The 57671-nt window shown below is 40.7% G+C and carries 39 protein-coding genes and 1 pseudogene (2 of these 40 cut by a window edge); 30 read left to right on the top strand and 10 right to left on the bottom strand.

What is annotated here, in order from left to right:
- On the top strand, nucleotides 1-1127 hold the 3' portion of the coding sequence (locus RRU92_RS03835) for a radical SAM protein (protein ID WP_315640486.1). Its footprint begins 22 nt before the window's first position; 1127 of the gene's 1149 nt are visible here — the last part of the coding sequence; its start codon lies beyond the left edge, outside the window; its stop codon occupies nucleotides 1125-1127.
- A complete protein-coding gene (locus RRU92_RS03840) occupies nucleotides 1124-2584 on the top strand; it encodes an ABC transporter ATP-binding protein (protein WP_315640487.1) in 1461 nt (486 codons plus the stop codon). Before RRU92_RS03835 ends, RRU92_RS03840 begins: the two co-directional genes overlap by 4 nt.
- 530 nt (nucleotides 2585-3114) lie before the next feature.
- Here the strand turns inward: RRU92_RS03840 and RRU92_RS03845 are convergent.
- The 4 genes and pseudogenes from RRU92_RS03845 to treR all read right to left on the bottom strand — a co-directional run bounded on the left by RRU92_RS03845 (nucleotide 3115) and on the right by treR (nucleotide 11375).
- On the bottom strand, nucleotides 3115-8568 hold the full coding sequence (locus tag RRU92_RS03845; protein ID WP_315640488.1) for an SIALI-17 repeat-containing surface protein: 5454 nt from the start codon (nucleotides 8566-8568) through the stop codon (nucleotides 3115-3117).
- A 166-nt stretch (nucleotides 8569-8734) separates the two neighbouring features.
- Nucleotides 8735-9787: pseudogene (locus RRU92_RS03850) on the bottom strand (IS630 family transposase).
- 406 nt (nucleotides 9788-10193) lie between these two features.
- Nucleotides 10194-10604, bottom strand: coding sequence for a hypothetical protein (locus RRU92_RS03855; protein ID WP_248034832.1), 411 nt, complete (start codon nucleotides 10602-10604; stop codon nucleotides 10194-10196).
- A gap of 63 nt (nucleotides 10605-10667) precedes the next feature.
- Nucleotides 10668-11375, bottom strand: coding sequence for a trehalose operon repressor (treR, locus tag RRU92_RS03860; RefSeq protein WP_315640490.1), 708 nt, complete (start codon nucleotides 11373-11375; stop codon nucleotides 10668-10670).
- A gap of 188 nt (nucleotides 11376-11563) precedes the next feature.
- On the opposite strand from treR, the gene treP reads away from it, so the two are divergent.
- The 15 genes from treP to RRU92_RS03935 all read left to right on the top strand — a co-directional run bounded on the left by treP (nucleotide 11564) and on the right by RRU92_RS03935 (nucleotide 23226).
- Entirely contained in the window at nucleotides 11564-13531 is a 1968-nt protein-coding gene (gene treP, locus RRU92_RS03865; protein WP_248034834.1) for a PTS system trehalose-specific EIIBC component, read from the top strand.
- Between the two features lie 6 nt (nucleotides 13532-13537).
- Nucleotides 13538-13735 (top strand): hypothetical protein, encoded by a 198-nt coding sequence (locus RRU92_RS03870; protein WP_248034835.1) that lies wholly within the window; start codon nucleotides 13538-13540, stop codon nucleotides 13733-13735.
- Nucleotides 13736-13787: 52 nt separating this feature from the next.
- The gene (treC, locus tag RRU92_RS03875; protein ID WP_315640492.1) at nucleotides 13788-15413 is read left to right on the top strand and encodes an alpha,alpha-phosphotrehalase; all 1626 of its coding nucleotides are present in this window, start codon (nucleotides 13788-13790) and stop codon (nucleotides 15411-15413) included.
- Nucleotides 15414-15556: 143 nt separating this feature from the next.
- Nucleotides 15557-15802, top strand: coding sequence for a YneF family protein (locus tag RRU92_RS03880; protein ID WP_001048970.1), 246 nt, complete (start codon nucleotides 15557-15559; stop codon nucleotides 15800-15802).
- 204 nt (nucleotides 15803-16006) lie between these two features.
- A complete protein-coding gene (racE, locus tag RRU92_RS03885; protein WP_049503242.1) occupies nucleotides 16007-16801 on the top strand; it encodes a glutamate racemase in 795 nt (264 codons plus the stop codon).
- Nucleotides 16798-17769 (top strand): nucleoside-triphosphate diphosphatase, encoded by a 972-nt coding sequence (locus RRU92_RS03890; protein WP_315640494.1) that lies wholly within the window; start codon nucleotides 16798-16800, stop codon nucleotides 17767-17769. The genes racE and RRU92_RS03890 overlap by 4 nt, the downstream gene beginning before the upstream one ends.
- Nucleotides 17745-18266, top strand: coding sequence for a metallophosphoesterase (locus tag RRU92_RS03895; protein ID WP_315640497.1), 522 nt, complete (start codon nucleotides 17745-17747; stop codon nucleotides 18264-18266). The genes RRU92_RS03890 and RRU92_RS03895 overlap by 25 nt, the downstream gene beginning before the upstream one ends.
- On the top strand, nucleotides 18263-18724 hold the full coding sequence (cbpB, locus tag RRU92_RS03900; protein WP_315640499.1) for a cyclic-di-AMP-binding protein CbpB: 462 nt from the start codon (nucleotides 18263-18265) through the stop codon (nucleotides 18722-18724). The genes RRU92_RS03895 and cbpB overlap by 4 nt, the downstream gene beginning before the upstream one ends.
- Nucleotides 18721-19455 carry a site-specific tyrosine recombinase XerD gene (xerD, locus tag RRU92_RS03905; protein WP_315640500.1) on the top strand — a complete coding sequence of 245 codons (735 nt, stop codon included), beginning with the start codon at nucleotides 18721-18723 and terminating at the stop codon, nucleotides 19453-19455. The genes cbpB and xerD overlap by 4 nt, the downstream gene beginning before the upstream one ends.
- The gene (locus RRU92_RS03910) at nucleotides 19455-20189 is read left to right on the top strand and encodes a segregation/condensation protein A (RefSeq protein ID WP_315640502.1); all 735 of its coding nucleotides are present in this window, start codon (nucleotides 19455-19457) and stop codon (nucleotides 20187-20189) included. The genes xerD and RRU92_RS03910 overlap by 1 nt, the downstream gene beginning before the upstream one ends.
- 12 nt (nucleotides 20190-20201) lie before the next feature.
- Nucleotides 20202-20771: an SMC-Scp complex subunit ScpB gene (gene scpB / locus RRU92_RS03915; RefSeq protein WP_315640503.1), complete on the top strand. Its 570-nt coding sequence runs from the start codon at nucleotides 20202-20204 to the stop codon at nucleotides 20769-20771.
- Complete coding sequence (locus tag RRU92_RS03920) at nucleotides 20758-21483, top strand: pseudouridine synthase (protein ID WP_016466836.1); 726 nt, start codon at nucleotides 20758-20760, stop codon at nucleotides 21481-21483. The genes scpB and RRU92_RS03920 overlap by 14 nt, the downstream gene beginning before the upstream one ends.
- Nucleotides 21483-21737, top strand: coding sequence for a membrane protein insertion efficiency factor YidD (gene yidD / locus RRU92_RS03925; RefSeq protein WP_000721871.1), 255 nt, complete (start codon nucleotides 21483-21485; stop codon nucleotides 21735-21737). Before RRU92_RS03920 ends, yidD begins: the two co-directional genes overlap by 1 nt.
- A 103-nt stretch (nucleotides 21738-21840) precedes the next feature.
- Nucleotides 21841-22905, top strand: coding sequence for a glutamyl aminopeptidase (gene pepA, locus RRU92_RS03930; protein ID WP_315640506.1), 1065 nt, complete (start codon nucleotides 21841-21843; stop codon nucleotides 22903-22905).
- A gap of 24 nt (nucleotides 22906-22929) precedes the next feature.
- Nucleotides 22930-23226, top strand: coding sequence for a bacteriocin immunity protein (locus RRU92_RS03935; RefSeq protein ID WP_315640507.1), 297 nt, complete (start codon nucleotides 22930-22932; stop codon nucleotides 23224-23226).
- 134 nt (nucleotides 23227-23360) lie between these two features.
- Here the strand turns inward: RRU92_RS03935 and RRU92_RS03940 are convergent, their stop codons facing one another.
- A complete protein-coding gene (locus RRU92_RS03940) occupies nucleotides 23361-24992 on the bottom strand; it encodes a Na/Pi cotransporter family protein (RefSeq protein ID WP_315640508.1) in 1632 nt (543 codons plus the stop codon).
- A 301-nt stretch (nucleotides 24993-25293) separates the two neighbouring features.
- Between RRU92_RS03940 and RRU92_RS03945 the strand changes: the two genes are divergently transcribed.
- The 7 genes from RRU92_RS03945 (at nucleotide 25294) to folK (ending at nucleotide 36460) form a co-directional block, all read left to right on the top strand.
- Nucleotides 25294-30294 carry an endo-beta-N-acetylglucosaminidase gene (locus tag RRU92_RS03945; protein ID WP_315640509.1) on the top strand — a complete coding sequence of 1667 codons (5001 nt, stop codon included), beginning with the start codon at nucleotides 25294-25296 and terminating at the stop codon, nucleotides 30292-30294.
- Between the two features lie 251 nt (nucleotides 30295-30545).
- Nucleotides 30546-31079: a hypothetical protein gene (locus RRU92_RS03950; RefSeq protein ID WP_075231975.1), complete on the top strand. Its 534-nt coding sequence runs from the start codon at nucleotides 30546-30548 to the stop codon at nucleotides 31077-31079.
- A gap of 374 nt (nucleotides 31080-31453) precedes the next feature.
- Nucleotides 31454-32653 carry a phosphoglycerate kinase gene (locus RRU92_RS03955; RefSeq protein ID WP_001096781.1) on the top strand — a complete coding sequence of 400 codons (1200 nt, stop codon included), beginning with the start codon at nucleotides 31454-31456 and terminating at the stop codon, nucleotides 32651-32653.
- A gap of 135 nt (nucleotides 32654-32788) precedes the next feature.
- Nucleotides 32789-33739 carry a dihydropteroate synthase gene (gene folP / locus RRU92_RS03960; protein ID WP_315640514.1) on the top strand — a complete coding sequence of 317 codons (951 nt, stop codon included), beginning with the start codon at nucleotides 32789-32791 and terminating at the stop codon, nucleotides 33737-33739.
- 1 nt (nucleotide 33740) lies between these two features.
- Nucleotides 33741-35039 carry a folylpolyglutamate synthase/dihydrofolate synthase family protein gene (locus tag RRU92_RS03965; protein WP_315640515.1) on the top strand — a complete coding sequence of 433 codons (1299 nt, stop codon included), beginning with the start codon at nucleotides 33741-33743 and terminating at the stop codon, nucleotides 35037-35039.
- A 1-nt stretch (nucleotide 35040) separates the two neighbouring features.
- Complete coding sequence (folE, locus tag RRU92_RS03970) at nucleotides 35041-35595, top strand: GTP cyclohydrolase I FolE (RefSeq protein WP_000380917.1); 555 nt, start codon at nucleotides 35041-35043, stop codon at nucleotides 35593-35595.
- A gap of 40 nt (nucleotides 35596-35635) precedes the next feature.
- Complete coding sequence (gene folK / locus RRU92_RS03975) at nucleotides 35636-36460, top strand: 2-amino-4-hydroxy-6-hydroxymethyldihydropteridine diphosphokinase (RefSeq protein ID WP_315640516.1); 825 nt, start codon at nucleotides 35636-35638, stop codon at nucleotides 36458-36460.
- Nucleotides 36461-36491: 31 nt separating this feature from the next.
- Here the strand turns inward: folK and RRU92_RS03980 are convergent, their stop codons facing one another.
- Nucleotides 36492-36809: a DUF960 domain-containing protein gene (locus tag RRU92_RS03980; protein WP_315640517.1), complete on the bottom strand. Its 318-nt coding sequence runs from the start codon at nucleotides 36807-36809 to the stop codon at nucleotides 36492-36494.
- Nucleotides 36810-37014: 205 nt separating this feature from the next.
- On the opposite strand from RRU92_RS03980, the gene ccpA reads away from it, so the two are divergent.
- A complete protein-coding gene (ccpA, locus tag RRU92_RS03985) occupies nucleotides 37015-38022 on the top strand; it encodes a catabolite control protein A (protein WP_248034848.1) in 1008 nt (335 codons plus the stop codon).
- Nucleotides 38023-38325: 303 nt separating this feature from the next.
- On the opposite strand, the gene RRU92_RS03990 is transcribed toward ccpA, so the two are convergent.
- Nucleotides 38326-39288: an asparaginase gene (locus RRU92_RS03990; RefSeq protein WP_315640532.1), complete on the bottom strand. Its 963-nt coding sequence runs from the start codon at nucleotides 39286-39288 to the stop codon at nucleotides 38326-38328.
- A gap of 65 nt (nucleotides 39289-39353) precedes the next feature.
- Between RRU92_RS03990 and RRU92_RS03995 the strand changes: the two genes are divergently transcribed.
- Entirely contained in the window at nucleotides 39354-40745 is a 1392-nt protein-coding gene (locus tag RRU92_RS03995; RefSeq protein WP_315640533.1) for a Cof-type HAD-IIB family hydrolase, read from the top strand.
- Between the two features lie 219 nt (nucleotides 40746-40964).
- On the opposite strand, the gene RRU92_RS04000 is transcribed toward RRU92_RS03995, so the two are convergent.
- Entirely contained in the window at nucleotides 40965-41417 is a 453-nt protein-coding gene (locus RRU92_RS04000; RefSeq protein ID WP_049504821.1) for a universal stress protein, read from the bottom strand.
- 144 nt (nucleotides 41418-41561) lie between these two features.
- On the opposite strand from RRU92_RS04000, the gene RRU92_RS04005 reads away from it, so the two are divergent.
- A complete protein-coding gene (locus RRU92_RS04005) occupies nucleotides 41562-42401 on the top strand; it encodes a metallophosphoesterase family protein (RefSeq protein ID WP_315640565.1) in 840 nt (279 codons plus the stop codon).
- A gap of 71 nt (nucleotides 42402-42472) precedes the next feature.
- A complete protein-coding gene (locus RRU92_RS04010; RefSeq protein ID WP_045762642.1) occupies nucleotides 42473-42910 on the top strand; it encodes an Rrf2 family transcriptional regulator in 438 nt (145 codons plus the stop codon).
- Nucleotides 42911-43288: 378 nt separating this feature from the next.
- Here the strand turns inward: RRU92_RS04010 and RRU92_RS04015 are convergent, their stop codons facing one another.
- Nucleotides 43289-47176, bottom strand: a complete 3888-nt coding sequence (locus RRU92_RS04015; RefSeq protein ID WP_315640590.1) for a pullulanase — start codon at nucleotides 47174-47176, stop codon at nucleotides 43289-43291.
- Nucleotides 47177-47966: 790 nt separating this feature from the next.
- Here RRU92_RS04015 and RRU92_RS04020 point away from each other — a divergent pair.
- Nucleotides 47967-48089: a hypothetical protein gene (locus RRU92_RS04020; RefSeq protein ID WP_049549051.1), complete on the top strand. Its 123-nt coding sequence runs from the start codon at nucleotides 47967-47969 to the stop codon at nucleotides 48087-48089.
- A 106-nt stretch (nucleotides 48090-48195) separates the two neighbouring features.
- Here RRU92_RS04020 and RRU92_RS04025 read toward each other — a convergent pair whose 3' ends face one another.
- Nucleotides 48196-49671 carry a M protein trans-acting positive regulator PRD domain-containing protein gene (locus tag RRU92_RS04025; protein WP_315640593.1) on the bottom strand — a complete coding sequence of 492 codons (1476 nt, stop codon included), beginning with the start codon at nucleotides 49669-49671 and terminating at the stop codon, nucleotides 48196-48198.
- A gap of 292 nt (nucleotides 49672-49963) precedes the next feature.
- Between RRU92_RS04025 and RRU92_RS04030 the strand changes: the two genes are divergently transcribed.
- Nucleotides 49964-57671: the 5' portion of a Rib/alpha-like domain-containing protein gene (locus RRU92_RS04030; protein WP_315640618.1), read on the top strand. Its footprint extends 5231 nt past the window's final position; 7708 of the gene's 12939 nt are visible here — the first part of the coding sequence; it begins with the start codon at nucleotides 49964-49966; its stop codon lies off the right edge, out of view.

Below are 57671 nucleotides of genomic sequence, written 5' to 3' on the forward strand. Positions count from 1 at the left end.
AAGTGCCCTTTATTCACTCTAAACGAATAGTAGAGGGAGATGAATTATCACTATATATAGTTACAACTATGTCGTGTAACTTGACTTGCTCTTATTGTTTTGAGAATGATAAGGATAGGAAACCGTCCTTAAGTAGTGAGTATGATGGTAAAAAGATTGTGAATTTTATATTAGATGAACTCAATTTTAAGAAGTATAAATCTCTGGATATCTGTTTTACTGGTGGTGAACCATTATATAACTTTCAGTTTATACGAAATTTATGTGAAACTTTAGATGAGAAACTCCCTATTCCTATTTCGTATACTTTGATTACAAATGGAACGATATTCACAAATAAAATAATGTCTTTTCTTGACTGTCATAATTTCGCTATTCAAGTTTCTTTTGATGGTGATGAGCACTATTATAACCTAGAAAGATGCAATCGATTAGGGGAAGGAACTTATCATAGAATCATAAATAACTTGTCAGTTATGTTGGAAAAGTATAAAAATTTATCCATTCAGGCTAGAGTTAACATATCTAAAAGAAATTATATATCTATCCCGAAATTACTTTTAGATTTAAAAAAGTATACAGAATTTGAAAATTTTAATCTTTATTTTGATTTTGTAGCTGTACCTAACGACTCAATTCTATATATTGATAGTGAAACCAAAAAGAAGATTTGTCTAGATTTATTGCTGTTTTTATCAAAGGAAAATATACCGTATTATCATGATTTAAAAATAGGAGGGTACTGTATGTTCAAAAATCAAGATTCTCTTACAATTCATGCCAACGGTACCTTATATAAATGCTATTCATTAGTAGGGAATGAAAACTATCAGTTGGGAAGTATTGGTCAGGCTACTAACGAATTAACAGGTCTGGGAAGTATGTGCCCATATAAAGATTGTGCTTATTATGAATTTTGTTATGGAGGTTGCCCATTTAATACATTTGTAAATAATGGGAAGATGGAACGCGATTGTCAGTTTGACTATTTAGAGTGGTTTCACAAGATTGTATTTTTAGATGAATTAGGATTATTGACAAAGGAGGATGTTGAAGGGGCTATTCAACATATATCTGTTCATAAAATATATGTGGATAAAAATGTTACTATGGAGGCATGTAGATGAAAAGATTGTTATCCTATAACAATAAAGTGCTATTTCTAAAAAGCTTTATTTTGAATACCCTTGTTACTATACTAACCGTAGCTATTCCTTATATTAGTAAGTTATTTATTGACCATATTCTATCTCAGAAAGTTCATGCTATGATTGTTTACGGGGTGCTTTATGTAGGAATTTCTCTGTTTATTCAAGTTTTATATTATTTTTGTGATGTGATTCAAGGAGAATCAGAATCGCATGTTTGGCAGAATATTTGCCAAAAAACTGCTGAAAATATCCAGCTCTATGATATGGTAGAGACAGAATTGTCTGAAGCTACCATTACACAAGAATTAGGGCAGACTTATGAGCTGTTAAAACGATTTTTTAACGAATATCCTGTTGCTCTTCTCCTGTACTTGATACGAGCGCTTGTTATTATAGGGATTTTATGGAGTATTTCTCCTACTATTGCTGTGATGATAGGTATTTTGATACCTGTATTTATATTTATTTCACAGAAATATAGTGTACGACTATCTAGGCTTGGATCTGATACAGTGAATTGTATGAAGGATATACGCGATTATCTAGTGGATAGTTATAAACTCATGCCTAGTAAGCGATTTTCAGCTCATTCTAGCTTGATTGATTTCTCTCCCTTGGTGAAAAAATATATTTCATGTAAAAATAAGGAAGTGAGAATGACTTCTTTATTTGAAAATTTTCTTTCCTATGCATTTTTGAATTTTATGATTATGATGACGACGATTATATCAGGTTATCAAACTTATAAAGGTTGGATTACGATTGGTGATCTAATGGCTATCCAACTATATATTTCACAATTTTGGACACCTATTGAATACTTCCTTGATGTTTATAAGGAGTACTCAGGAAGTAAGCAAATTATCGAAAATTTTATCAATTTTTTAGAACCTGTTCAGATTTCGTATGAGTCTACTACAATTTTAGAGATAGTCTTAGAAAAGTATGTTAGCCTGGGGAGGGATGGCGAAGAACTGCATGAGCCATTAACAACTCGTTTAGAAAAAGGGCATATTTATCGTATTGTTGGAGAAAATGGTGTGGGGAAGACGCGATTGATTTTAGCGATAGTAGGCTACAGCATGAATTATCATGGTGAGATTTACTTACCTAATTATAGAAAGAATTCGAATTTTTCGTACTGCCCTGCAGAACCTGTTGCGAGTCGATTTTATAAAAATGAATTGAGTCAAGGTGCATCTATGGGACAACTAAAATTGTTGCAGTTGCAAGAAGCAGTAGCGGTGGATAAAGATGTTTATATTTTTGATGAGCCAAGTAATTTTTTAGATTCACAAAACAAGAAAAAAGTAGTGCAAATCCTGTCCGACTTGTTATCAAAAGAAAAGTTAGTGATTTTGATTAGTCATGATGATGATTTAGTTGATTTTCCAACAGAAGTTATTACTCTTCAATCATGTGATAGTGAGTAAGGAAAATTAGAACTTTATTTAGTTTAAGAAATATAGTGCATTGACCCTAGAATAGTATGCTATGGATTCTAAAACATTTCTAGAAATTAATTTGACTTTCCTAATCTCTTTGTTCATATCTTATTTTCAATCCACTATAGATTAGCAAGAAGAGACTGGGTAAAAAGTTTTTAAAATCAGAAAAACGCATAATATCGGTGTGCATATTTTCTCCTTTCGCTTTACAATTGGCTTGAACACCTTTATTGTATCGCGTTTGGAGTTTTTTATACAGTGGATTGAATCTAGAATAGTACATTATGACTGCTAAAATTATTTCTAGAAATTAGTTTGCCTTTCTTAATCGAATTGTTCATATCTTATTTCAATCTACTATATAACCTTCGACGCACACCCGCATAGCAGGTGGTTTATTTGTCTCGCACCTAACGGAGCGAGACGGACTAATAGTCACATAGCAGAAAAAGGATGGAATGATTTTCCATCCTTTTTTATAGCGGAATAAATCTATATTCCTAAGGGGACAATATTTAATCTTTCTTACCTTTTAGTAAGAAGGTAGCTGAGAGGGCTAGGCTGAGACTCGCCATAAAGAGGAGAGGACTAGTCTGTTCACCAGTAGCTGGAAGTTGTTTTTCATTCGTAGAGGCTTTGTCATTGGAATCATTTCTTTGAGCCAATGGTCTTGTAGTTTCTACCTTTGTTTCTTCTGTCTGGGCTGGCACTGGTTTAACAGTTGCGCTCTCTGTCTTGTAAACAATAGCATAGGTGTTCAGGTCAAGAGTGATAAACTCAAGATACCCATCTCGGATGGTGAACTCTTGTGATTTGAAGTCTTTTGTCGGAGTCAACTGATAGAGTTCTTGGACAGCACCTGAAACTGGTAAACGAACGAGTACAGCACCTTTTGGTTGAACTAGTTTGCCATCTTTATCCTTGAGTTGAAGAGCATAAGCATCGTATATTTTGCCTAAGAGTTCTTTGTTTTCGACTTTTTGACTGTCAAGATAACTTGCTCCTTCGAGTTCAGTTGTTCCACTAATAACTTGAGCTCTTGTGGTCTTATCTTTCATTACTTTGAGTTTAAACTCAGGAAGTGTGATGCTTGGTGCTTCTTGGTCTCCTGCAGTCCCGATAGGCTCAGTGTATTCAGGGATAACCACAGAAGGCGCTTCTTGATCTCCCGATGTGCCGATAGGCTCAGTGTACTCAGGTATTTCCACAGAAGGCGCTTTTTGATCTCCCACTGTGCCGATAGGTTCAGTATATTCAGGGATTATCACGGAAGGCGCTTCTTGGTCTCCCACTGTGCCGATAGGATTAGTATATTCAGGAATTACAACGGAAGGCGCTTCTTGGTCTCCCACTGTGTCGATAGGATTAGTATATTCAGGAATTACAACGGAAGGCGCCTCCTGATCCCCAACAGTTCCGATAGGACCAGTGTATTCAGGTCTTTCCACGGTAGGTGCTTTCTGGTCCCCAACTGTTCCGACAGGACCAGTGTATTCAGGAATTACTACAGAAGGCGCTTCTTGGTCACCCGCAGTCCCGATAGGTTCAGTGTATTCAGGAATTACTACAGAAGGCGCTTCTTGGTCTCCTGCAGTTCCAATAGGCTCAGTGTATTCAGGGATTACTAGGGAAGGCGCTTCTTGGTCTCCTACTGTACCGATAGGTTCAGTGTATTCAGATCTTTCCACAGTAGGTGCCTCCTGATCTCCAGCTGTACCAATAGGATCTGTGTACTCAGGAATGGTTACAACTGGAGCAGGCTCATCCCCTTTACTTGTAAGGATTTTTTCTTCAACTGGAGCAGTTTCGTCCTTAGGAAATACTGTTACAACAGAGCTGCTGATTGTTTTTCCTTGGATAGCATAAGCTTCTATCGGATTACCAGCTTTACGATCTGTAGTTTCAGGAATGTCTAGTTGGACCTTGTTATCCTTAATGGTTAGAACAGTTTGTTCACCTGATGTGACAAGATGGTCATCATCGACTTTTCTGAGTAGAAGAGGATCCTTGATACCAGGGAAGGTCACAGCGACTCCATCCCAATTGCCAGTTGGTAGAGTTAAGGTAACAGTCTTATCTTTGGACTTAATAGGGTCAAGGCTTGGACTATCGAGAGACACAGATGGTGCCTTTAGGATATCAAAGGAATCGAGAGAAACTTTCTTTCGTCCTTGTGGAGAATTCGGATCTACTTTCAAAGTAAGAACGTGATCGCCATCTGCTAGATTGGTGAATTCGCCAATTAATGCACCTTTTTCAGTCGCTCCTGGAGTGTAGAAGTCAAGAGCTGGCATCTCTTTTCCATCCAGTGTGACAAGTGCCTTGCCTAGTGATGCCGTTTTTAATCCATAGATTCGGATACCTGTTCCAGAGAATGGAATGGTTGCAGTGGCTTCAGAAGCGAGACTAGCATCAGCGTTGATGTCAGCGTATTTTTCTGTAGAAGCATATAGTTCTGCATCGCTCCAATCCTTAAACATGGAACCATACTGGATACGAGGGTCACGGTCGTCTATTTTTTCAACGGTTTCTCCTTGTCCTGGAAAAACCTTGAAGTAGTCGAGAGAAATTTTTGCACGCTCGTTTGTACGTCCTTTGTGCTCGCGTTTAACAGTGATGGTCATGAGGTGAGAACCTGAAGAAAGATTTGTGTAACGACCTATTAGTACACCTTTTTCAGTTGCTCCTCCTGTATAGAAGTCAAGTTCTCCAACAGATTTGCCATCAATTTTAACATCGGCAAGTCCCAATTGAGATGACTTGAGTCCGTAAATTTCAATACCAGGTCCATTGAATGGAATGGTTGCAGTCGCATCCTTATCGGAGTAATTTCCATTTGAGATATCGGCGTATTTCTCTGTTCCACCAAAGAGTTCTGAGTCAGCCCAGTTTCCATAAGCAGAGCCGTACTGGATGCGTTTGTCACGGTCATCCATCAACTCACTGAAGGCATCGATAGAAGCAGGATCTGAAACTGGTGTTGTACGGTCCCCTAGCATAGCCTTAACGCTATAAGTATAGGCATGACTAGAATCAATCGAGCGATCGACAAAGTGAGTTTGGTTGGTGATAAACTCACGAACGCTAGGAGTTTGGCTGTTTTCATCCTTGCTTTCTCGTCGGATGACATAATGAGTTGCCCCCTCAACTGTATTAAAGTCGAGTTCAGCTGTGACGGAATCTTTTCGAAGGGCTGATAAGCGAGTCACTCGTCCAGGGAAGTTTTCAAAGGTAATGACATCACCTTTTTGAGTCGCAAGTTGGATACGGTTATCTTTGAGGCGACTAGCTTGAACTTCCTTGCCATTAATCTTGATGATACTAGATTCGATATTTGGATAGTCTACGACTAAGTCTCCACCAACATTAGAAAGGAAAGATAGCGTTTCAAGATTTTTCTCTTTCCATTTCATGCTGACTTCAAAATTGCCACGAGCGACTAAGCCTGAGACTTGACCGTCTTTCCAAGCATCTGGAAGGGCTGGTAATGGGGCAATGTAGCCTGTGTGAGACTGAAGGAGCATTTCTGCCATACCGCTGGTTGCGCCAAAGTTACCATCGATTTGGAAAGGCGCGTGGGTATCCCAGAGGTTTTCTAGGGTTGAAGATCTAAGCTGTTCTGCCAACAAACGGTGGGCACGATTTCCATCTAAGAGACGGGCCCAGAGGTTGATCTTATTGGCCTTAGACCAACCAGTTCCACCATCTCCACGGTGGTTTAGGGTTGCGCGTGCTGCTTCTAGATATTCAGGCTGGTCCTTGCCAAATAGAGTACCTGGGAAGAGACCAACTAGATGGGAAACGTGGCGGTGATGGTTTTCAATGCCTTCGTTAGTGAATTGTGGGCTGTCTTCTTCGTACCATTCCTTGATACGGCCGTCTTGGTTGATGTGAAGTGGTTTGAGCTTATCAAATTTAGCCTTCACTTCTGTCACCAAATCTTGGTCGACCTTCAGATGATTGGCTGCTTCCATATAGTCGTGGAAGAGCTGCCAAACTAGAGATTGGTCAAAGGTATTCCCAATCGTGATAGTTCCATGTTCTGGCGAGTAAGATGGAGAAGAAACCCAACGGTCACTAGCCTTGTCGTAGTGCAAGAAGGAATTCCAGAACTTGGCTGTTTCCTTGAGCATTGGATAAATCTTTTCTTTAAGATAAGTTTCATCCTTTGTGAATTTATAGTAGTCATAGACGTTTTGCATCATCCAAGCATTGGCAGCTGGAGACCAACCCCAATAGTAGTTCCAACCAGGAGTAGTCCAGCCAAATGGTGTCGCCTGAGTATGAACCAGCCATCCATTTTCTTGACCTTCTTTGGATTCGATACCTGCATATTCTTTAGCAGCGATACGGCCATAGTAACGCATGTCATCGATATAATTGATCATTGGCTTAGCTGTTTCTGCGAGATTACTCATGTAGGCAGGCCAATAGTTCATTTGTAGATTGACATTGAGGTGGTAGTCTGAGTTCCAAGGTGGATTATCTACAGCATTCCAGACCCCTTGCAAGTTTGCTGGAAGTGCATCTGTCCGGTCACGAGAAGAACTGATGAGTAGATAACGTCCGTATTGGAAGAAGAGCTCTTCTAGTTTTTGCCCTTTTTCGGGATTATAGGTATGTAGAGCTTCTTTTGTAGTTTGGCTAGACTTGTTGCCACCAAGATTTAGTTGAACACGATTGAAAAGACTCTGGTAATCCTTGATGTGGTCATTTTTCAGAGTCTCGTAGTCTTTGGCTTTGGCAGCTTCTACGATAGATTTGACAGTTTTTTCTACATCAATATCCTTGCAGTAGTTGGTTTTCGGATTTTGAGCAAAATTAGTCTTGGCGCTGAGTAGCAGTGTTGCATAACTTGCTCCTGTAACTGTCAAATAACCATCTTGAGCAGTGACTTGTCCATCCGTCTTGATACCAAGATAGGAAGCAAATTTCAGACCATTGTCTTTGACAGTTCCCTTGAGTAAAATACCATTAGAATCAACGCTAACAGTCCCTTGTTTGTATTTAGAATTCTCCCAAGAATAATCTCCATTAGCAATCAAATCTTCAGTCAAGCTATTCCAAAGTGTAAAATCAAGCGTCTTATCTCCCTTTTTAGTCAAATGGGTAACAGTGACGTCATCTGGGTAACTAGAGAAGGTTTCTCGTTTGAAACTTGTCCCGTCTTGAGTATAGGAGGTAGTTGTGATAGCTTCAGAAATATCTAAGCCACGATGATAGTCAGTAACATTTTCCAAGCCCTTCTTTTGGTTATTAAAGACCATGAAGATATCACCGAAGGCTAGGTAGCGACCGTATTGGGCATTGTTTGGCCCAACCAAATTTCTCTCTGCTAGTTGTTTGGCTTTTTGACGGTCGCCGTCTTCTAAGGCCTTACGGATTTCGGCTAAGACTTTGTAGCGGTCCTTGTAGTTTCCTCCGTTGTAATCTTGACTATCTGGCTGTGGGCCTCCAGACCAAAGTGTTTTTTCGTTGTACTGGATTCTTTCTTCACCGATGAGTCCGAAAACCTTGGCACCCATTTCCCCATTTCCGACTGGGAGGGCTTGTTTTTCCCATCCATCATAGGAAGGAGCAGTTGGTTGGTTGTAATGTAATTCGTAATGTTCTTGCTTGTTCACAGGAAGTTCTGGTTTCTCGCTCTCCTTATTGTCAGCAGGGGCGGTAGTAGCACTTGTCTCTGACTGACTACTAGTTTGAGGTAGTTCTGCCTCAGGGTTTGTTTGCTTTTCAGCTGATTCAGCTATAGGTTGAGTCTCTGTGTTAGAAGCAAGAACTTCCTCTACCTTCGTATTCGGTTTAGCAGAGGTTTCAGTAATTGTTGCCTCACTTTCCGTAATCTCGACACCATCAGCAGCCACACCTTGTGCTGCTAAAAACACAGCTCCAAGTAAAACAGAGGCAGCTCCGACACTTAGCTTGCGGATGCTATACTTACAGGATTTTTCCCAATATCTCTTATCCACAAAATTCTCCTTTCTTAAATCTGTAAGCGCATACATTCTCTTTTAAAAAAATAAGTCTTGCAGAAATATGTGTGATTTTTCAGATAATTTTAATATAACAAATAAATGGAACTATTGCAAGGGCTTTCAAGAGAAATGGCCTTATTTTACTAAGTTTTACTAATACTCAATTGTTTTCAAAAAGCAACCTTGTCCATTGTCTGCTGACAGTGGACTTTAAAACGCCTTTTTCTAGTCCTTGAATAACTTCTTGAAGGACTAGAAAAAGGCGGCTTCTAATGTTTGGAACGCCTTATTTTTAAAGCCTCGTTTTCGAATTTCTTTCCAGACTTGTTCAACAGGGTTCATTTCTGGTGTATAAGGTGGGATAAAAGCTAACTCAATATTACTACTTGGAATCTCTAAGGTACTTGATTTATGCCATATAGCATTATCCATGACAAGTAAAATATAATCATCCGGATAAGCTTGTGAGACTTGCCGTAGAAATTCATTCATCCACTCAGTATTGCATCCTCCAGAAATAAGGAAGAAGGAATCTCCTGTCTGAGCATCTACTGCCCCATAACAATAGCGATATTCTCGCATATAATGACTATGAATGTTAGGTCGGATTCCTTGAGGAGCCCAACAAGAACTCATCTTACTGATTCTCCCGAAACCGGCTTCATCTTGGTACATCAAACGTACTTTGTTATAAGTCCCCTTCTCTTTAAAGCGCTTACTTAAGGTCTCGAATGTAGATTTTATTTTTAGACGTCTCAATTATTTGAGCGTCTGCCTTCTTGGGATGTTCAGGTCTGGGAGTGACCGTTCGCCAACCATGGCGTTTCAAGAGATAATAAAAACCATCACGTGTAGAAGTGCGACCAATCTCTTTTTGATAGGCTTCGAATAACTGATTGACAGTCACAAATTCTCCAGCCTGAGCAGCTTCTATATGACGTTTTAGAAATGCTTGTTCTTCTTCGTAAGTCATATATTCTCGATGACGTCCACCACGAGTCTCTTGAAGAAGAGCTTCTAAACCAAACTCCTTATATTTTTTCAAATTCCTCCAAACAGTTGTTTTATTACAATCTAGCAGATCCATGATTTCCTTATAACTCTTTCCTTTTGAGCGAAAATAAATAATCTGTAGACGTTTGTGATATTTGGCGTACGATGAATCTCTCAGGAGTTTTTCAATTTTCTGTATTTCTTCGTTTGTGAGTTTCATAACTACTATTATAAGATGGTTTTTGATTTTAGTCTAGTATTACTACTAAAAAGACTCTTTATCACCTACTATTTTATGTAGTTAATAAAGAGTCTTTTTATTTAGTAGAGATAATTTCGAGTAGAATTAATTAAAGATAATAGTAGGTAAGGTGGTCAACTAATTTATAGTTTTTTTAGTATTTTACCAAATAGTTTCTCTAATTTTTTAAATCTACATAAATTGTTCTGCATGTATCGAAGTTATGAATCTTATCACCTTATTATATTCGTATTTTCTGCATAGTATCTTTTAGATAAATTCAGAAAATTAAATCAGATAAAATTATACTAATTTTGAAATATACATAATGTTAAAGGTTTCTACTCGTTCTAATTTCTTCTCGTATCTTCATCACTATCACTCTCTAAAGATTATCATAGTATTTTTTGAAAGCATCAAAATAATACTTAACTTCTTCAGCTTTATTTACTTGACCACCCCACTCTAATTTTTTATCTCCTAAAATCCAAAATAAACCATCTCCTCTTTCACCTGAGGTTAACTTTGCATCACCTCCATCTTTAGGAACCGCTATGCCAATAACACCAGTACCACCCATACGAAACATCTGGCGTGGACCGCTATGAGCGACACCTACATCCACTCCCTTTAATTTGGGAAAATCTACAGATAAGCGAAAGTCAAAACTTGCCGGTTCCAAATCATCATAAGTGATTTTACGAATAATATAATCTTGACCGAAGTAGCTATCAAGCATTGCAATTAAGACTTGATAACCTTTGCTTGATTTGATTCTTTCTCGTATCTCTAACATCTTATTTCACCATTTTAAACCTTTCATTATTTTAAAACTTGATAACTATACGCCTTTTCCTCTTTATTTTCTTTTAGCAAAATCTACAAATCGAAACTTTTCAAGTTTGTGCCGGCTTTCGGTGAACTGAAATTGGCGTCCGTCTTGGAGATAGACTTTTGACTTAATGGAAACAACATAAGGATCTTTACCAATATCCATGAGAATCTTATCTCTATCGTTACTATGGTCAATGGTGATTTCCTTTTGAGCATAGTCGATGATTAATTTCAAATCATTTTCGATATAGGAGTAGATAGATTGTTCAGCAATTTCTCTGGTTAGTTTAGGGATGAGTTCCATATCTAGATAATCAATATCCAGTACGGATACCAGATCATCTACAACTCGTTGGCGAACGACCTTCCAAACCATCCGAAATTCTGGGAAGCCAGTTAACAGGGAAGTTTTTTTATCGATGATAATTTTATCTAGACTCACGACATTCGTTTTTGAGCGAAGTCCTAACTCTTGGACCAATTCTTGGTAGCTAGTTAGGTTAGACACTGGGAAATTCACAGTTTCTTCTTTAATAACCTGAGAACCCTGCCCTCTGATTTTTTTAATCAATCCCTCTTCTTGGAGGAGAGCTAAGGCTTTTCGAACAGTGTCACGACTCACCTGATACTGGTCCATGAGTTCGTGTTCACTAGGGAGAAAATCTCCAACAGCATAGGTTTCTTCATGAATTGCTTTTTCTATTTGTTTGTATAATTGTTGATATTTTTTCACGGTTCTTCCTCTAAAATAATCGATTGATGAGCCCTACAAGAGTTTCTTGTATTTATTTTACCATACAAGTAACAAAAATATACAAAAAAAATCCATTATTTTTAACAAACAAGTTGCATACAAGTTTGGTATCGATTACAATTGAATTATCAAATCAAGGAAATCTTGACAAAAATAAGGAGATTCAAATGGGGAAATTTGAACAAGAAGCTAAAGATTTGCTACAAGCAATCGGAGGCAAAGACAATATTACGGCAGTAACTCACTGTGCAACACGCATGCGTTTTGTGCTTGTAGATGATAAGAAAGCTGATGTCAAGGCTATTGAATCCATCTCAGCGGTCAAGGGAACTTTTACAAACGCTGGTCAATTCCAGGTAATCATCGGAAATGATGTGCCAATCTTCTATAATGACTTTACAGCTGTTTCTGGTATTGAAGGTGTTTCAAAAGAAGCAGCCAAGTCCGCAGCTAAGAGTAATCAAAATGTCGTTCAACGTGTAATGACAACTCTGGCTGAAATCTTTACACCGATCATTCCAGCCTTGATCGTCGGAGGACTGATCCTCGGTTTCCGTAATGTTCTTGAGGGCGTGCATTGGTCAATGTTGGATGGCAAGACCATCACAGAATCCTCTCAGTTTTGGGCGGGGGTTAATCACTTCCTCTGGTTACCAGGTGAGGCCATCTTCCAGTTCTTGCCAGTAGGGATTACCTGGTCTGTTTCTCGTAAGATGGGAACCAGCCAAATCTTGGGAATTGTTCTTGGTATCTGTTTGGTTTCACCTCAGTTGCTGAATGCCTATGCGGTTGCTTCGACACCTGCATCCGAAATTGCAGCCAACTGGGTTTGGAATTTTGGTTACTTCACGGTTAATCGTATTGGTTACCAAGCTCAAGTTATCCCAGCTTTACTGGCAGGATTGAGTTTGGCTTATCTTGAAATTTTCTGGCGTAAGCATATCCCAGAAGTCATTTCTATGATTTTTGTACCATTCTTATCGTTGATTCCAGCCTTGATTTTGGCTCACACTGTTTTGGGACCAATCGGATGGACAATTGGTCAAGGACTATCGGCAGTTGTATTGGCAGGGTTAACTGGTCCAGTTAAGTGGCTCTTCGGTGCGATCTTTGGTGCCCTCTATGCTCCATTTGTTATCACTGGTCTTCACCACATGACCAATGCCATTGATACGCAATTGATTGCTGATGCTGGTGGAACTGCTCTCTGGCCTATGATTGCTCTTTCTAATATTGCCCAAGGTTCAGCTGTGTTTGCCTATTATTTGATGCACCGTCGTGATGAGCGTGAAGCTCAGGTATCACTTCCAGCAACTATTTCAGCCTATCTCGGTGTAACAGAGCCGGCCCTCTTTGGGGTTAACGTCAAATACATCTATCCATTTGTGGCTGGGATGATTGGTTCAGCTCTTGCAGGTATGCTTTCTGTGACATTTAACGTGACTGCTGCTTCTATCGGTATTGGTGGATTACCAGGTATTCTTTCTATTCAACCACAATACATGCTTCCATTTGCAGGGACTATGCTAGTTGCAATCGTCGTGCCAATGCTATTGACCTTCTTCTTCCGTAAGGCAGGACTCTTTACAAAAACAGAAGATGACACAGAATTAAAAGCAGAATTTCAAGCACAGGAAGAAGCAGAATTCCATCATCAAGAATCAACTTCTGTTGCTTCAACAAAAATTGTCAGTCCACTGGAAGGACAAGTAAAAGAACTAAGTCAAGCAACAGACCCAGTCTTTGCATCAGGTGTCATGGGACAAGGTCTAGTGATTGAACCAAGTCAAGGTGAGTTGACTTCGCCAGTAAATGGTACAGTTACAGTCCTATTTCCAACTAAGCACGCCATCGGTATTGTATCTGATGAAGGTGTTGAGTTATTGATGCACGTTGGCATGGATACTGTTGGTCTAGAAGGTCGTGGCTTTGAAAGTCATGTGTCTCAAGGAGACCATGTTACTGTAGGACAAAAATTGATTAGCTTTGATATGAAAGTGATCAAGGATGCAGGACTTGTGACTGAAACTCCAGTCATCATCACTAACCAAGATGCGTACACAGCGACAATCGAAGGAACTTATCCTAGAGTGATTAAAAACGGGGAAGACTTGATGGTTGCTAAACGAATCTAATACTCAATGAAAATCAAAGAGCAAACTAGGAAGCTAGCCGCAGGTTGCTCAAAACACCGTTTTGAGGTTGTAGATGGAACTGACGAAGTCAGCTCAAAACACTGTTTTGAGGTTGCGGATAGAACTGACGAAGTCAGTAACCATACCTACGGTAAGGCGACGCTGACGTGGTTTGAAGAGATTTTCGAAGAGTATAAGTTTTAAAATGTATAGGGTTGGGATATAGCTCCCTCCCTTTTATCAAAAAGGAGAAACTATGGCTCTTGATAAAAGAAAAGTTGTCTATCAAATCTATCCAAAATCATATAAGGACACGACAGGAAATGGAATCGGTGATTTCAGAGGCATCATCGAAAAAATTCCTTATCTAGCAGAATTGGGCGTGGATATGGTTTGGCTTAATCCTTTCTACCCAAGCCCTCAGCGAGATAATGGCTACGATATTTCAGACTATACAGCCGTCAATCCTATCTTTGGGGATATGGCTGATTTTGAAGAAATGATCCGTGTCGGAAAAGAGCACAAGATTGACTTCATGCTAGATATGGTGCTTAACCATTGCTCAACAGAGCATGAGTGGTTCCAAAAGGCTCTCGCTGGAGACAAGTACTACCAAGATTTCTTCTTTATCCAGGACCAACCAACCGATTGGTTGTCTAAATTTGGTGGTTCTGCCTGGTCACCTTTTGGAGATACAGGGAAATACTATCTCCACCTCTTTGACGTGACGCAGGCGGATCTCAATTGGCGTAATCCCAATGTCCGCAAGGAATTGTTCCAGGTGGTCAACTTCTGGCGTGACAAGGGTGTCAAAGGATTCCGTTTTGACGTGATTAATTTGATTGGTAAAGACGAAGTCTTGGTGGATTGCCCTGAAAACGAAGGAAAACCAGCTTATACGGATAAACCCATTGTCCATGACTATCTTCACATGATGAATGAAGCGACCTTCGGTTCTGATGATAGTTTTATGACAGTTGGAGAGATGTCTTCGACAACGATTGATAACTGTGTTCTTTATTCAGCGCCAGAGCGTCACGAATTGTCAATGGCCTTTAATTTTCACCATCTTAAAGTAGACTATGAAGACGGTCAAAAATGGACCATTGCTCCCTTTGATTTCGAAGAGCTCAAACGCCTCTATCATACATGGGGCAAGGAAATGAGTGAACGTGGTGGTTGGAGTGCCCTTTTCTGGAATAACCATGACCAACCTCGTGCCTTGAATCGCTTTGTAGATATCAAGAACTTCCGCAATGAAGGAGCAACCATGCTGGCAGCCAGCATTCACTTGTCACGTGGGACCCCTTATATCTACATGGGCGAAGAAATCGGCATGATTGATCCAGACTATGATTCTATGGAAGACTATGTAGATGTGGAATCCATCAATGCCTACCAGATGCTTTTGGATCAAGGCAAGTCACCTCAGCAGGCCTTTAAGATTATTCAAGCCAAGTCACGTGATAATTCTCGTACACCAATGCAATGGGATGCTTCTGAAAATGCAGGTTTTTCAACAGGCACTCCATGGTTGAAAGCTGGTAAATCCTACAAAGACATCAACGTTGAAAATGAAATTGACGGCCCAATCTTTAAATTCTATAAAGAATTGATTCGATTGCGTAAAGCAATGCCCATCATTTCAGAAGGGAGCTATCAGCCAGCACTTGAAGATAGCAAGCAGGTCTACGCCTTTGAACGCCACTTAGACGGTCAAAAACTCTTGGTGCTCAATCATTTCTATGAAAACGAAGCTGAAGTGACAATTCCAGCAGAATATCAAGCAGGGCGCGTGCTTTTATCAAACTATGAGAATGTGGAACTTGCTGAAAAAGTAATTCTTAAACCATACCAAACGTTAGCGATTTATGTAGATTAACATCAAGAAAGAGCCTTCTTCTAAGGAATAGAAGGGCTCTTTTTTAGCTAGCATCCATTTTTTTGAAAGCGTAACTCAAACTAGTCAGGCGTAGGACTTTATGGTATAATATAGAAGATTCAAAAAGAAACAGGAGAAATGTTATGAACCTTATTTTAGCAATTGTATTGATTCTTTTGGCTTTTCTAGGAGGAGCTCTTGGAGGTATGTACCTAGTGCGCAAGCAAATCGAAAAAGAATTTGCGGATAATCCACGTTTGAATGCAGAAGCCGTTCGTACTCTCTTGAGTGCAAATGGTCAAAAGCCAAGCGAAGCTAAAGTACAACAAGTTTACCACCAAATCATTCGCCAACAAAAAGCAGCCCTTGCTAACAATAAAAAGAAATAAATAGGAAAAGTCTGGGATGAAAGTTCCAGACTTCTCACTATGTTTGACTGATATTTAGAGATAAGGCTTTTTCCTTGCATTCTATTGATAATTGATTATGATTAAGAGGGAGACAGTGGGGAGCTACCCAGTCTGTCAGCAATTTCAGGAAGAAATGAATAATAATGAACTATCAATCAGAAAAAATACTAGAAAGAAGACTGTATGGATAATCGACCGATTGGTTTTTTGGATTCGGGCGTTGGAGGCTTGACCGTTGTACGTGAACTCATGCGCCAGCTTCCCCATGAAGAAATCGTCTATATTGGAGATTCGGCACGGGCTCCTTATGGTCCCCGTCCTGCTGAGCAGATTCGTGAATATACTTGGCAACTGGTCAACTTTCTTTTGACCAAGGATGTTAAGATGATTGTTATTGCTTGTAATACAGCAACGGCAGTCGTCTGGGAAGAGATTAAAGCTAAGTTGGATATTCCGGTGTTGGGTGTGATTTTGCCTGGTGCATCAGCAGCTATCAAAGCAAGTCAAGGTGGGAAGATCGGTGTGATTGGAACCCCGATGACGGTAAAATCAGATATTTATCGACAAAAGATTCATGATCTAGACCCAGATTTACAAGTGGAAAGCTTGGCCTGCCCTAAGTTTGCTCCCTTGGTAGAGTCAGGTGCTCTATCGACCAGTGTGACTAAGAAAGTCGTTTATGAAACCTTGCGTCCCTTGGTCGGAAAAGTAGATAGCTTGATTTTAGGCTGTACTCATTATCCACTCCTCAGACCTATCATCCAAAATGTCATGGGGCCTAAGGTTCAACTGATTGATAGCGGAGCTGAGTGTGTACGTGATATTTCAGTCTTGCTCAATTACTTTGAGATTAACCGTAGCCGAGATGCGGCGCCCCTTCAACATCGTTTTTATACAACTGCAAATAGCCAAAGTTTTGCCCAGATAGGAGCAGAATGGCTGGAAAAAGAGATTCATGTGGAGCATGTAACATTATGACAAACAAAATTTATGAATACAAGGATGACCAGGACTGGTATGTTGGATCCTACAGTGTTTTTGGTGGCATTCGGACTTTGACGGATGATGAGTTAGATTTTCCGCTATTTGATTTGGCTAAAATCTTTCGAGATGAGGAGCGAGGATTTCCACTTTCAGTCACTGTTTTACGATATGGTTCAGCCTACCGCTTACTCTCTTTTGTGGTAGATATTCTCAACCAAGAAGCGAATCGAAACTTGGAAGTCATCCAACGTCAAGGTGCCTTGCTCTTAGTTGAAAATGGACAACTTTTGCATGTAGAATTGCCTAAAGAAGGAGTCAATGTTCAGGACTTTTTCGAGACAAATAAAGTCAGAGAAACCTTGTTGATTGCAACTCGTAACGAAGGCAAGACCAAGGAATTTCGAGCCATCTTTGACAAACTAGGATATGACGTAGAAAATCTCAATGATTATCCAGACCTACCTGAAGTAGCCGAAACAGGTATGACCTTTGAAGAAAATGCTCGCCTTAAGGCTGAAACCATTTCTAAATTAACAGGCAAGATGGTTCTAGCAGATGATTCTGGTCTTAAAGTCGATGTCCTCGGTGGTCTACCAGGTGTCTGGTCAGCTCGTTTCGCCGGAGTAGGGGCAACTGATCAAGAAAATAACGCCAAACTCTTGCACGAACTAGCTATGGTCTTTGAACTCAAGGACCGTTCAGCTCAATTCCATACAACCTTGGTCGTAGCTAGCCCAAGTAAGGAAAGCTTGGTTGTCGAAGCTGACTGGCCAGGTTACATTAACTTTGAACCTAAGGGTGAAAATGGTTTTGGTTATGATCCACTTTTCCTAGTAGGAGAAACTGGTAAATCATCAGCTGAATTAACCCTCGAAGAAAAAAATAGTCAATCCCACCGTGCCCTAGCCGTTAAGAAACTTTTGGAGGTATTTCCATCATGGCAAAGCAAACCATCATTGTAATGAGCGACTCTCACGGAGATAGCTTGATTGTGGAAGAAATTCGTGACCGCTATATGGGTAAAGTTGATGCCATTTTTCACGATGGAGACTCAGAACTCCGTCCCGACTCACCCCTCTGGGAGGGCATTCAGGTCGTCAAAGGCAATATGGACTTTTATGCAGGTTACCCAGAACGCTTGGTGACTCAACTGGGCCCTACCAAGATTATCCAGACTCATGGACATTTGTTTGATATTAACTTCAATTTCCAAAAGCTTGATTTTTGGGCTCAAGAGGAAGATGCAGATATCTGTCTTTATGGGCACTTGCATGTTCCAAGTGCTTGGATGGAAGGGAAGACCCTCTTCCTAAATCCTGGTTCTATCAGTCAACCACGTGGAACTATCAGAGAATGTCTTTACGCCCGTGTAGAGATTGATGATAGCTACTTTAAAGTGGACTTTTTGACACGGAACCATGAGGTCTATCCAGGCTTATCCAAGGAGTTTGCTCGATGATTGCCAAAGAGTTTGAACAGTTTTTACTGGAGCAAGAGGAAACCTTTTTAACTCCTGCTGAAAATTTGGCTGTGCTCATTGATACCCACAATGCAGATCATGCAACTCTCCTCCTTAGCCAGATGACCTATACCAGAGTGCCAGTAGTGACTGATGAGAAAGAATTTGTCGGAACCATTGGACTTAGAGACATTCTGGCCTACCAGATGGAGCAGGACTTGAGTCAGGAAGCTATGGCAGATACGGATATCGTGCATATGACCAAGAAGGACGTAGCAGTTGTCAGTCCAGACTATACACTGACGGATGTTTTACATAAGTTAGTGGATGAGTCTTTCCTACCAGTCGTTGACAAGGATGGTATCTTCCAAGGCATTATCACACGGAAGTCTATCCTTAAGGCTGTCAATGCTCTCTTGCATGACTTTAGTAAGGAATATGAGATTCGAAGCAAATGAGAGAAGGAATTTCAGCATTTTTAGAAGAAAAACAAGGTTTGTCTGTAAATTCTAAGCAATCCTATAAGTATGACTTGGAGCAGTTTTTTGATTTGATTGGAGAACGAATCTCTGAGACAAGTTTAAAAATCTACCAAGCTCAACTATCAAATTTTAAAATCAGTGCCCAAAAGCGTAAGGTTTCTGCTTGCAATCAATTTCTTTACTTTTTATACCAGAAGGGGGAAATTGGTACCTTTTATCGTTTAGAATTACCAAAACAGGCTGAGAAAAAGCAAGTTCAGTCAGAACTTTTAGACCTCAGTTCTTTCTGGCAAGAAAGTGCCTATCCAGAGGGACGCTTGTTGGCCTTGCTGATAGTTGAATTGGGCCTCTTACCAAGTGAAATTCTAGCCTTAAAAACAAGTGATGTGAATCTAGACTTTCAAGTATTGAGAATCAATAAAGCTTCTCAACAAAGAATTTTGAGCCTTCCCACAAACTTGCTTGCAGAGTTAGAACCCTTGATGGGGCAGACCTATCTTTTTGAAAAATCTGGGAAGCCATACTCCCGTCAGTGGGCCTTTCGTCAGTTAGAAGCCTTTCTAAAGGAAAAAGGTTTTTCAGACTTATCTGCCCAAAAATTGAGAGAACAGTTTATATTAAGACAAATCGAAGAAAAGGTTGACTTGTACGAAATCGCTAAAAAATTAGGATTAAAGACAGTCATGACCTTGGAAAAATATAGATAATGGATATTAAATTAAAAGATTTTGAAGGGCCTTTGGACTTGCTCCTACACTTGGTTTCAAAGTACCAGATGGATATCTATGATGTGCCGATTACAGAGGTTATCGAGCAATATCTAGCCTATATCTCGACATTACAAGCTATGCGTTTGGAAGTGGCAGGCGAATACATGGTCATGGCTAGCCAACTCATGCTAATCAAGAGTCGCAAGCTCTTGCCGAAGGTTGCAGAAGTGACGGACCTAGAGGATGATCTGGAGCAGGACCTCCTTTCTCAAATCGAAGAATACCGTAAGTTTAAACTTTTGGGAGAGCAGTTGGAAGTGAAGCATCAAGAACGAGCTCGATATTACTCAAAAGCGCCGACAGAGTTGATTTATGAGGATGCTGAACTTGTGCATGATAAGACGACGATTGATCTTTTCTTAGCCTTTTCAAACTTGCTTGCCAAGAAAAAGGAAGAATTCTCGAAAAGTCACACAACAATCTTGCGAGATGAGTATAAGATTGAGGATATGATGGTTATCGTCCGAGAAGCCTTGGTTGAAGGTGAGCAATTATGCTTGCAAGATTTGTTTAAAGAAACCAAGGATTTACAAGAGGTCATCACACTCTTTTTAGCAACCTTGGAGTTGATTAAAACCCAAGAAATTCTCTTAATTCAAAAAGAGAGCTTTGGAGATATCTATCTCCTGAAAAAGAATGAGGAAAATCAAGTAGAGCAGAGTCGATCTTGATAGAGAGGAAATATGAGTACTTTAGCAGAAATAGAAGCGCTCTTGTTTGTAGCGGGTGAAGAGGGAATAAGGATTCGCCAGTTGGCTGAGCTCCTCTCTTTGCCACCGACTGGGATTCAGCAGAGTCTAGAAAAATTAGCCAAAAAGTATGAAAAAGACCAGGATTCTAGTCTAGCCCTGATTGAGACAGGTGGTGCCTACAGATTGGTAACCAAGCCTCAATTTGCAGCCGTTTTGAAAGAATACTCTAAGGCACCTATCAATCAGAGCCTGTCTCGGGCTGCCCTTGAAACCTTGTCCATCATTGCTTACAAGCAGCCTATCACACGGATAGAGATTGATGCTATTCGGGGGGTTAATTCAAGTGGAGCGCTAGCTAAGTTGCAGGCCTTTGACTTGATAAAAGAAGACGGGAAAAAGGAAGTTCTTGGACGCCCTAATCTCTATGTAACGACGGATTATTTCCTGGATTACATGGGTATTAACTATTTGGAAGAGTTGCCCGTGATTGATGAGCTTGATATTCAAGCACAAGAAAGCCAATTATTTGGTGAAAGGATAGAAGAAGATGAGAATCAATAAATATATTGCCCACGCAGGTGTGGCCAGTAGGAGAAAAGCAGAAGAGTTGATCAAGCAAGGCTTGGTGACGGTTAACGGTCAAGTCGTGCGTGAACTAGCAACGACCATCAAGTCAGGCGACAAGGTCGAAGTTGAAGGTCAACCAATCTATAACGAAGAAAAAGTCTACTATCTGCTCAATAAACCACGCGGTGTGATTTCCAGTGTGACAGATGACAAGGGCCGCAAGACAGTTGTCGATCTTTTGCCTAATGTGAAAGAGCGTATCTATCCTGTGGGGCGCTTGGACTGGGATACGTCTGGAGTCTTGATTTTGACCAATGATGGGGACTTTACAGATGAGATGATTCACCCTCGTAATGAGATTGACAAGGTCTACGTTGCGCGTGTGAAAGGAATTGCCAACAAAGAAAATCTCCGTCCCTTGACTCGTGGAGTTGAGATTGATGGCAAGAAAACCAAGCCGGCTGTTTATGAGATTCTTAAAGTAGATCCAGTTAAAAACCGTTCAGTTGTACAGTTGACAATCCATGAAGGGCGTAACCACCAGGTCAAAAAAATGTTTGAAGCTGTTGGTCTCCAAGTAGATAAACTTTCTCGAACTCGTTTTGGTCATCTAGACTTGACAGGACTTCGTCCAGGAGAATCACGTCGTCTCAATAAAAAAGAAATCAGCCAACTACACACCATGGCTGTAACCAATAATAAATAATGAAAAAAATCTTAATTGCGCCAGTGCGCTTTTACCAACGCTTTATCTCGCCGGCTTTTCCACCTTCTTGCAGATTTGAGCCTAGTTGTTCAAACTATATGATTCAGGCAATTGAAAAACATGGATTCAAGGGAGTTTTGATGGGCTTGGCTAGGATATTACGTTGCCATCCTTGGTCTGAAACGGGTAAAGATCCAGTACCAGACTACTTTTCATTAAAGCGAAATACAAGAGAAGAAGGATCACATTTGTGATTCTTTTATTGTTATAAGAGTAAGTTACTTGGTAAAATGTTGATTTCCACTACCTTTCTCCTATAAAAAGTGGTAAAATGGTTGAAAGAAAGAAGGGATAGAAATGACAACATTATTTTCTAAAATCAAAGAAGTAACAGAACTTTCCGCTATCTCAGGTCATGAAGCACCTGTTCGAGCTTATCTTCGTGAAAAATTAACACCTCACGTGGATGAAGTCGTGACTGATGGCTTAGGTGGTATTTTTGGGGTGAAACACTCAGAAGTTGAAAATGCACCTCGTGTTTTGGTAGCCTCTCACATGGATGAAGTTGGTTTCATGGTTAGTGAAATCAAGCCAGACGGGACTTTTCGAGTAGTCAGCATTGGTGGTTGGAACCCTATGGTTGTCAGCAGCCAACGCTTTAAACTCTTTACACGTGAAGGACGTGAAATTCCGGTAATTTCAGGTTCAGTTCCTCCACATTTGACTCGTGGCACAGGTGGACCAACCATGCCAGCTATTTCAGATATCGTTTTTGATGGTGGTTTTGCGGATAAGTCTGAGGCTGAAAGTTTTGGTATCCGTCCTGGAGACACCATCGTTCCAGATAGTAGCGCAATCCTAACTGCTAATGAAAAAAATATCATCTCAAAAGCATGGGATAACCGTTACGGTGTGCTCATGGTTAGTGAGTTGGCTGAAAACTTGTCAGGCCAAAAACTAGGAAATGAACTTTATCTTGGTGCTAACGTCCAAGAAGAAGTTGGACTTCGTGGTGCCCATGCATCTACAACAAAATTTGATCCAGAAGTATTCCTTGCGGTGGATTGCTCACCAGCAGGTGATGTTTATGGTGGTCAAGGTAAGATTGGTGATGGAACCTTGATTCGTTTCTATGATCCAGGTCACTTGCTTCTCCCAGGCATGAAGGATTTCCTTTTGACGACTGCTGAAGAAGCTGGTATCAAATACCAATACTATTGTGGAAAAGGTGGTACAGATGCAGGAGCAGCTCATCTGAAAAATGGTGGTGTCCCATCAACAACAATCGGTGTCTGCGCTCGTTATATCCACTCTCACCAAACACTTTATGCCATGGATGACTTCTTAGAAGCTCAAGCTTTCCTACAAGCCTTGGTTAAAAAATTAGATCGCTCTACTGTAGATTTGATCAAAAATTATTAAACTGAAAAGATGGAGGTGATGGGTATGGAAGAACCAAACCTAGAAACCTTGATACGGGACCTTTACAATCATGCCCGTCAAAACTTGAGTGAAGATTTAGTGGCTGCACTCCTAGAAACTGCTAAGCAGTTGCCTAGCACCAATGAGCGATTGCTAGCAGTCCGACTTTCAGGGCTAGTCACACTTGAACTACTCAAGAATCCCAAGACTCCTGCGCCAGAGTTAGTCAATCTGGCCAGCTATATCCAAAAGGAAGAAGCTAGGTACAAGGGCGCAGCTGCCTCTTCCTTTATGATTGGAGAGCTATTTAAAATGCTTTGATTCGAAAGAATCAAAGCATTTTTTTATCTTATACTCTTCGAAAATCAAATTCAAACCACGTCAGCTTCACCTTGCCGTACTCAAGTACAGCCTGCGGCTAGCTTCCTAGTTTGCTCTTTGATTTTCATTGAGTATTAAATTTGTTCAGCCAAAACTTTTTCAGCAAGGTTCATAGCGTGGTCTGACACACGAGTGTAGTGTGAAATGATATCGATAAAGTTGACACCAGCTTGGGTAGAACATTCGCCGTTGTTGAGGCGTTTGATGTGTGTCTTACGAAGGACGCGTTCCATCTTGTTGATGGCTTCATGGCGTTCAATAAGAGCTTGAGCTTTTTCAAGGTCATTGTTTTCAACACTCTCAAGAGCATCTTTAACGAAATCGCTTGTTTGACGGTAAATATCTTCCAACTCTTCTAGGGCTGAGTTAGAGAATTGAACATTCTTGCGTTGCAAGTAGTCGTTAAGATTAATCAAAGCTTCAGCGTGGTCACCGATACGTTCCAAGTCTCGAGAAGAGTCAAGGATGTTGGTTAAGACTTCACTCTCTTTTTGACTCAATGCTTCACTAGAAAGACTAATGAGGTAACGAGTTAATTTCTCGTCGATTGTGTTGATAGCTTCTTCAGTTTTGTGTCCTTTTTCAGCTACTTTCTCGTCAGAATTGATGATGTAGTCGTAAGAAAGGTCAAATGCTTTAACCGCATAGTTTCCTAGGTGCAAGAGTTCTTTCTTGGCATTTCCTAGGGCGATAGAAGGAGCTTGCTTGATGAGTTGTTCATCCAAGTAAAGAGGTTCGTATTTTACAACTTCGTCTTCACCAGGGATTAGCTTAGTAACAAAGTAAGCCAGAGCACCGATGAATGGGAATTGTACAATGGTGTTACTTACGTTAAAGGCACCGTGTGAGAAGGCAATCGTCATCTCAGGTGAGAGGTGAAGTAGTGCCTGGAAGTACTCGATCATCGCAGTGAATGGGCCTAACAAGATCAAGCAGAGGATGGTTCCTAAAACGTTAAAGGTAACGTGTGTTGCTGCAACTCGTTTAGCAGAAATATTTGCTCCGGCTGCTGCGATAATAACTGTTAAGGTTGTACCGATATTATCTCCGAATAGGACTGGTAGTGCCCCTTTGAGGTCGAGGAATCCACCTGCATAAAGACCTTGTAGAATCCCGATGGTTGCAGAAGATGCCTGAATTAGAACGGTAATGACAGCACCAGCCACAACTCCCAAGATAGGATTTTGCCCCAAGGTAACCATGTATTCCTTGAACTGAGGCAAGTCTTTAAGAGGGCTCATCCCAGCACTAATGAGGTTGAGGGCGTAGAAGATACCACCAACACCAAAAAGGATACGTCCAATATTATTTGCAGTACGGTTTTTTGTAAAGAATAAGCACATGGTTCCAAGGAAAATCAAGGGTAGGGCATACTCGCCAAGTTTGAAACCGATGATGAAGGACGTTACGGTCGTTCCAATATTGGCTCCCATGATAATCCCGATGGCCTGTCTAAGGGTGAGGAGACTAGCACTAACCAGTCCAACCGTAATAACCGTTACACCTGTACTTGACTGGATGAGGGCAGTGACGACAATCCCCACTAAAACCCCTAAGAAGGGATTACTTGTGTACTTGTCAATGTAATATCGAAGGCGGTCTCCAGCAGCTTGTTGCAAACCGTCTCCCATGGTCTTGATACTATATAAAAATAGTCCCAGACCACCTAAAAAGTGAAAAATAATTTCCTGCCAATTAATGGACATTTTCTTTTTCCTCCGAAAAATAATCGCGGAATCTCTCCCATTCTATTTTAAAGGATAAAAGTAAATCTAACAAGTAGTAAATGCTCTTTTTTTGAGAAAATGTTGATTTTATTCAAAAAATGGTCAATGATTGTCTAATTTATATTAATTCTTCACTTCTTTATAGTTCTTGAGGGGCCAGTGTTGACTCTTTTTCTAAATATCGTAAAATAAAAATGACCTGTTCTGTGTATTTTTGGAACAGCTACTTTTTTAATTCAAAAATAAAGCGCTTACTTTTTGGAAGTCAAAGGAGAAAAAGATGAAGAATCCATTTTTTGAGAAACGTTGCCGCTATAGTATTCGAAAATTGTCAGTGGGTGCCTGCTCATTGATGATTGGTTCAGTTCTATTTGCAGGTCCAGCTTTGGCTGAAGAGTCTGTCGTTCCAGAAAATGGGACAACAACTACAGCAGTAGCTTCAGAGCAACCGTCAACCACTACTCCAGCAGAAGCAACTACACCAGCACCAGAAGTATTGAAAGAGCTAGAAGCAAGGGAAGACAAGACAAGCGAGCAGCCTGTTTCAGAAGAAAAGCCAACCTTGGATCAATTGACTGCAGTTGATAAGGAAGCAACTAATCCAGTTGCTGAAACGCCTAAGGCTGAAGAAACGCCTGCAACTACAGAAAATAAGCTGGAAGAAAAAGCTACTGTCGCTGACGTTCCTAAGAAAGAAGAAAAAAGTCTTCGACCAAAAGAAATTAAGTTTGACACATGGGAAGATTTGTTGAAATGGGAACCAGGTGCTCGCGAAGACGATGCTATTAACCGCTCTTCAGTAGAACTAGCCAAGCGCTATCGTGGATATGTGGTTAACGAAAAAGCTAATAAGGACGCTAAGGTTGAAGCTCTTGCTAACACTAACTCTAAGGCTAAAGACCATGCTTCTGTAGGTGGTGAAGAGTTTAAAGCCTACGCTTTTGACTACTGGCAGTACCTGAATTCCATGGTCTTTTGGGAAGGGCTCGTCCCAACTCCGGACGTGATTGATGCTGGTCACCGTAATGGTGTCCCTGTATTGGGTACCTTATTCTTTAACTGGTCAAATAGCATTGCAGACCAAGAAAAATTTGCTGCAGCCCTTCAACAAGACGAAGACGGAACATTCCCTATCGCTCGCAAGTTGGTTGATTTGGCCAAATATTATGGATTTGACGGCTACTTTATCAACCAAGAAACAACAGGTGATATCGTAACACCTCTTGGTAAGAAAATGCGTGACTTCATGCTTTATACCAAGGAATATGCTGCTAAAGTCAACCATCCTGTCAAGTATTCTTGGTACGATGCCATGACCTATGAATATGGTCGTTATCACGAAGATGGACTTGGTGAATACAACTATCCATTCATGCAAAAAGAAGGGGACAAGGTTCCTGCAGATCACTTCTTTGCCAACTTTAACTGGACTAAAGAGAAAAATGATTACTCTGTAACAATGGCGAAATGGCTAGGACGCAGTCAGTATGATGTTTTTGCAGGTTTGGAATTGCAACAAGGTGGTTCTTACAAGACAAAAGTGAAATGGGATGCCCTTTTTGATGAAAATGGCAAACTTCGCTTATCACTAGGTCTCTTTGCCCCTGATACTATCACTAGTCTTGGGAAGACAGGAGAAGACTATCACAAGAATGAAAATATCTTCTTCACAGGCTACCAAGGAGATCCAACTGGACAAAAACCAGAAGACAAGGACTGGTACGGTATTGCTAACCTAGTGGCTGACCGCACCCCAGCAGTGGGACGTACTTTTACAACATCCTTTAACACCGGACATGGTAAGAAATGGTTTGTGGACGGTAAAGTTTCTAAGGATTCTGAATGGAACTATCGTTCTGTATCAGGTATCTTGCCTACATGGCGCTGGTGGCAAACTTCATCAGGTGCTAAACTTCAAGCTGACTATGACTTTGAAGATGCTTACAATGGTGGTAACTCACTTAAGTTTGCGGGTGATTTAGCTGAAAATACCAATCAAGATGTTCGTCTCTACTCTACAAAACTGGAAGTAACAGATAAAACAAAACTTCGGGTTGCCCATAAGGGTGGTAAGGGAAGCAAGGTTTATGTAGAGTTTGCGACTCAGAAAAACTATACTTATGGTGGAGAGAATGCTCGTAAAGAACTGACTCTATCTGACGATTGGACAAAAGATGAATTTGACTTGAGTGCCTTGGCAGGTAAGACAATTTATGGCATCAAGCTTACTTTTGAAAATACTGCTGCCCTTAAGGATTATCAATTTAACTTGGGTGAGTTGACTGTAACAGATAATCAAGAGGCTCCTCAAGCACCAACAGCTCTAAAAGTAGCTAAGCAATCTCTGAAAAATGCCCAAGAAGCAGAAGCTATTGTCCAATTTACTGGAAATAAAGATGCTGATTTCTATGAAGTTTATGAGAAGGATGGCGATGCTTGGCGCCTATTGACAGGCTCATCTGCCACTACTATCTACCTACCAAAAGTTAGCCGTTCAGCTAGTGCAACTGGTACTAGTCAAGAGTTGAAGGTTGTCGCAGTTGGTAAGAATGGCCTTCGTTCTGAAGCAGCAACAACAAACTTTGACTGGGGGATGACTGTCCAAGACACAAGTCTTCCAAGACCATTAGCAGAAAATATCGTTCCAGGAGCAACTGTTATCGGAAGTACCTTCCCAGACACAGAAGGCGGCGAAGGCATCGAAGGTATGTTGAATGGTACGATCACCAGCCTATCTGACAAATGGTCTTCTGCTCAGTTGAGTGGTAGCGTAGATATCCGTTTGACACAACCACGCCGTGTCGTTAGATGGGTCATGGACCACGCTGGTGCTGGTGGAGAATCTGTCAACGATGGTTTGATGAATACCAAAGACTTCGACCTCTACTACAAGGATGAAGCTGGAGAATGGAAACTAGCCAAGGCTGTTCGTGGCAATAGAGCTCACGTTTCAGACATTACCCTTGATAGCCCAATTACGGCGCAAGAATGGCGTTTGCACGTTATTACATCTGACAATGGAACACCATGGAAAGCCATTCGTATCTATAACTGGAAGATGTATGAAACTCTTGATACGGAGAGCCAAAATATTCCAATGGCTAAAGTTGCAGCGCGTGTCCTAACGGACAATAAGATTCAGCTTGGCTTCTCAGAAGTTCCTGCTGGAGCTACCATCACAGTTTATGACAAGGCAGATTCACAAACTCCAATCGCTACCTTAAATACAGCAGTTGGAGGAGATTTGGCGACAGATCCATTGAGCTTTGAAAAACGTCCGAGCCTTCTTTACTATCGTACACAATTGCCAGGTAAAGAAATCAGTAATACTCTTGCTGTGACTATTCCTCAGGATGAGAGAAAGATTAAGGCTGTCAGCCTAGAAGTAGCACCTAAAAAGGCAAGTTATCAAGTTGGTGAGGAATTGAATCTTAAAGGTGGTCTTCTCCGTGTCAAATATGAGGGTGAAGAAGCAGATGAAGTCATCAACCTCAGTCATGCAGGTGTAGTTGTTAACGGCTATGATGCTCACCATCATGGTGAACAAGAGTTAACAGTAACTTATCTTGGTCTTCCAGTTGCAGGAAGCTTCAAGGTTCAAGTGACTGGTGAAGAAGCTGGTCCAAAAGAAGTCGCAGCCTTGTATATTAGCAAACAACCGAAAATTGATTACTTGGTAGGCGATGCTCTTGACTTATCAGAGGGACGCTTCAAGGTCTTGTATGATGATGAAACTGAGACAGAACATAGCTTTACAGACCAAGGAGTCGAAATTACAGGCTATGATGCTCAAAAAACAGGCCGTCAAAAACTCCAATTGCACTATCAAGGACAAACTGTCGAATTTGATGTTCTAGTATCACCTAAAGCAGCTGTCAACGACGAATATCTGAAACAAGAAATCACATCTGCTCAAGGACGCAAAGGAACGACAGCTTATACATTTGCGGATGCTGAAAAACAAGCAGCTCTCGTTGAGAAGATTGAAGCAGCAAAAGCTGTCCTAGAAAACCACGACGCTAGTCAAGAAGCAGTCAACCAAGCCTTGAACGACTTGAAACAAGCAGGTGCTGACTTGAATGGTGTACAGGTTTATCAAACAGCTAAGGAAGAGCTTGAAACTCTTCTAGGAAAAGTTCGTGAGAAAAATGCAGACGATCCAATCATCGCTCAAGCAGAAACTCTTATTGGCTCAACAAATCCAACTCCAGAAGCATTTGCCAACCTCAAGGAAGAACTCAATAAAAAACTCCTTGTTAAAGAAAGCCATCATGTAGGTAGCTTAGAAGAAGGCGAAACTGCCCCAACAGTTGAAGCACTACCTGAATTAGTGGTTGAGACAGAAACTCAAGCCTTCGAGAGTCAAGAACGTCCGTCAGGAGACCTCTTGTTGGGTGAACGTCGAGTCGTTCAGGCTGGTGCAGAAGGACAAATCCGTCATTTGATCGAAGTGGATGCCAAAGGCAACCGTACTCTTCTTAAGACAGAAGTAGTCAAGGAAGCAGTGGCAGAGATTACTGAGGTTGGTACTAAGGTAGAAAGCCGTGTTCAACCATTGGACGGTTCTGGAAATCTTGTTCTCGAAAAACTAGAATTGGAAGTGAAAGAAGAAGCCGTAGCCTTCAAACACCAAGAGCGTCCGACAGGAGAGCTTTTACTAGGTGAACGCCGTCTGGTTCAAGCAGGTGAGGCTGGTCAAATCCGTCACTTGATTGAGGTAGATGCTAAAGGCAGTCGCACACTTCTTAAGACAGAAGTCGTCAAGGAAGCCGTGGCAGAGATTACTGAGGTTGGTACGAAGGTAGAAAGCCGTGTTCAGCCACTAGATGGAGTCAAAGATTTGACAATTAGCAATCCAGCATTGGTGATTGAAGAAGAAAAAGTTGCATACGGCCATGAAGAAAGAGTAAATCCTAGCCTTCAAGCAGGAGAACGTCGAATTGTTCAGGCCGGAGTTGAAGGGCTTCGTAGAAATCTTGTAGAAGTTGATGCAGAAGGGAACCGCAGTCTGAAGGGGACAGAACTTGTCAAAGAAACTGTAACTGAGATTGTTGAGATTGGTCCAAAAGTGGATGTCAAAACTGACAAATCTCTTGCACCTGCTCCAGTAGTAGAAGCAGCTAAGCAGGAACCAGCAAAAACAGAAGCACAATCTGAAAAACCTGAAGGAAAACAACTTCCAAGTACAGGTGAAGGAGTAGATGCAAATCTAGTAGCTCTTGGATTGGTTGGAGTTCTAGGTGGCTTTGGACTACTCGCTCAAAAGAAAAAAGAAGATTGAGTTGAACTTCTAAATTACCGTCTGACAAGATAATAGTATTAAAAGGCAAGAGCCATTTTTGGTTCCTGCCTTTTTGCATTCTTAGAATGTTTGTGTTAAGATTTTTATTACTCCATAAGAAACCTTGTAATGAAATGTTTGCATGTTCTGCTTTTAATTTTTTTGGTTGTGTCTGTTTATAGAGTTATTTCTAGTAACTCTCAAGTAACTCTCATCAAGAATTGGTTTGGGGATAGGAAAGGAAAAAGACGATGAAATTGTTAAAAGTAGTCATTGCTGTAATCATTGTAGTAGTGAGCCTTGGCTTAGTAGTATTCATAGGAGCGAGTATGTATGCTGTTACTACAATCAATTTGCTATCTAACTCAGTCTATTATGCGCAACGGATGCCTCATAAGGAGGGGACAGAACCCGACTTAGTCATGTTGATTGAAAACATGGGGGAGATTTATACTCCGAAAATTGAAGGTATTCGCTATGATGATGGAGCGAAATTTATCGAAAATTCTATCGATTCAAGTGGTAATCCTACCAGTTTTGGTGAGTTTGATGGAGGTTATGGCTACAGTGATAAAAACGATGTGTCCTATAAGTTTGATAAGAATTTTGAGCTTGAGTGGACCCTCGATAAAGAGTATAAAGAAATTGATCTTGCAACAATTGATGAAACAAAGATAAAAGGAGAGATTAGAGAGACCCTTAAACCCATACTTGATGTACAATCTAAGCCCGTTGTCAATCTTCAATGGTTGTTTAATATGAAGTATCAGGATAGGTTTAATTAGAGATGCAGATAGGTCTTTAATTTGAAATTAAACTGAACAAAAGTGATTGAACTCTTAGAAATGCGATGCTGATATTTCTGAGAGTTTTTCTATCGCCATGCAAAACTTTCAAAATAGATTTTTAAAAATTGAACGGTTTCTGAAGAGTTAGTTCAAAAAATAAAGACACAACTCCAGACAGTAGCTCTTTCTCTATAAATGAGTAACATACCATAGATGAAGATAAAAACAGTGAGGGATTTCCTCAGAGAGTAAAGAGTAAGTTTAATTTACTAGAGAGACCTGTTTCAAGATAAAAGTTTAAGGTTTTGCTATCTCTTTTATTGATTTTGTGATATAATTAACACGTAAAAAAAATTAAGGAGTCTTTCCAAATGGCAAAATTGACTGTTAAAGACGTTGAGTTGAAAGGGAAAAAAGTTCTCGTTCGTGTTGACTTCAACGTACCTGTAAAAGATGGCGTGATTACTAATGACAACCGTATCACTGCAGCTCTTCCAACTATCAAGTACATCCTTGAACAAGGTGGACGTGCGATTCTTTTCTCTCACCTTGGACGTGTAAAAGAAGAAGCAGACAAAGCTGGTAAATCACTTGCTCCTGTAGCTGCTGACTTGGCTGCTAAATTGGGTCAAGAAGTTACATTCCTTCCAGGTGTAACTCGTGGTGCTGAATTGGAAGCAGCTATCAACGCTCTTGAAGATGGACAAGTTCTTTTGGTTGAAAACACTCGTTTTGAAGATGTTGACGGTAAGAAAGAATCTAAAAATGATCCTGAACTTGGTAAATACTGGGCATCACTTGGAGATGGTATCTTCGTAAACGATGCATTCGGTACAGCTCACCGTGCACACGCATCTAACGTTGGTATCTCAGCAAACGTTGAAAAAGCAGTTGCTGGATTCCTTCTTGAAAACGAAATTGCATACATCCAAGAAGCTGTTGAAGCTCCAGAACGTCCATTCGTGGCTATCCTTGGTGGTTCAAAAGTTTCAGATAAGATCGGTGTTATCGAAAACTTGCTTGAAAAAGCTGATAAAGTTCTTATCGGTGGTGGTATGACTTACACATTCTACAAAGCACAAGGTATCGAAATCGGTAACTCACTTGTAGAAGAAGACAAATTGGATGTTGCGAAAGCTCTTCTTGAAAAAGCAAACGGCAAATTGATCTTGCCAGTTGACTCAAAAGAAGCGAACGCATTTGCTGACTACACTGAAGTGAAAGACACTGAAGGTGAAGCAGTAGACCCAGGATTCCTTGGTTTGGATATCGGTCCAAAATCTATCGCTAAATTTGATGAAGCATTGACTGGTGCGAAAACAGTTGTATGGAACGGACCTATGGGTGTATTTGAAAACCCTGACTTCCAAGCTGGTACAATCGGTGTGATGGACGCTATCGTGAAACAACCAGGCGTTAAATCAATCATCGGTGGTGGTGATTCAGCTGCCGCAGCAATCAACCTTGGACGTGCAGACAAGTTCTCATGGATTAGTACGGGCGGAGGCGCTTCAATGGAACTTCTCGAAGGTAAAGTTCTTCCAGGACTTGCAGCTTTGACTGAGAAATAAGAATATAGAAAAAGGAGGACTCAGGTTCTCCTTTTTTTGCGCTCTTTTAAAGTTAAAGAGTACTGAGGGATAATTGGACAGAATCCAAAAAAAACAGTAAAATAGAGGAATACCAATCTAAATGAAATTTGAGTGATGAACGTGGAAAAAAGAGAGAATCTTACAAAAACAGCTATTTGCGGTATTATCAATGTTACCCCAGATTCTTTTTCTGACGGGGGCCAATTTTTTGCTATTGAAGAAGCCTTAAAACAGGCTAGAAAATTGATAGCTGAAGGTGCCACTATCTTAGATATCGGTGGAGAATCTACTCGACCTGGAAGTGGCTATGTTGAGATTGGAGAGGAAATCCAGCGTGTGGTTCCAGTCATTCAGGCTATTCGTCAAGAAAGTGATGTTCTGATTTCGGTCGATACTTGGAAAAGCCAAGTGGCAGAAGCAGCTTTAAATGCTGGTGCCAATATAGTCAATGACATTACAGGCCTTATGGGGGATGAGAAGATGGCAGAGGTGGTTGCCAGGGCTGGAGCTCAGGTGGTCATCATGTTTAATCCAGTCATGGCACGTCCTCAGCACCCTAGTTCACTTATCTTCCCTCATTTTGGATTTGGAGAGACTTTTACAAAGGAAGACTTGGCTGAATTTGAACAACTATCAGTTGAAGAATTGATGATAGCTTTCTTTGACCGTGCTCTAGTAAGAGCGAAAGCAGCAGGGATTTCGAAAGACAAGATCATGCTGGATCCAGGAATTGGCTTTGGTTTGACAAAGAAAGAAAATCTCATCCTCCTACGTGACCTTGATAAATTGCACGAAATGGGCTATCCTATCTTTTTAGGAGTCTCTCGCAAGCGCTTTGTCATCAATATTCTTGAAGAAAATGGATTTGAAGTAAACCCTGATACTGAAGCAGGCTTCCGAAATCGTGATACGGCTTCGGCTCATGTGACCAGTATTGCTGCCAGACAAGGTGTTGAAGTGGTGCGCGTGCACGATGTAGCCAGCCACAAGATGGCAGTTGAAATTGCGTCTGCTATCCGTCTGGCAGACCATGCGGAAAATTTAGATTTGAAACAATATAAGTAAGATGAATAAAAACGAAACCAATCAGTGGATTGCCCACTACCGCACAGACCAACCGCACTTTGGTTTGGAAAGAATGGTAGATCTTTTAGCTTTACGAAGCAATCCCCATCTTAAGCTTAAGGTTATCCACATCGGTGGAACCAATGGCAAGGGCTCTACTATAGCCTTTTTGAAAAATATGCTGGAAAAGATGGGGCTAAGAGTGGGAGTCTTTAGCTCACCCTATCTGATTCATTATAACGATCAGATTGCCATTAACGGCGAATCCATCCCAGAAGCGAGATTAGAGTACTTGATGGCGGATTATCGTTTACTACTTGAAGCGGAGCATGCTCATGCCTTGCAAGGAACGACAGAATTCGAGATTATCACTGCTATAGCCTATGACTATTTTGCTTCTGAACAAGTCGATGTGGCGATTATGGAAGTTGGTATGGGCGGACTTTTGGATAGCACCAATGTATGTCAACCCATCCTAACAGGTATCACGACCATCGGGTTGGATCATGTAGCGCTTTTAGGAGATAGCTTGGAAGCCATAGCAGAGCAGAAAGCAGGAATTATCAAACAAAGAGTTCCTCTAGTGACTGGTCGCATTGTCCCAGAAGCCTTGGCGGTTATTGACCAGATTGCAGAGGGAAAACAGGCTACTAGAATTGTTTATGGAAGATATTATCAGGTAAGCCATCATGAGAGTATTGTCACTGGAGAGGCATTTGACTATACAAGTTCTGTTAGACAAGGTCGCTTCCAGACAGGATTGCTTGGTTTGCACCAGATAGAGAATGCTGGAATGGCTCTAGCCTTGTTAGATAGCTATTGCCAAGCGACTGGTCGAGAATTGCCAGATAATGCTTTAGTGGCTCAAGCTTTAGAAGAAACAAGCTGGCCTGGACGCTTGGAAGTTGTTTCTAGAGAACCCTTGATGATTTTGGATGGGGCCCACAATCCCCATGCCATCAAGGCCTTGTTGGCTACCTTGAAAGAACGCTTTACGGACTATCAGAAGGAAATCCTCTTTACTTGTATCAAAACCAAGGCCTTGGAGGATATGTTGGACTTGCTAGAAACCTTGCCCGGTACTAAGATTACGCTAACTCATTTTGAGGATAGTCGGGCGACGGATGAAAAAGTCTTGAAAGAGATGTCTGATTCTAGAAATCTCAACTACCAAGATTGGCAAAAATTTCTAGACCAAAAATTATCAGAAAATGAAGAGAAAAAAACAGTTAGGATTATCACGGGTTCATTATACTTTTTAGCCCAAGTGAGAGCCTACCTAATGGAGAGGAAAAATTAGAATGGATACACAAAAAATTGAAGCAGCTGTAAAAATGATTATCGAGGCAGTTGGTGAGGATGCAAATCGTGAAGGTTTGCAGGAAACACCTGCCCGTGTTGCTCGTATGTACCAAGAGATTTTTTCAGGTCTTGGGCAAACTGCAGAAGAGCACCTGTCAAAATCCTTTGAGATTATCGATGACAATATGGTAGTGGAAAAGGATATCTTTTTCCATACCATGTGTGAACATCACTTCTTGCCATTTTATGGTCGTGCCCACATTGCCTATATCCCAGATGGGCGTGTAGCAGGTTTATCAAAGTTAGCTCGTACGGTGGAAGTATACTCTAAAAAGCCACAGATTCAAGAACGTTTGAATATCGAAGTTGCTGATGCCTTGATGGAGTATTTGGGTGCTAAGGGAGCTTTTGTTGTCATTGAAGCAGAGCATATGTGTATGAGTATGCGTGGTGTTCGAAAACCAGGAACTGCGACCTTGACTACAGTAGCTCGTGGTCTATTTGAGACAGATAAGGATCTTCGGGATCAGGCTTATCGTCTGATGGGACTATAAAAAATCCGCATCAAGCGGATTTTTCTAGAAAGGACTAGTTATGGATCAACTGCGAATTAAAGACCTAGAAATTTTCGCCTTTCATGGACTCTTTCCTAGTGAGAAGGAACTGGGACAGAAGTTTGTCGTTTCAGCCACCCTATCCTATGATATGACCAAGGCTGCGACAGACTTGGATTTAACTGATTCTGTCCATTACGGAGAACTTTGCCAGCAATGGACGACTTGGTTTCAGGAAGAAAGCGAAGACCTGATTGAAACAGTAGCCTACAAACTAGTAGAGCGTACTTTTGAAACCTACTCTCTCGTTCAAGAGATTGAGCTGGAACTTAAAAAACCATGGGCGCCTGTCCATTTACCACTAGATACTTGCTCAGTAACCATACATCGCCGCAAGCAGCGAGCTTTTATCGCCCTAGGAAGTAATATGGGGGATAAGCAAGCGAACTTGGAGCAAGCTATTGACAAACTGCGAGCTCGTGGCATCCATATTCTCAAGGAGTCTAGTGTGATTAGGACCGAACCTTGGGGTGGAGTGGAGCAGGATAGCTTTGCTAATCAAGTGGTTGAGGTGGAAACTTGGTTGCCAGCTCCAATCTTGTTAGAAACATTGTTGGCTATTGAGGCAGAAATGGGACGGGTCAGAGAGGTGCATTGGGGACCTCGCTTGATTGACCTAGATTTGCTCTTTGTAGAGGACCAGATCATCTATACAGACGACCTCGTCTTGCCTCATCCTTATATTGCTGAGCGCCTCTTTGTTTTAGAGTCTTTACAGGAAATAGCTCCGCATTTTATTCATCCAACACTGAAACAACCGATCCGCCACTTGTACCAAGGATTGAAAAAAATAAGAAAACTCTAGTTTCCTAAGTAGATAGAGGAGACTAGAGTTTTTAAAATAGGTCATTTTCTTCTGGTAGGAGAATGGTTTCCTTGCCATCCATATCTAGCACCAGAACTTTTGGTGGGTAGAGTGGATCAAAGGGATGATTAAAATCAAAGTCAATCGTAGTTGGTAGATGTTGACTAGAAAAACGAAAAGTGATGGAGCCTTCATGATTCAAAAGTCGAAATTCCAATTCATCTTCTAGCTCAAAAACATGCTTTAAAAAATGATCGATTATATACCAGATTGAGTCGATAACATCATCGGGTAGATTGGTCACCACACCGAAACTGGCACATCGTCTATGAGAATCTGTAAAAGCCATCCCTATCTCCTAATTGATTTTCTTATTATCATACTGCAAACTGCTAGAAAAATCAAGAAAAGTCAACTACCTTTAAAAAGATGAGAATGATTTTGAAATTTTTTCAACGAATCTTCATCAAATGCTTGAAAATGCTTACAATTAGTGGTAAAATGGAAACAGTGGAATCATGAAAACAAAATTTTCAAAGTAGAAAGGAAACGGAATGAACACAGATGATACAGTAACAATTTATGACGTTGCCCGAGAAGCGGGAGTGTCAATGGCGACTGTCAGCCGTGTTGTCAATGGCAATAAGAACGTCAAAGAAAACACCCGTAAAAAAGTCCTAGAGGTTATTGAACGTCTAGATTATCGTCCTAATGCAGTAGCACGTGGTCTAGCAAGCAAGAAAACGACAACAGTTGGAGTCGTCATTCCAGATATCACAAATACTTATTTCTCTGCCCTTGCTAAAGGGATTGACGATATCGCGGAGATGTACAAATACAACATCGTCCTTGCCAATAGTGATGAGGATGATGAAAAGGAAGTATCTGTGGTCAATACTCTCTTTTCTAAACAGGTGGATGGCGTTATCTTCATGGGTTATCATTTAACTGAGAAGATTCGCTCAGAGTTTTCACGCTCACGCACACCTGTCGTTCTTGCAGGAACAGTAGACGTAGAACACCAACTTCCAAGTGTCAATATTGACTATAAACATGCTACAGTTGATGCAGTCCGTCATCTTTTGAAGCGAAACAAAAAAATTGCCTTCGTTAGTGGACCATTAGTGGATGATATTAATGGCAAGATTCGCTTAGCTGGCTACAAAGATGCCTTAAAAGAAGCGGGAATCAACTACAGTGAAGGTCTTGTTTTCGAATCAAAATACCGTTATGACGATGGCTATGCCTTGGCAGAACGTTTGATTTCTTCTAAAGCAACAGCAGCTATTGTAACAGGAGATGAACTGGCAGCAGGTGTGTTGAACGGACTTGCTGACAAGGGAGTTTCTGTACCAGAAGACTTTGAAATTATCACCAGTGATGATTCGCAAATCGCGCGTTACACTCGTCCAAACCTAACCACCATTGCGCAACCTTTGTATGACCTCGGTGCTATTAGTATGCGTATGTTGACGAAGATTATGCATAAGGAAGAGTTAGAAGAGCGTGAAGTTCTTTTGCCACATGGTTTGGTAGAACGTCATTCAACTCGTAAAGATTAACAAGAAGAGGTCGGGATAAAAATCCCGACCTCGCTTTTTAGTAGCAGAAACTTTTTGGTCAATAGTTCAAGCATTAAGTTGGTGGTTGGAAGCTCTCGGAGTGAACTAGAAAACAAGACTTGATCTAGTAATTTCTATCTCACCGACTTTTTTATACTCAATGAAAATCAAAGAGCAAACTAAGAAACTAGCCGCAGGTTGCTCAAAGCACTGCTTTGAGGTTGTAGATGAAACTGACGAAGTCAGTAACCATACCTACGGCAAGGCGACGTTGACGAGGTTTGAAGAGATTTTCGAAGAGTATTATCCTTCCATATAGGCTCGTAATTCATCCCCTCTAAGGCCAGCATTGATAGCAATGAGGAGTTTGAGACGGGCCTTTTGAGCATTGAGCTCTTTGACAAAGAAGACACCAGCATTTTGCAGGCAAACGCCACCTCCCTCGTAGGCATAGACAGGTTCGGCAATCCCGTTAAAACAACGAGAGACCAAGGCGATTGGGAGTCCTTCTTGGATAAGGGCGTTCAATTTTTGTGCTGTTTCCTTGGGAACATTTCCAGCACCAAAAGCCTGAATAATAAGTCCATCCAGTTGATCAACGGGAAGTAAATCGAGGAGTTCTTCTGTCATACCGGCATAGACAGGGATAATAGGGACCAAGCCTTGAATCTTATCTAGGTCAAAACGAACACGGGGTTCAGCTGTTTTGAAGTAGAGAATCTCCTGTTTCATGATGAGACCAAGGGGGCCGTGGGTAGGAGTCTGAAAGGTACTAACATTTGTCGTGTGCGTCTTGGTCACATACTTAGCAGCGTGGATTTCATCATTCATCACGACCAAGACACCCTTATCAGCAGCCTTATCGTCACTCGCTACACGTAGGGCACTGAGATAATTGTAGACACCATCGCTTCCGAGTTCGTTGGAACTACGCATGGCCCCTGTTAGCACGATTGGTTTGTGAGGAACCTCCATAGTGTCAAGGAAATAGGCAGTTTCCTCCAAGGTATCTGTCCCATGTGTAATCACGAAACCGTCATAATGATCAGCCTCCTCTTTAATTTTTTGATAGAGGGCCAGCATATGCTTTGGTTTAATATGGGGACTTGGCAGATTAAAAAAGTCGAGGGCGTGGACTTCAACTCCCTCAAGTGGATTGGATACATGATTCATAGGGTTGTCTTGACTAGTCACAACAGCGCCAGAGTCATCGGCTTGCATGGAAATAGTACCACCCGTATGTAAAACAAGGATTTTCTTAGGCATGATTTACTCACTCTTTCTGAAATGTGGTATAATCATTGTATCACAAAAGGGGAGATTGAGGTAGGATGGAAGTCAAAGCTGTTTTTTTTGATATCGATGGAACACTGGTTAACGATCGCAAGAGTGTTTTGAAATCCACTAAGGATGCGATTAAGATTGTGAAGGAACAGGGGGTGCTTGTTGGAGTAGCGACAGGGCGAGGACCTTTTTTTGTTAAGGATTTAATGGAAGATTTAGATCTGGATTTTGCCATAACCTATAACGGCCAATATATCTTTAATAAAGACAGAGTCTTGTTTACAAGTCCTCTTTCCAAGTCTCATTTACGGCAGTTGATCACCTATGCCAAAAAAGAGGGCAAGGAGATTGCTCTTGGGACCAAGGATGCCATGCTGGGTTCGAAAATCATGTCTTTTGGCCTAGGTTCTTTTTCTCAAAGGGTGAGTCGTTTTGTCCCCTCTATGTTGACTCGTACAGTTAGTCATTCCTTTAATCGAATGGTGAGTAAGGTCGTTCCTCAGAAGGAAGAAGACTTGCTTCAGTTGATGAATCAGCCCATTTATCAAGTTTTGATGCTAATGACGCCAGAAGAATCTGAGAAAGCAGTAGCTGATTTTAAAGACTTGAAATTAACTCGTAGTAATCCTTTTGCAGCCGATGTCATCAACCAAGGAAATTCCAAGTTAGAAGGCATTCGCCGAGTCGGAAAAGAGTATGGTTTTGATCTCAATCAAGTCATGGCCTTTGGTGACTCGGACAATGACTTAGAGATGTTGGCGGGTGTTGGGATGTCAGTCGCTATGGGCAATGGTAGTAGTAGTGTCAAGGAAGTGGCGAAGCACATTACCACTAGCAATCAGCAAGACGGAATTCATAAGGCCTTGGAACATTTTGGTGTTCTGGCTTCAGAAAAAGTCTTTGTCAGCCGTGACTATCATTTCAATAAGGTCAAGACCTTCCATCACATGATGGACGAACGGACACAAGAAGAACCTCGAGCTTGGGATTTAGAAGGGGCAACTCATCGTGCGGACTTTAAGATTGAAGAATTGGTGGAATTTGTTAGAGCTGCTAGCTCTTCTGAGGAAGACTTCGAACAGGCAATCGGACAGTTACACCAAGCTCTTGATCAAGCAGCAGAGAAAGTAGTCAAGAAGACACCTGCTAAGCAAGATTTGGTAGGACAAGTAGATGCCTTGATAGACACCCTATACTTCACCTATGGTAGCTTTGTTTTGATGGGGGTGGATCCAGAGCGGATTTTTGACATTGTCCATCAAGCAAATATGGGTAAAATGTTCCCTGATGGAAAAGCTCATTTTGACCCAGTGACCCACAAAATCCTAAAACCAGATGACTGGGAAGAAAAATACGCTCCAGAACCAGCCATTAAAAAGGAAATTGAGCGTCAGATAAAGGCCTATGAACGCCACAAGGAAAGAGCTGATAAGAAGTAGGCGGTAGGAAAGGAAGACTTGAATGATGTTTTTATTTCCTAGCTCCAACTACGACATCAACAATTTATAATTGGTTGAATCTAGAATAGTACACTACGAATTCTAAAAAAACTTCTAGAAATTAAGTTGGCTTTCCCAATCTCTTTGTTTACATCTTAATTCAATCTACTATATAAAAAATGAGGTTAGGAGAAAAATCCCAACCTCATTTCTTTTTTATTACAAAGTTTTGTCCTTATCTCTAACGACGAGAAGGTCAACGCTGGTATGGCGTAGGATATATTCTGATGAAGAACCAACTAGCAGGCGCTCGAAAGCATTGAGCCCTGTTGCTCCAACCAAAATCAAATCAACCTTTTCTTTGTCTGGAATTGTTTTAGCTAAGAGAGTTTTAGGGTTACCCATCTCAATAACAACTTTTATGTCTGTGAGACCAGCATCTCTTGCACGCTTTTCATATTCTGCCATCAAATCGTTGGCCTCTACTTGCAATTCTTCGTAAACTTCAGCATCAAATGTTGAGATGCTTTGAAGAGCACGTGTGTCAATGACATGAGCAATAGTTAGTTTTGCTTGGTTACGCAGTGCTGAATGAACCCCTTTGATGAAAGCCAAGTCAGCTTCCTTAGAACCGTCAACTGCTACCATGATATTTTCATAACGTTGTGTCATAGCAAAAACCTCCTCATTCTTATTACCTTCATTGTATTCCTTTTCACTAAAAAAGTAAAGTAAAAAACGATAGGAATATAGATGCTTTTTGACTTTGACTTGGAGTTTGTTATAATAAAACTAGAAAAGCTAAGAGGAAGAGATATGACAAAAATCGCAGTATTATCGGATATACATGGCAATACGACAGCTTTAGAGGCTGTCGTGGCAGATGCGCAGAAGTCGGAGGTTGATGAGTATTGGCTCTTGGGAGATATCCTCATGCCTGGAACGGGACGAAAAAATATTCTCCAGACTTTGGAGACTTTACCCATCACTCTTAGAGTTTTAGGGAATTGGGAGGAGAGTTTATGGCGTGCCTGCCATCGTCGGTTAGATGAAACCAGACCCAGCCATCGTTATCTCTTACGCCAGTGTCAGTATATTATGGAAGAACTCAGCATTGAGGAGATTGAGGCACTGCAGAACTATCCCTTGCAAGTGCACCGCCAGTTTGGAGATTTGAAGCTAGGGATTAGCCACCACTTGCCTGATAAAAATTGGGGACGAGAGCTGATTCATCTTGGGAAGCAAGAGGACTTTGACCGTCTTGTCACCAATCCAGACTGCGATGTTGCCATATACGGGCATATCCATCAACAGTTTCTTCGGTATGGTAGTGGTGGACAGCTTATCCTGAATCCAGGTTCCATTGGTCAACCCTTCTTTTTATCTAAGAATTTACGCAAGGACTTACGTGCTCAGTACATGATTTTAGAGTTTGATGAAAAAGGCTTGAGAGATATCGATTTTCGTCGGGTCGATTATGATATTGAGGCAGAATTACAGCTAGCTAAAGACTTGAATTTACCATACTACCAAGTTTATTATGAAAGCTTGGTTAATGGGGTTCACCATACTCATAATCAGGAATTACTTCATGAAATTGCCCAAAGTCAAGGGCATGATGCAGAGTTGGATGACTGGCTTAGTGGTAACTCTTGACATTACAACTACAAGAGATATAATAAATATAAGTAAAAAACGAACTAGTCTAATAGAAAAAGGAGAACCTTATGCAAATTTCAAGTCGATTTACCATCGCGACCCATATGTTGATTATCATAGCCTTAAAAGGGAAAGAAAGTAAGGTGACTAGTGATTTTCTTGCTAGTAGCGTTGGAGTCAATCCTGTCATTATCCGTAAGACCTTATCTCAACTGAAAAAAGCTGAGTTGATTTCAGTTGCGCGTGGAACTGGTGGAGCGGCAATTATCAAAAATCTAGAGGATATCAGCCTTTTAGATGTTTACCAAGCAGTTGAGTGTCTAGGAAAGACAGGTCAACTCTTTAGTTTTCATGACAATCCCAATCCAGCCTGTCCAGTTGGTGCAAATATCCATGGGGTTTTAGATGAAAAATTACAAAAGATTCAGCTAGCCATGGAGCAGGAACTGAGTCAAACCAGCCTTGCCCAAGTAGTAGCGGATGCAGAAGCAAGGATAGAGAAATAAGAGCTTCTAGAAAGAGGCAGAACGTAGACCTACTCTATCAGTAATAAAAAAATTGCCCTTATAGAGGTTGGATACTATATAGTAAATACTCTTAGAAATGCTGACATAATGCTATTTTTAAGAGTTTTTTATTTTCTCTAGTAAAAGAAAGAGATTGAAGCAACTTGATCAAAATGAATCTTTTCTTTAATCTGAAGAGTTGAGGTATAAACATAATTTTAGTAGAATATTGAGTATAAATCTTTCTACAATAAAACGCATATTATCAAGTTTTTTAAACATCTGATAATATGCGTTTTTCTGATTTTAAAGACTTTTATCCCAGCTTTTTTTTACATGTCTTTATACTAAGGTGATAGATTTATAGAGTCCTTGCTTTTATTGTTCCTTTCTTGACTTGAGGAAGCTACCAAGGCCAAGGAGAGCTAGGAGACTGATTCCTGCAAACAGGAGTTTGTGATCGTTTTTGGTTCCTGTATTTGGAAGTTCAGCTTGTTTAGCTAGGGGAGCAGGTATAGTTTCCTTGTTAGAGTTGTCTACCGATTCGTTTTGAACCGCTTCTTTTACAGATGATGCTTGTGCTTCTTGTGATGGTTTTTCAGCTTGTGAATCAGTTGTAGCTTGGCTAGGTTTATGATCCGCATCCGCTACTTTTGCATCTGGTTTTGTAGAATCAGGTTTAGTTTGTGGAGCTGGATTTTGATGTTCCGGTTTGACGACTCGGTTTGGAGTATTGTCTTGGTCGTTATTTTGACCTTGCTCTTGTTTTAAGCTAGAAAGATCAAATTCTGGTTTTTCTTCCACAGCTGGGGCAACGATGGCACCGCCTTGAGCGATTCGAAGAACAGTAGCTGTAAGGGCATTTAATTTCAAGCCTTTTTCAGTCCATTCAAGTCCTCTCGGGTTGGCAATTCCGACTGGTCCTGCTTGGTTTTCATCTGCTAAAACTTCAGCATTTCTGAGGTGGACAAAGGCAGTTCCCAAGTTAAATTCACGAGCCTTATCATCCGCATTGACAAAGACTGCGTAGATATCTCCATTTGGAGCAGTGATTTGGTAGCCAATCACTACATCTTCTTTTTCCACACCATTTTGGCCTGGGACAGTGATGAGTTGGATACGGTCTTTGATATCTTGCAGACTCTTGAGTCGGAAGGCGTCTGTAGATTGACGAAGGGCAATCAAACCTTTCATGTAGTCACGGCTCTTGACATTTTCAGGGAAAGCTTTACCATCAGTTGCCTTGGTCCAATCAAACTTGTTGACAGCATCGCTAGAATCGTAAGAGTCATGGATGAAGTAAGGATAATCAAACGGGTTACCGTCCTTATCACGCAATAAGTGAGACTTGTTTGGGACCTTATCGTCTGGAACAGGAGTCTTGTAGGCTGGGTCTAGGAATTGTTTGGTACGTCCGTATTCCTGACCAGAGTGGATAAACGGAGTTCCTTGAGCAGTCAAGACCATGAGGTTTCCAAGTCGCAAACGACGATGGATTTCCGCATAGTTTTCAGCCTTGCTTGGGTCTTTTTTGATTGATTGGGCAATGATGTCAAAAAGGGTCAAGTTATCATGGGCTGCGATGTATTGAATCACATCTCCAGGGCTATCTGCTTCAAAGTTAGTTGGTTGAGCAATCAGATTTTTAAAGATGGTATTGAGATCACGTTTGCCACCTGTGATAAAGGCAGGTTGACCTTCGTTTGGATAACCAGACTTGAGGTTGTTACGGATGTCATCTGAAAAGACAGCAACAGTATCAGTATGCTTCATCCAATCTTGGTCAGCAGCTTTAGTAGGCATATTTTCATCACCAGAATAGGTTCTCCAACCTTCACCAAGCATGATGAGATTTGGATTGAGGGCGCGTGCAGCCTTGTAAGCTTCTTCGACAGAAGCTGCATCATGATCTCCCATCATATCGAAACGGAAACCATCTACTTTATAGGTTTCAACTAGATACTTGATAGAGTCTACCATGACGCGTTTAGACATGTAGTGGGTTGTTCCTAGACGACCACCACCAAAGCTAGTACGAGGTGTCCCGTCTGCATCCATGAAGTGGTAGTAGTTTGGCTCAAGGTCTTCAAAGATATCGACATTGGCAGTATGGTTGTAAACTACGTCTAAGATAGCACCCATGCCACGTTTATGGATTTCGTTGACAAGGTTCTTAAATTCTGCGATACGTTTTTCTGGGTCCTTAGGATCACTTGAGTACATACCAGTCAAGGAGAAGTAGTTTTGAGGGTCATAACCCCAGTTGTAGTTGCTGTTGCTTGAAGCATAGGCGGACAAGCGTTCATGGTTTTTCAATTCATTGACATAGTAGTAAGACAAGACGGGGAGGAGCTGGATGTGGGTTACACCCAAGTCTTTGAGGTAGTCTAGTTTTTCGATAAAGGCTTCAAAAGTACCAAATGGTTTAGTCAAATCTTTTGCGATAGCAGGATCTGAGGTAAAATCACGAACGTGAGCCTCGTAGATAACAGCATCTTCACGAGATTTGAAGTTATGAATCTTACCATAAGTCAGGTCTTGAGGTCCAAGTTTTGCTGGATCCACAAAAGCAGCTTTAGCAACCTTATGGGCAGCGTCTGTTTTGGATAGATCGCTGTTCCAAGCTGCCAGAGATTTAGCGTAAGGATCAAGTACGAGGACAGTCTTGCCTTGGCGCTCGATCTGGTAGTGGTAGTAGTAGCCAGTATAGTTGCTAATACCAAGTCCTGAATTCTCATCCAGGGTCTGTTTCCAAGTTCCTTTTTCTCCTTTTTTAAGAGCGACGGTTCCAACCACTTTTTCAGGATCTTTCTTATCGTAGATGACAACAGAAACTTTATCAGCACTTGGAGACCAGAGTGTCAGATCAACACGTTTGCCATCTTCTTTAAGATTAGCACCAAGAGGGCCATCGTAACTGTAAGTCTCATCTTTGAGACGCCAGCTTGAACGAGTTGTAAAACGGTCTGAATCATAGGCGACTGTATATGGGTTTTGAGTGTCAGAGAAATCACCGATGTAGGTTACTTTCTTACCTGCTTCATCAACTGTAACATCTGTGATTGTCACTTTATTGCCTAGGTGGTCTGTGATCGTTGAGCGTTTGAGAATGTCTTCTTTTTTTGCACCAACCAAGGTAGAAAAACTACTTTCAATACGGGACTTAGCCACATGTTGGGCACCAGTCATACGGATATCGTGTACATAGTAAGGGTTGGTGTAGATCGTTTCGTCATCATCCTTAAGGAAGATTTGACTGTGGTTTTTCAGGTCAGTAAATTTATAATCTTCTTTTCTGATTTTCACATCATCGCCTTTCTTACTCTCATCTAATAGTAAAAATCCAAATTCTCTCGCTGCTTCATTGAGCGGAATGTCGATGTAGCGTCCATGTTTTCCACTTGCAGTAAAGTCTGTGCCGTCAGGCCATTCACCATTGCTTGGAGTCTTCACATCTCCCCAGTACCAGAGAGATTTCTTGTCATAGTTGCCATCGGTGCGAAAATAGTTGACGCGGATTGTTCCCGCAGGCTGAGGTTGGTAGTTGTGGACCTTGTAGTCCTCATCAAGCCAAGCTTCATTCATCTTTGGAGAGAGGCGTTCTACCGAACGGTCTCCGGTAAGGTTGTCACCTTTGGTGTTGTTAATGAGGAAGCTGATTTTCTTAGCTTGTTCATTTTTTAGTTTGACATCAAGGTAGTAGCCGTAGTCGTCTTTCTTGGCATCCTTGAAGGACTGGGCGCCATTTGGCCAGTTCTCAGATGGTTTTTCAACATCATCCCAAGTCCAAAGACCTTGCGAATCTTGGTTTTCTTGAGGAAGTTTTTTGACGTGGATACGGAAGTAGTTGTCTTGGATTGGATTTTCAGCTACAGTGTCTGCTGGCGCAGCTTTCTCAGTAGCTAGACTTGATACTTCTGTTTTCTCGTCTTTATTGGTTGGAAGGCTTGCAGTTGCTTCAGTTGTAGCTGTTTCAGAAATTGCTACTGGCTCAGATGTTTTAGAATCTAGGGAAGCGTTTGCATCTTTGTGGTCCAAAATAGACGTTTTTTCCTCAGCTTGGCTGGTTTCTGTAGTAGCTGGGTTCGCACTAATAGCGCTTACATTTTCTTGTGTGCCAAGACTAGTTTCAGCTGCAGCTACAGAAGGTGTTGTTAAAGCAAGGAGGATAAAGCTTGCTCCAATAAGGACAGAGCCAGTTCCGTTTTTCAGAGAACGGATACTGTAAACCATTTTTTTATCTGGTTGAGATGACGTGTTTTTCATAGACACTCTCCTATCATTTATTTCTATCCTAGTATAGCATGGAGTAAAATTTTATGCAATCGTTTTCTTTTGTTTTGTAGGTGAGAAATCAGACTAGGTGAAAAATCATCCTCCATTAAAATCAAAGCCCCTTTTTGTTGATAGTCTACTGAAGAAATATCCTAGCTTAAGTATAAACATTGAAATTGACCAGCTAATCAGTAGATCTTGCTATATTCTAGCAAAGTAAGGAAAAGTCTTTTGTTAGACAAAAATATATATGCTTGCGTAGCTAAATAAAATCTGAACAAATTTACTAGAGAAGTTAAGTCAATTTCTAGCAATTTTTTAGAATTCACAATGCAGAGTAGATTGAATCTAGAACAGTACACTATGACTGCTAAAAATATTTCTAGAAATAAGTTTGACTTTCCTAATCGAATTGTTCATATCTTATTTGAATCTACTATAGTGTTTTCTATTTAATCTGCTACACAACAAAATTATAGTATATTGAATCTAGAACAGTACATTAAGGCTGCTAAAAATATTTTTAGAAATAAGTTTGACTTTCCTAATCGAATTGTTCATATCTTATTTGAATCTACTATAGTGTTTTCTATTTAATCTGCTACACAACAAAATTATAGTATATTGAGTCTAGAATAGTACACTACGACTGCTAAAAATATTTCTAGAAATAAGTTTGACTTTCCTAATCGAATTGTTCATCCCTTATTTCAATCCACTATGTTGTAAATGAGCAGAAATTTATCAATAAGTGCGAATCCATTGTTGAAAGTAATACTCAATGAAAATCAAAGAGCAAACTAGGAAACTAGCCGCAGGTTGCTCAAAACACTGTTTTGAGGTTGTGGATAAAACTGACAAAGTCAGCTCAAAGCACTGCTTTGAGGTTGCAGATGGACGTTGACGCGGTTTGAATTTAGTATAAAAACGCATAATATCAAGTTTTTAAGATGCCTGACATTATGCGTTTATATCTATTTTAGCCTGCTTACTTGGTCATAAAACAGAGGCTATTTTGAAAGTTTACCAATGGAAAGAGTATTGAGTTCATTGACGACTTGTAGATTAGCCATACGGCCTACGTTCATGACTTTCGGATGAACCAATCCTTCAATATCAAAGTTTGTAATGATGGCATCGTAACCCGCTTCCATGATTTCATTGACATTGAGTGTCGCTTTATCCCATGTTTCAAAGTGAATGTTTTTAGAGGTGTAAAATTGATAGAGTGAAATCAAAGCCTGAGGATGGGCAAAGTCAAACTCACTCAAAACAAGAACACGAACCTTGGTTTGGTGCTTTAGGAGTTGTTCCATTAGATCAGTTGCGTGGGTTAAAAGAGTATAGACTAAATGGAGTACAGCGTGAAGTTGCTCCTTTTGTCCCAAGCTAGACTTATAGCGCATCATTTCAAAACTAGCTGCTTCGTAAAAATCTGGGAAGAACTTTTTAATCTTATTCAGTGCATAAGATTTGTTATGAGAAATGATAGATTCTGAGTTGATTTCTTGACGCTCTAGAAATGCAGTGTTATGCAAGTGCCAAATCAATTGATCGGTATTTGAAAAGTGGACATCAAACTGTCGGGTAAGATTGTCGAGGACATCTCGAGCTGAGTGATAGGAGTGATCGACTTTCTCATTGTCTTTCCGCGCCTCTAGGAAATCCTCGACCGTGAAGAAAATCCCCTCTTGAGTATAGGAGCTGAAAATTTGGTCAATGGTTGTAAAATCGAGTGTGATTCCAAGACGATCACCAAGAGATTGCAATTCCTGCTGGAAGTTTGAAAGTTGACTAAAAATAGGGCGAAGAGAGTCAAACTCGATTTCCCCTTTAGGTCTCGGTAAAATCTTTGCTCGATGGAGATTGACTGCAATTTGTGTCTTCAGCTGAAACATATTTTGGTAGGTGATAGGATAGCCTGTGACCTTGACAAAAAAAGTCACAAATTCATCCACATCTTCAGAAGAGAAAGGAAATGGCCATTTGAAGAAACCATAGGCTTCATGGAAATATTGGGCAAAAAAGAAGCGAATGTCTCTTTCGTCTCCAATAATTGAAATAGGGGTCACCTTGAGCTTGAATTTATATTTTGACTGCAGAATATTATTGATTTCAGCAACCTTCTTACGAAGTGAGGGAAGAGAAATATCAAGCGTTTCAACTAGGTGCTCGAAAGTAAATGGTTCTTCTAATAGGAAGAAAGCTTTGAGTACCTGAAAATTAACAGACTCTTGCAAAATGTGTCTATAAATTCGCTCAATACCAAAGTTCTGTTCGTTCGTTAGTCGGATACCAGCAGTTGATGATAAAATATCAAAGCAAGAAAGTTGCTCGCGCATTTCTTTGATATCGCTTTTGATGATGCGTCCATTCAGATCTAGAATATCAGCCAAGGTGTCAATATGAATCCATTCTTGGTTCTCAAATAAGTATTCTAGAATTTTTAATTGTCTCTGTTCTTTGTGAGATAATAGTTCTCTCATGGGAAATACTCCTTGAAAATATAAAGTATTATAAACAAAAAAAGATAAAAAAATTATCAGGGCTTTTCTCTATTATAGCATGTTTTCGAAAAAAACTTTTAAAAATCGTTTATAAATTATCAAATTTTATAATAATTTTACTAAAAAAAGAGTAAATTTGGAAATGATTTGTACCTAGGATTTTTTTTTTTTCTAAACAAACAAAGTGATTGACTGTTTTGCCTCTATATTTTATAATGGTAACGTATGTAAAACACATGCGACTCTAATAAAAAATAAATAGGAGATAAGAATGTATTTTAATCGTAAAAATGCAGAGCAGAAGAACTGGCGTATGATTAAAAAAGGAAAACATTTCCTTTTTGGTTGTTCGCTTGTTTTTGCGGTCGGAGCTAGCTTAGCTACTCAAACGGTCCATGCAGACACAGCATCGGAATCTACAGTTGAGAGTGGCTCAAAAGCTAAAGAGGCTAAGCCTGGATATGGTGGAGAAACGGGGACTTATGAAGCTCCTGCTGCTGTGGCAGAGACTCAGCCAGCAACAGTTGAAAAAGCAGTGGTAGCGGAAAACACTACTGCTAAAACAGCTAACAAAGAAGCTTTGACCCAGTTGGTCGAAGAAGTGAAAGGCTTGGACAAAGCAGGAAAGACAGAAGACTCTCTTTCTCGCTTGAACACAGCACTTGAACAAGCACAAAATGTTTTGGCAAATGCAGAAGCTAGCCAAGACCAAGTGGATGCAGAGTACACTGCTCTTGAAAAAGCGCTAGCTCAACTTGTTGAAAAAGAAGCTAAAGAAGCGAAAACTGAAGCAACAAGTGAGGTTACAACTGAGGAAGCAGCGCCAGCAGAACCAGTTCGTTCAAGAAGAGGAAAACGTGATCTAGGGTCATCACGTGCAGCAAACCGTTCAGTTGACGGATCAGTCGCTGAAGGTGAATTTGCTGGTGCGGGTGTCAAGCAGTTTCAGTCAGTTCGCTACAGTGTGGATGGAGACACAACAACTTGGACAATTAGTGTTGTACCGCAGCATAAGAATCACCAAGCTGCTGGCTTGGTGGTCGCATCAGATGATACAATTCAAAGTATTACTGTCGTAGATCGTGGGCCTAATGCTGGACGTCTGAATGAGGATTATTACGTTGAGAAAGATTTTGGAAAGCTCCCTGCTATGAGCAATCACAAAGCTTTGGCGTCTCATTATAAATACATTGGTGGAGGAGTTCCTGATTCGCTTACCTATAGTGTAGTGACTAAAGGGACCCGTCACAATCTGTTTGCTCGTTTTGCAACAGCTATTGTAAAAAACTCACTAGAAAATGGTGGGATGAATGGTTCATCAGCTGTTAAAAATCGTACTTCAGACTTCCCAGAAGTCGGTATCAATCTTTCATCAAGACTTGCACCACAACCAGGAGTCAACAACACCTACACCCAAACAAATGACACGATTACAGTGCCTACTATAGCTTCTACAGATACAGTCTTGACAGGTACAGGAACACCAGGTGCCCGCATCAATATTAAGAGTGAGGGTAAAACTGTTAATGATAGTACCGTAGTTGGACAGAACGGACAGTGGTCATTCCCAATTACTATTGGTTTGAATAGTAACGTTACTGGTGGGGCACAGCTGGTTCCTGGGAGTCAAATCAGCGTTAGCCAAACAGTTGGTGGAGTAGAAAGTGCTGCTACACCTGTAAACGTCTCTCTAGGTCACTCAGAGATCGTTCCATCATCTAAATCAAAACAACAAAATAATCTTGTTGAAAATGATAGAAACGTTACCTTGAAAGTACCGCATGATGCAGGAGCAGCTTATTTCAAATTTACGGACGCAGATGGCAATGCTCGAGAAGTTGTGCTTAAACGTGATGCTGTTCCAGGCAACTGGCAAGTAACAAACAGTGCACTTGCAAGTGTTGCTTCAAGTGATCAAGGAGCCCACTACTCAACGATCAACTTGACCTTGAACAAAGATATGAAAGCTGGAACAACAGCACGAGTTATCTCTAACATGAAAGAAGGCAGCTACTCAAGTCTTCAAGGATGGCAATCACGTGACGTTGAAGAAGCTCCAAAAGAAGAGACTCCAGCACCACAGCCACAGCCACAACCACAACCACAACCAGAACCATCAAAACCAAACACTCCAGCAGTGGATAGCGCAACTGCAACTAGTGGTCCAGAAATTGTCAATGACTTGGCAGGTAAAGCAAGTACACCAGCTGATGTAACAGTGAAAGCACCAGCAGGTTCAACTGTTAAACTTTACAACAAAGATGGCGTTGTGATCGGTGAAGCGGTAGCTAACGATCAAGGTGTAGCAACTGTTCACCCTACAAACAGCCTTCCTGAAGGAGAGATTACTGCGACTTCAACACCAGCAGGTGGAACAGAGTCAGCTAAGAGTGCACCGATTACAGTTACAAAAACACCAGTGACTGGTGAAGGTGGAGGAGTTAGTGGTGATAGCTACACTCAACTTATGGTTACAGCGAAACATATTACAGTTTACCCAGGTGATCCTGTCAATGTGACAATTCAAGCAGCAGCATCACCGTCAGTTCAAAAATTTTGGATTCCTAATAATCCTTATTTGGCAACAGGACTAGAATATGTGGGTGATCCTAGTGGTGGTTTCCTGACTACAGCTGGCTCAAATACTTATAGACAGCGTAAGGTGTACTATCGTGGGAACGTTGCTATGACGCAGGCTGCAGGCAGTCGCACTGCTACCTATGCTGTTCAAAATAAAAATGGGAAAGTAGTAACGAGAAATCTTACGATTACAGTCCTCGAGTCAGCTAAGAAGTATGAACCTGTTGCAGGTACAAAAGTAGAAGTTGCTGATCCTAACAAGCTTAGTGAAGATGACAAAAACAAGATTATCGACTCAGTTAAAACTGCTAACTCAAGTCTTCCAGCAGATGCGGCATACAGTGTAGATGAAAAAGGGAACCTTACCATCACTTATCCTGATAAATCAACAGATAAGATTGCAGCAGCATACTTGGTTACACCTGCAAAAGACACCACAGCACCAGACCAACCAGTTGTGAACACAGACCTTACAGGAAAAGCAGGTACTAAGACTCCGGTTGAGGTTACTGCAGAAAAAGGTTCAACTGTTGCCCTTTACGATAAAGATAACAACAAAATCGGTGAAGCAACTGCAGGAGAAAATGGCAAAGCTACAATCACACCAACAGTTGATATTCCAGCAGGTGCTGTAACAGCCAAAGCAACTGATGCGGCAGGTAATACATCAGTAGCAAGTGATCCTAAAGTTGCGACAGATACAACAGCTCCAGCGAAACCAGTAGTGAATACAGATCTAACAGGTAAAGCAGGAACTAAGACACCAGTTGAAGTAAGCGCAGAACCAGGCTCAACTGTTGCCCTTTACGATAAAGACGGCAACAAGATTGGTGAAGGAACAGCTGGTAGCAATGGTAAAGTAACAATTACTCCAAAAGTTGATATTCCAGCAGGTCCTGTAACAGCCAAAGCAACTGATGCAGCAGGTAATGAATCAAAACCAAGTGATGCTAAAGTTGCGACAGATACAACAGCTCCAGCGAAACCAGTAGTGAATACAGATCTAACAGGTAAAGCAGGAACTAAGACACCAGTTGAAGTAACTGCAGAAAAAGGTTCAACCGTAGCCCTTTACGATAAAAACAACAACAAGATTGGTGAAGCAACTGCAGGAGCAAATGGAAAAGCAACGATTACTCCAAAAGTTGATATTCCAGCAGGTAATGTAACAGCCAAAGCAACAGATGCGGCAGGTAACACATCAGTAGCAAGTGATCCTAAAATAGCAACTCCAGCACGTGAAAACGTAGCACCAACAGTAGAGATTCCGTATTCAGATCCAGCTCCAAACAAAAAAGAAGTTTATCTTTATACTGGTGAAGATGCAGACGTTGATATTACCTTTAATGATGATTCTGGAAAAATTAAATCAGCTTCACTTAAAAAAGGTGGAAATATTGCCTTAAATAATATTGATGGGAACCCAGAAAAACAAGATAATGAATTTGGATATACTGTAACAGCGATTAATTCTGAAACTGCTACACCAGCAAAAATTAAAGTAACAGGTCGAGTTTCTGGTCTTGATGATAGATTGCCAAAAACAGAAAACGACTCTTTAGAGCTTGTAACACGTTTTGCCACTGCAACTGATACTGATGGAGCATTAATCAATAATACTGCGGTAAAAACTAAGAAAAATGGAGAGGTTGTTGGTTCTTACTTAACTGACCCAGGTGCAGTAACTTTCGTATTAAAAGCACAAACTAAGAAATATGATATCAAAACTCCAGCATCGGCTGATAAAGTAACCGTATCAGATGCTAACAATGTTACTGATAAAGAGTTTGAAAAAATTAAAGAGAAAGTTAAAGTTGAATATTCTCAAAACAATCCAGATGCACGTTTAGCTGACAAAAAAGGTGAAGAAGTAAAAGATGCTTCAAAAGTTGTTGATAAAGTAGAAAAAGAAGGAAACAAAGTTGTTGTAACCTATAAAGATGGTTCTAAAGATACAAAACCATTGTCAGAATTTGTAAACGTAGCTCCAAAAGTAGAACTTCCATACTCAAATCAAGCTAAGAAAGAAATCTATGTTTATACAGGTGAAAACACTGATTTAACATTCAAAGCATCAGACAACACTGCTGTTAAAGATATGTATGTACGTGGTCCTGGTGGTATTGGAAAAGATAATACGGCAGATTACGGTTTCACAACTGGAAAAATCGAGAATTCAGCAGTCACTCATGGTGATGGTACTGTATCAGGTGCTACAGCTACTATTAAGATGACAGGTGTTACAACACTTAAAGCTCCAAACCATTGGACAAGTTTTGTTGTTGCTAATGACAATGATAATGCACCATCAAATACAGATTTTAATGCATTAGATAAAAATCCGAATGCAACTCAGACTCCAGGATATGTTCACTTTATCGTTAAATCTCAAACAGATAAGTACGATATTGCAACTCCAGCCCCAGCTGATAAAGTTGAAGTAGCAGATCCAACTAACGTAACAAACGATGACTTAGATAAAATCAAAGAAAAACTGAAACTTGAGTACAACAAGAAAAATGATGATGCGAATATCGCAAAAGATACTCCAGTTGATAAAAATGGTAAGATTCAATCAGTCAAAAAAGATGACAAAGGAAATCTTGTAGTAACATATACAGATGGTTCTACAGATACAAAACCATTGTCAGAATTTGTAACTAAAAAACCAGCAACACCAGAAAAACCAACAGATGCAGATAAGAACGAGCCAAAAGCTAAGGACCAAACTGTTAAAGTTGGCGAAGAACCAAAAGCAGAAGATTCAATTGAGAACTTCAAGGGACTTCCAGAAGGAACAACAGCTAAGTTCAAGGAACCAGTAGATACAAAAACACCAGGTGATAAAACACCAACAGTCGTTGTAACCTACCCAGATGGATCAACAGAAGAAGTTCCAGTTAAAGTAACTGTTGAAAAACCAAGTTCAGAACCAACAGATGCAGATAAGAACGAGCCAACACCAAAAGCTCAAACTGTAGACAAAGGAACTGAACCAAAAGCAGAAGATTCAATCGGTAACTTGAAAGATCTTCCTAAGGGTACAACAGTAGCCTTCAAGGAACCAGTAGATACAACAACACCAGGTGAAAAACCTGCGACAGCAGTTGTAACTTACCCAGATGGTTCTAAGGAAGAAGTTCCAGTTAAAGTAACTGTTACAGACCCAAGTTCAAAACCAACAGATGCAGATAAGAACGAGCCAACACCAAAAGCTCAAACTGTAGATAAAGGAACTGAACCAAAAGCAGAAGATTCAATCGGTAACTTGAAAGATCTTCCTAAGGGTACAACAGTAGCCTTCAAGGATCCAGTAGATACAACAACACCAGGTGAAAAACCTGCGACAGCAGTTGTAACTTACCCAGATGGTTCTAAGGAAGAAGTTCCAGTTAAAGTAACTGTTACAGACCCAAGTTCAAAACCAACAGATGCAGATAAGAACGAGCCAACACCAAAAGCTCAAACTGTAGATAAAGGAACTGAACCAAAAGCAGAAGATTCAATCGGTAACTTGAAAGATCTTCCTAAGGGTACAACAGTAGCCTTCAAGGATCCAGTAGATACAACAACACCAGGTGAAAAACCTGCGACAGCAGTTGTAACTTACCCAGATGGTTCTAAGGAAGAAGTTCCAGTTAAAGTAACTGTTACAGACCCAAGTTCAAAACCAACAGATGCAGATAAGAACGAGCCAACACCAAAAGCTCAAACTGTAGATAAAGGAACTGAACCAAAAGCAGAAGATTCAATCGGTAACTTGAAAGATCTTCCTAAGGGTACAACAGTAGCCTTCAAGGATCCAGTAGATACAGCAACACCAGGTGAAAAACCTGCGACAGCAGTTGTAACATACCCAGATGGTTCTAAGGAAGAAGTTCCAGTTAAAGTAACTGTTACAGACCCAAGTTCAAAACCAACAGATGCAGATAAGAACGAGCCAACACCAAAAGCTCAAACTGTAGATAAAGGAACTGAACCAAAAGCAGAAGATTCAATCGGTAACTTGAAAGATCTTCCTAAGGGTACAACAGTAGCCTTCAAGGATCCAGTAGACACAACAACACCAGGTGAAAAACCTGCGACAGCAGTTGTAACTTACCCAGATGGTTCTAAGGAAGAAGTTCCAGTTAAAGTAACTGTTACAGACCCAAGTTCAAAACCAACAGATGCAGATAAGAACGAGCCAACACCAAAAGCTCAAACTGTAGATAAAGGAACTGAACCAAAAGCAGAAGATTCAATCGGTAACTTGAAAGATCTTCCTAAGGGTACAACAGTAGCCTTCAAGGATCCAGTAGATACAACAACACCAGGTGAAAAACCTGCGACAGCAGTTGTAACTTACCCAGATGGTTCTAAGGAAGAAGTTCCAGTTAAAGTAACTGTTACAGACCCAAGTTCAAAACCAACAGATGCAGATAAGAACGAGCCAACACCAAAAGCTCAAACTGTAGATAAAGGAACTGAACCAAAAGCAGAAGATTCAATCGGTAACTTGAAAGATCTTCCTAAGGGTACAACAGTAGCCTTCAAGGATCCAGTAGACACAACAACACCAGGTGAAAAACCTGCGACAGCAGTTGTAACTTACCCAGATGGTTCTAAGGAAGAAGTTCCAGTTAAAGTAACTGTTACAGACCCAAGTTCAAAACCAACAGATGCAGATAAGAACGAGCCAACACCAAAAGCTCAAACTGTAGATAAAGGAACTGAACCAAAAGCAGAAGATTCAATCGGTAACTTGAAAGATCTTCCTAAGGGTACAACAGTAGCCTTCAAGGATCCAGTAGATACAGCAACACCAGGTGAAAAACCTGCGACAGCAGTTGTAACATACCCAGATGGTTCTAAGGAAGAAGTTCCAGTTAAAGTAACTGTTACAGACCCAAGTTCAAAACCAACAGATGCAGATAAGAACGAGCCAACACCAAAAGCTCAAACTGTAGATAAAGGAACTGAACCAAAAGCAGAAGATTCAATCGGTAACTTGAAAGATCTTCCTAAGGGTACAACAGTAGCCTTCAAGGATCCAGTAGACACAACAACACCAGGTGAAAAACCTGCGACAGCAGTTGTAACATACCCAGATGGTTCTAAGGAAGAAGTTCCAGTTAAAGTAACTGTTACAGACCCAAGTTCAAAACCAACAGATGCAGATAAGAACGAGCCAACACCAAAAGCTCAAACTGTAGATAAAGGAACTGAACCAAAAGCAGAAGATTCAATCGGTAACTTGAAAGATCTTCCTAAGGGTACAACAGTAGCCTTCAAGGATCCAGTAGACACAACAACACCAGGTGAAAAACCTGCGACAGCAGTTGTAACTTACCCAGATGGTTCTAAGGAAGAAGTTCCAGTTAAAGTAACTGTTACAGACCCAAGTTCAAAACCAACAG

It is taken from the genome of Streptococcus sp. DTU_2020_1001019_1_SI_AUS_MUR_006 (genome assembly GCF_032340315.1).
Lineage (GTDB): Bacteria > Bacillota > Bacilli > Lactobacillales > Streptococcaceae > Streptococcus.

What these genes read in the sequence shown, in the direction of transcription:
- RRU92_RS03940 (WP_315640508.1), bottom strand. Translation starts at nt 24,992, where the DNA reads ATGTCCATTAATTGGCAGGAAATTATTTTTCACTTTTTAGGTGGTCTG.
- ccpA (WP_248034848.1), top strand. Translation starts at nt 37,015, where the DNA reads ATGAACACAGATGATACAGTAACAATTTATGACGTTGCCCGAGAAGCG.
- RRU92_RS03945 (WP_315640509.1), top strand. Translation starts at nt 25,294, where the DNA reads ATGAAGAATCCATTTTTTGAGAAACGTTGCCGCTATAGTATTCGAAAA.
- RRU92_RS04010 (WP_045762642.1), top strand. Translation starts at nt 42,473, where the DNA reads ATGCAAATTTCAAGTCGATTTACCATCGCGACCCATATGTTGATTATC.
- RRU92_RS03910 (WP_315640502.1), top strand. Translation starts at nt 19,455, where the DNA reads ATGGATATTAAATTAAAAGATTTTGAAGGGCCTTTGGACTTGCTCCTA.
- folK (WP_315640516.1), top strand. Translation starts at nt 35,636, where the DNA reads ATGGATCAACTGCGAATTAAAGACCTAGAAATTTTCGCCTTTCATGGA.
- RRU92_RS03990 (WP_315640532.1), bottom strand. Translation starts at nt 39,288, where the DNA reads ATGCCTAAGAAAATCCTTGTTTTACATACGGGTGGTACTATTTCCATG.
- RRU92_RS03980 (WP_315640517.1), bottom strand. Translation starts at nt 36,809, where the DNA reads ATGGCTTTTACAGATTCTCATAGACGATGTGCCAGTTTCGGTGTGGTG.
- cbpB (WP_315640499.1), top strand. Translation starts at nt 18,263, where the DNA reads ATGATTGCCAAAGAGTTTGAACAGTTTTTACTGGAGCAAGAGGAAACC.
- folE (WP_000380917.1), top strand. Translation starts at nt 35,041, where the DNA reads ATGGATACACAAAAAATTGAAGCAGCTGTAAAAATGATTATCGAGGCA.
- pepA (WP_315640506.1), top strand. Translation starts at nt 21,841, where the DNA reads ATGACAACATTATTTTCTAAAATCAAAGAAGTAACAGAACTTTCCGCT.
- RRU92_RS03965 (WP_315640515.1), top strand. Translation starts at nt 33,741, where the DNA reads ATGAATAAAAACGAAACCAATCAGTGGATTGCCCACTACCGCACAGAC.
- RRU92_RS03955 (WP_001096781.1), top strand. Translation starts at nt 31,454, where the DNA reads ATGGCAAAATTGACTGTTAAAGACGTTGAGTTGAAAGGGAAAAAAGTT.
- racE (WP_049503242.1), top strand. Translation starts at nt 16,007, where the DNA reads ATGGATAATCGACCGATTGGTTTTTTGGATTCGGGCGTTGGAGGCTTG.
- treC (WP_315640492.1), top strand. Translation starts at nt 13,788, where the DNA reads ATGGCTCTTGATAAAAGAAAAGTTGTCTATCAAATCTATCCAAAATCA.
- scpB (WP_315640503.1), top strand. Translation starts at nt 20,202, where the DNA reads ATGAGTACTTTAGCAGAAATAGAAGCGCTCTTGTTTGTAGCGGGTGAA.
- RRU92_RS04025 (WP_315640593.1), bottom strand. Translation starts at nt 49,671, where the DNA reads ATGAGAGAACTATTATCTCACAAAGAACAGAGACAATTAAAAATTCTA.
- RRU92_RS03920 (WP_016466836.1), top strand. Translation starts at nt 20,758, where the DNA reads ATGAGAATCAATAAATATATTGCCCACGCAGGTGTGGCCAGTAGGAGA.
- RRU92_RS03880 (WP_001048970.1), top strand. Translation starts at nt 15,557, where the DNA reads ATGAACCTTATTTTAGCAATTGTATTGATTCTTTTGGCTTTTCTAGGA.
- RRU92_RS03840 (WP_315640487.1), top strand. Translation starts at nt 1,124, where the DNA reads ATGAAAAGATTGTTATCCTATAACAATAAAGTGCTATTTCTAAAAAGC.
- RRU92_RS03995 (WP_315640533.1), top strand. Translation starts at nt 39,354, where the DNA reads ATGGAAGTCAAAGCTGTTTTTTTTGATATCGATGGAACACTGGTTAAC.
- yidD (WP_000721871.1), top strand. Translation starts at nt 21,483, where the DNA reads ATGAAAAAAATCTTAATTGCGCCAGTGCGCTTTTACCAACGCTTTATC.
- RRU92_RS03895 (WP_315640497.1), top strand. Translation starts at nt 17,745, where the DNA reads ATGGCAAAGCAAACCATCATTGTAATGAGCGACTCTCACGGAGATAGC.
- RRU92_RS03890 (WP_315640494.1), top strand. Translation starts at nt 16,798, where the DNA reads ATGACAAACAAAATTTATGAATACAAGGATGACCAGGACTGGTATGTT.
- folP (WP_315640514.1), top strand. Translation starts at nt 32,789, where the DNA reads ATGAACGTGGAAAAAAGAGAGAATCTTACAAAAACAGCTATTTGCGGT.
- RRU92_RS03855 (WP_248034832.1), bottom strand. Translation starts at nt 10,604, where the DNA reads ATGTTAGAGATACGAGAAAGAATCAAATCAAGCAAAGGTTATCAAGTC.
- RRU92_RS04020 (WP_049549051.1), top strand. Translation starts at nt 47,967, where the DNA reads ATGAAAATCAAAGAGCAAACTAGGAAACTAGCCGCAGGTTGCTCAAAA.
- RRU92_RS04005 (WP_315640565.1), top strand. Translation starts at nt 41,562, where the DNA reads ATGACAAAAATCGCAGTATTATCGGATATACATGGCAATACGACAGCT.
- treP (WP_248034834.1), top strand. Translation starts at nt 11,564, where the DNA reads ATGGGGAAATTTGAACAAGAAGCTAAAGATTTGCTACAAGCAATCGGA.
- xerD (WP_315640500.1), top strand. Translation starts at nt 18,721, where the DNA reads ATGAGAGAAGGAATTTCAGCATTTTTAGAAGAAAAACAAGGTTTGTCT.
- RRU92_RS04015 (WP_315640590.1), bottom strand. Translation starts at nt 47,176, where the DNA reads ATGAAAAACACGTCATCTCAACCAGATAAAAAAATGGTTTACAGTATC.
- RRU92_RS03935 (WP_315640507.1), top strand. Translation starts at nt 22,930, where the DNA reads ATGGAAGAACCAAACCTAGAAACCTTGATACGGGACCTTTACAATCAT.
- RRU92_RS03870 (WP_248034835.1), top strand. Translation starts at nt 13,538, where the DNA reads ATGAAAATCAAAGAGCAAACTAGGAAGCTAGCCGCAGGTTGCTCAAAA.
- RRU92_RS04000 (WP_049504821.1), bottom strand. Translation starts at nt 41,417, where the DNA reads ATGACACAACGTTATGAAAATATCATGGTAGCAGTTGACGGTTCTAAG.
- RRU92_RS03950 (WP_075231975.1), top strand. Translation starts at nt 30,546, where the DNA reads ATGAAATTGTTAAAAGTAGTCATTGCTGTAATCATTGTAGTAGTGAGC.